Genomic DNA, 57,671 nt, shown 5'->3' with positions numbered 1-57,671 from the left:
ACGAGCAGAGCCCGTCACCATCGATGCCGGAAACGAGCTTGTCCAAGCCTGGCTTGAGAAGCGGCGCGACAAGCTCCTCCCCATGATCGAGGATGTCGGTCACGTACATGGAGTCGATAGTATGCAGGTAATGCGCACCACCTTTTCTCACCATGATCGCACTCGAAATCTCGCCATCGTTGAGGCTGTCCAGACGCGACTCACTGCCGATCCAGTACTTCAAATCATAGAGGTCTGGCGCATCACCTAGCCACGGCGTCATCGGGCTTTCGAGCCCCAACGCCTCCGCGAAGTCCACAAGATGGCGAGGACAGAACCGCACATTCCAGCCCGGCCAGAGGGAGCGCTCAAGGAAGGCGTCGAGCACTTTGCGGAACCCTATCTCCCAGGTGCTGTCATCGCTGCCGAAGTAGAGCAGCTGCTTCCCGTCTGCGTCCATAAGGATGCCCGTCTCGCTCCAAACGTTATTGAGGCCGCCTAGATCGAAGCGGGTGGAATCTGCAAACGCCTTCAACTGCCCAGGCCGCAGGAACAGGTATGGAAGCGGGTCATAGAGGCTCAATCCGTGAAAGCTGCTCTTCCCGCCTTCCCTTATGACGATGCTCGCGCAATAGCTCATGGCAGTCTACGCCGGCCACCAGATGCGGACGAGAGGCAGGATGGCGCGGGCGTCCTCGTCGGTGCGGTCGTAGAAGTCGGCGTAGAGGCGCGCAAAGCCGTCGAGGTCGAGTAGGCGCACGGGGACGTTGGAGCGGTCAGCCTCGTAGCGGGCCTCCTTCGTGAAGCCGCCCGTGCTGACGTAGAGCCCGCGGTCACCGCCGCGCAGCCCTCCGATGAACGCGCGCAGCTGCAGAGCGCCCATAGAGCCCTTGCGGTGCTTCACCTCGCAGATGATGCGCGGCACCTCGAGGCCCAGTGCGTCGGGCGAGGCGATGACGTCCCTGCCACCATCGGGACCCTTCGGCGTGACGCGGGCGTGGTAGCCCATCGCGCGCAGGAGCCCGGCAGTGAGCTGTTCCATGTCGTCGGGGTGGACGGCGAGAAGGCGGTCCTTTATTCGCTCAATGCCGTTGTCGAAGGTCGCGTAGCGCGCCTCCTCCTCGGTGCCCTCGTCGTCCTGGTCTGCGGGCGCCACGGGAGCTTCGGACGGCTTTACCGCAGCGCGCCTCAGGTCTGCCAGCGCCTCGTCGGAGACCGAGAAGATCGTGGATATGCCGCCGAGGGAGTTCTTCGATGCAGTGGAGAGCGCGTCGCGCTGGGCCTGGCCCTGCCAGGAGACCGTACGCACGTAGGTTGCGCCGTCCTGGGTCGTCGGCGTGCAGGGACCCGTCACCGTGCCGAGGTGGTAAAGTCGCGTCTCGGGGTCGTACATGACGACCGTTGAGCCTTCGGCCATGTCGTGCGCGAACTTATAGACCTGGGAGACCGCCGCACTGACCTTGCCCTTGGACTCGCCGGGATGCGCAGCTACGTATGCCTCGCGTATCCGGCCCTTTGGCATGCGGGCTAAGTCCGCCCCGCCGAAGTCCCAGCCAATGCCTATGGTGGCGGTCTCGAGCCAGCTCTGCGCGTACACGCCCCCGCGTCCCGCGCGAATCATCCATGCCGTCATGTTGCAACCTTCCTTGTGCATGCCTACGAGGGCATTATCTCGCCGCCATTGACGCGCGTATAGATGCGCCGACGGCGCGGCCGATGACTCTCGGTAGCCGTAGCCCTCTCCGCGCCGTGGGGGGCGCAGGTTGGCTATCAGGAGTCTGAGCGGTTGCTGTGCGTTGTCCGAGGCTCCAATGCGCTTGCGGGCTCGTCCGCTGCTGCCATGTGGCCGCATCGCGTCAGGTGGAACCTCGTGCGGATTGCAAGGGGTCGTCTCGCGGATGGTGCCAATCACCTGGTTATCGGCGCCCCTGCCAGGGGTTTCTGGCCGCTCGCAGCTCGCTGCGGTATATTGAATAATATTTGATTCTGTCGATTTTCGTCCGGAGAGAGGGGTGCGGTGAGGCTGGAGGAGCTCAAGGCCGGAATGCGCGTGGAAGGCGTGCTCCCCACCGAGGTGGTGGAGGTCGTGGCCGTAACACCCAAGGGCAGCGCGGCCAACCTCGTGTACCAGCGGCTCGACGGGTCCTTCGACTCCGTGTCGCTCTACCCGGACGACCTCGCGCACGTGCGGCCGATCGTAGCGCAGTCCGGGCGGCGCTACGACGCCGACCCGGACGCATTCCTTTTGGCCTCCGAGGCGCTGCGCATACGCTACTCCTACGTGTTTGACCCGCGGCTCGCTATGCACACCTCCATCATCGAGCCGCTGCCGCATCAGATCACTGCCGTGTACGAGGACATGCTCCCCAGGCAGCCGCTCAGGTTCCTCCTCGCAGACGACCCCGGCGCGGGCAAGACCATCATGGCGGGGCTCCTCATCAAGGAGCTCATGATCCGCGGCGAGGTGGAGCGCTGTCTCATCGTGTGCCCGGGAAGCCTCGTGCAGCAGTGGGTGGAGGACGAGCTGGGGCCGAAGTTCGGCCTTGAGTTCCGGATGCTCACCAACGACGTGGTGGACTCCACGCGCACGGGCAACCCCTTCCGCGACATCCCGCTAATGGTGGCCTCTATGGACAAGCTCGCCCGCGACGAGCGGCTGCAGGCGATGCTCCGCGACGTGGGCTGGGACCTCGTGGTGGTGGACGAGGCGCACAAGATGGCCGCTCACGTGAACGGCCGCAAGGTGGACTACACACACCGCTACCGGCTAGGACAGCTGCTCAGCTCCACGACGCGCAACCTGCTGCTCATGACCGCCACGCCGCACAACGGCAAGGAGGCCGACTTCCAGGAGTTCATGAAGCTGCTCGACCCCGACCGCTTTGAGGGAGGGGCCCGTTCCGGACTCACCCGCGACCTCGGCGGCCTTATGCGGCGCCTGCAGAAGGAGGAGCTTCTGACCTTCGAGGGCAAGCCGCTCTTCCCGATACGCGAGGCGCGCACGGCCGCCTACACGCTCACGCCCGCCGAGCAGGCGCTCTACGAGCACGTGAGCGACTACGTGCGCGAGGGCTTCAACCGCGCCGAGGCAATCGTGCGGGCCGACCGCAAAAACGCCGTGGGCTTCGCGCTCACGTCGCTGCAGAGGCGGCTCGCATCCTCGCCCATGGCTGCGTGGCGCTCGCTCGGGCGGCGGCGCAAGCGGCTGGAGGAGCTGGCTCAGGAGGTGCGCGAGCACGGCGCCTACACCGCCCACGACAGGGGCCACGGCCAGGGCTCGCCCGACTGGGACGAGTGGGACGCCGACGACCTGGAGGACTTCGAGGACAGCGACACCGTGGTGCTTGACGACGCCACGGCATCGGAGACCCTGGAGGAGCTGGAGTCCGAGATCGCCGAGCTCAAGGCGCTCGAGGCCGAGGCGGCCGACGTGCTGCACGCGGGCGAGGACCGCAAATGGCACGAGCTGCTGCGCCTTTTAGAGAGCCCGCAGATGCGCGACGCCGAGGGGCGGCGCGAGAAGCTGCTCGTGTTCACCGAGTACACCGACACGCTGGAGTACCTTGAGGGCAAACTGGGGAGCTACCTGGGGTCTGCGGAGCGGCTGCGCGCCATACGCGGCGGCATGAACCGCGACGAGCGCCGGCGCGTGGAGGCCGACTTCAAGCAGGACCCCGAGGTGAGCGTACTCGTGGCCACCGACGCGGCCGGCGAGGGTATCAACCTGCAGGTGGCGCACATCCTCATCAACTACGACCTGCCGTGGAACCCCAACCGCATCGAGCAGCGCTTCGGGCGCATCCACCGCATAGGCCAGCGGCACACCTGCTACATGTACAACCTCGTGGCAGACGGCACGCGCGAGGGCGACGTGTGGCACCGTCTCTTCGACAAGCTGGAGCAGGAGAGCGTCACACTCAATGGGCGCGTGTTCGACGTGCTGGGCCAGGTGACCTACGACGACAAGTCGCTCGGCGACCTGCTTTTGGAGTCCATCCGCGAGGACCAGACGCCGGAGCGGCAGGCCTACCTGGACACCGTGATCGACAACTCGCTCGACACTGAGACCCTGCGGCGCATCATGGCACGCGACGTGCTGGCCACCGACTCACTCGACGTGGAGGACGTGCGGCGCGTGCGTGCCGACATCGAGCGCGCCAACGCGTTGCGCCTGCAGCCGCACTACATCCAGAGCTTCTTCGCCTGGGCCGTGGAGGACCTGGGCGGGCACTTGGCCTCGAACCGCGACGGCACGTGGCGCATACGCAAGGTGCCGCTCGCGCTGCGCGTGAGCTCGATCACCGGGGCGCGCAGGCCCCTCGCGGACAGTTACAGCTCGCTCGCGTTCGACAAGGAGGACGTGGCCGACCCCGGGCGCACCGACCTCGTGGCAGTGGGGCATCCGCTCCTGGACGCGGCCGTGGAGGAGACGCTCGCCAAGCACGGCGGCGCGCTCGACCATGGCACCGTGCTCGTAGACGACGGCAACCGCACGCTGGGGCCGCGCCTGATGCTGGCCTACTCGCTGTCGCTTGCCGACGGCGGCGGGCAGGAGGTAGAGCGGCGCATCTACTACGTGGAGGTGGAGCAGGGCCACGAGCCCGCGACCTTCGGGCAGGCACCCTACATCGACTACCGCGCGCCCAACGCGGACGAGGTCGCCGCACTCGACCGGGGCGTGGCCGACCCGCTCGCCATCCCCGCTGACGCCGAGGCGCAGGCCGAGGAGCTGCTGATGGCGGGACCCGTGGCCGAGGACGTACGCAGGCTCGGGGCCGAGCGCCAGAAGCGCGTTGACCGCGTGGCCGAAGCCGTGAGGCAGCGGCTCAACCACGCCATCGCCGCTGCGAGCACCGAGGAGCAGCGCTGGGCCGAGAAGGCGCGCCGGGGCGACGAGGGGGCGCGGCTTACGGCCTCCAACCGACACCGGGACCTGGACGCGCTCAAGATGCGCCGCGACGTGCGCCTGCGCGAGCTGGAGGCCCAGCGCGTCGTACGGCCCAAGCCGCTTCGCCTGGTGGAGGCGGCGCTCGTGTTCCCCTCGCGGATGCTCCGGCAGGCACCGGACGCGGCGAAGGACGCCTTCGAGGCACGCAAGGCGAGCGAGCAGCGCGGCATGGACGCCGTAATGTCCATCGAGCGCTCGCTGGGGCACGACCCCACCGATGTCTCGCGTCAGAACTTTGGCTGGGACGTGGAGTCGGTGGTGCCGCGCGAAGACGGCACCGAGGACATCCTCTTCATCGAGTCCAAGGGCGTATGCGAGGACGCCGACACCGTGACGCTCAGTGCCAACGAGGTGCTGAAGGCCGCTGGCAACCAGGAGAGCTTCGTGCTCGCCGTTACGCGCCCGCACGGCAGCGGCTCCACGACCACATATTACTGGGGCGCGATACGCAACGACTACAACCGCGCGCTCGACTCCTACCCCTTCAAGATCGCCGAGATCGAGAGGCGGGCCGAGCGCCACGAGACCTATGTCACCGAGGGAAGCACATGCACGCGAAGAAGCTGATAGAGACCTCGATCCCGCTGGACGAGATCAACGCGCAGGCCGTGAGGGAGAAGTCCATACGCAAGGGGCACCCCTCGACCCTGCACCTGTGGTGGGCAAGGCGCCCCCTCGCAGCCGCGCGCTGCGTGATCTTCGCGAGCACGGTGGACGACCCCGGCGAGCACCCCGAGCTCTTCCCCACGGAGGAGGAGCAGGACAGGGAGCGCGACCGTCTCTTCGGCATCATCAAGCGCCTCGCCGACTGGGACAACATCGGCGACGAGCGTCTCTACGAGGAGGCCCGCGCTGAGATGGTGAGGTATGCCCCCGGCGGGAAACTGCCCGAGTTCCTCGATCCCTTCTCGGGGGGAGGTGCACTACCGCTCGAGGCTCAGCGCTTAGGGCTTAAAGCACACGCGGCCGACCTCAACCCGATACCCGTGACCATCAACCGCGCCATGATCGACATACCGGCGCGCTTCTGCGGGCACGACCCCGTGAACCCCGACGCCAGGAGGCGCTGCCTCACCAGCACCTACCCGCGCGCCACCGGGCTTGCCGCCGACGTTGAGTACTACGCCAACCTAATGCGCGAGAAGGCCAAGGAGCGGATAGGTGCGAACTACCCCGACGTCGAGGTGACGAAAGGAGGCGTGACCAAGAGGGCCACGCCCATCGCCTACATCTGGGCGCGCACCGTGACCTGCCCGAACCCCGCCTGCCGCCACGAGACCCCATTAGTTAAGTCTTTCTGGCTCTCAAAGAAGGCGAAGCATCGTGCCTACATCGACCCCATTGCCAAAAACGGTCAGGTCCATTACGAAGTGCACTTCGAGGGTGACGGAAGACCAGCTGACTTCGCTCATGTACACAGAAATACTTTTGATCGCCGAGGTGCAGTCTGCCTGCACTGCGGTTCTCCAATATCGCTCGACTACATACGCACTGAGAGCCGTGAGCACAGTCTCGGCAACCAGCTCATGGCCATCGTGAGCAAGAATCCCCTCGGTCAGGGACGCTGGTATTCGTCCCCGACGGAGGCGGACAGCGCGAACGCCGACATATCAGCTCCGAAGAACGCACCCATGCAGAAACTCCCCGATAAGGCACTCGGCTTCCGCATCCAAGCATATGGGTACAGATACTGGAAGGACCTCTACACCAATCGGCAGCTGACAGCGCTGATGGCGCTTTCAGACCTTGTGGCCGAGATGCGATCAACAATCGAAGCTGATGCTCTAGCAGCTGGCATGGCAGATGACCACGTTGGGCTTGCAAATGATGGTTTGGGCGCAGAAGCTTATGCAGAAGCCGTCTCGGTTTATCTTGCCTTCATGGTGGACAAGGAAGCAGATTACTGCTCATCAATCTGCATATGGCATACCACTGGCGAGAAGATGGCTAATACGATGAGGCGTCAGGCCATAAGCATGACATATGACTATGCGGAAGTTAATCCGCTTTCGCTCTCTTCGGGATCGTTTCACAGCATGATTGGCCAAATATGTGAAGCAATAAAAACACTACCTGCGAAACCTCTCTGTGATGCAGTCCAGCGGGACGCCACTCAAACGGACAGACTAACCAATCTGCTGATTTCCACTGATCCGCCCTACTACGACAACATCGACTACTCAGATCTTTCTGACTACTTCTATATCTGGATGCGCAGGAGCCTGAAAGATGTATGGCCCGATACCTTTGGCACGATGCTCACACCAAAAGCCGAGGAACTCATAGCGACGCCCTATCGCTTCGACGGCGGAGCCAAAGCAGCAAAGAAGTTCTTCGAACATGGAATGAAGGAAACCTTCACGCAACTTGCCAAGGCCATGTCCGATAACTACCCGATGACCGTCTACTATGCCTATAAACAATCTGAGAATACCAACGAAGGAACAACGTCATCCGGCTGGGAAACGATGCTCCAGGCGCTTATCGATGCCGGAATGAGGATTACTGGTACTTGGCCGATGAGAACAGAGCTTACGACTGCCCTTAAAGGCACGCGAAATAACCTCGCCTCCTCCATCGTCCTCGTCTGCCGACGGCGTCCCGCGGACGCCCCCATCACCGACCGGCCCGGGTTCCTGCGCGAGCTCAGGCGCAACCTGCGCGACAGCCTGGCCGACATGCAGGGCGGCTCCATCGCGCCCGTGGACCTGACGCAGGCTGCCATCGGGCCGGGCATGGCGGCGTTCTCGAGGTACGCGCAGGTCATCGAGGCCGACGGGCGGCCCATGAGCGTGCACACGGCGCTCGGCATCATCAACGAGCAGCTCGACGCCCTCATGGGCGAGAGCGGCGAGGACCTGGACGGCGAGACGCGCTTCTGCCTTTCGTGGTACGCGCAGTACGGCTTCGACAAGGGGCCCTTCGGCGACGCCGAGACTCTGCGCAACGCGCGCGGGGCCTCGCTGGAGGCGCTCACCCATGCCGGTGTGCTTGAGAGCGGCGGCGGCAAGGTACGGCTCGTGCGGCCCACCGAGGTCGCGGACGTGGCGCAGGCGCGGCTCGCCCCCTCGTGCTGGAGCGACCTCATGGCCGAGGTGGCGGCGTTGGAGTCGCGCGACGGCGTGGGAGGTGCTGCAAAGGTGGTGGCCGCCTTCGACGATGCCCGGGCCGAGCGCACCAAGTCGCTCGCGTACCTGCTCTTTCAGAGCGCCGATCGCGGCGGGCGCGGCGAGGACGCCCAGCTCTTCAACGACCTCGTGACCTCGTGGGACGACATCGCCGAGCGGGCCGATACGCTGCGGCGCCAGACACCGGTGCAGCAGACGCTCGACCTGGGCCTCGACTATCCCACCGACTGACTACCCATATGACTTTGAGCGAGTGAGTGACATGGACATCACGACCGACAACAACACGCTCATCGAGAGCGCCTTCAACGCGATGAGGCCCACGCTGGGCACCTTCATCATGCGCGAGATGATCCGCAACTACCACGACGCATGGTGGGAGGAGGGCGTGCTGGGGCACCTCTACGAGGACCAGCGGCGCGACGTGGCAGGTCCCGGCGTGACCGACGACACTGCGCGCATCGACTCGCTCGACATCTTGCTGATGCTGCGGCTCATCGCGCAGTCGTGGAAGGACGTGTTCCGCCCCGTGATGGACCGGCGCAGCCAGTCGTGGGCTCACGAGCTCATCGACACACGCAACTCCTGGGCGTACCGCACGGCGGACGGCTTTTCCGACGACGACACCGAGCGGGCGCTCGACACCATGGCGCGCTTCATGGACCAGATAGACCCCGAGACGGCCGTGGCCATCCGCGACTACCGCCGCGAGCTCATGGGACGGCACACCGTGGAGGCCGCACCCGCGCCCGAGGAGACGCGCGCGCAGGGGTGGAGCAGCGTGTCGCCGAGCAGACCCGCCGACGAGGCGGAGGCCCTGCGGCCCTGGCGCAGCGTCGTGGCGCCCAAGGACGACGTGGCGCGCGGGCAGTTCAAGACCGCCGAGTTCGCCATCGACCTGGCCAACGTGGCCAAGGGCGAGGCGCGCTTCGAGTACCAGGACCCCAAGGAGTTCTTCTCGCGCACCTACATCACGCAGGGCATGAGGTCGCTGCTCATGAGCGCGCTCAAGCGCGTGTCGGTAACCGACGACGATGACGGCGACCCCGTGGTGGAACTCAAGACGGCCTTCGGCGGTGGCAAGACGCACAGCATGCTGGCCGTGTACCACCTGATGCGCACCTCGAAAATCGCCCGGGAGCTGCCCGGCGTGGCCGAGGTGATGGACCAGGCGCGGGTGCCGAACCTTCCCGACAAGGTGTACGTGGCGACGCTCGTAGGGACCGACCTCGACCCCTCGTCCTCGAAGAATCCACAGTTCCTCCAGGGCAAGGTGAACACGCTCTGGGGTGAGATGGCCTACCAGCTGTGCCTGCAGAAGGGAGACCCCGCGCCCTACGCCATCATCCGCTCGGCCGACTCCAAGGGCGTGGCACCCGGCGCGGACGCGCTCAAGCGGCTCTTCGACGCCATCGGGCCCTGCGTCATCCTCATGGACGAGTTCGTGGCCTACGCGCGCACGCTCTACGACAACGACTCCAAGCACCTGCCGGCGGGGACCTTTGAGAACCTGCTCAGCTTCCTGCAGCAGCTCACCGAGGCCGTGAAGCGCACTAAGAACTGCATGCTCATCGCCTCTCTTCCCGAGAGCGAGCGCGAGCTGGGCGGCGAGGGCGGCAAGATCGCCCTGCAGCGCGTTGAGCAGATCTTCGGGCGCGTAAACTCCATCTGGCGCGCGGCCACCAACGAGGAGGGCTTCGAGATCGTGAAGAAGCGCCTCTTCGGCACCTACGACGAGGGGCTGGCTCGATCCGTGGTGGATGCCTTCATGGCCTACTACGCGGCCGACCCCGACAAGTTCCCGGTGGAGTGCCGCGACGAGGCCTACCGCGACCGCATGATGCGCTGCTACCCCATACACCCGCAGGTGTTCGATAGGCTCTACAGCGACTGGAGCACCCTTCCCAGCTTCCAGCGCACGCGCGGCGTGCTGCGCCTGATGGCGACCGTGATCCACAACCTGTGGGAGGCCAACGATGCCGACCCGCTCATCATGCCGGGCTCCATCGACTTCTCGGACGCGCGCATCAGCGAGGAGATCTTCCAGTACCTCGACCCGGCATGGAATGCCGTCGTGGACACCGACGTGGACGGCGCGCACTCCATACCGGGCACCATCGACCGCGGCAACGGGCGCTTCTCTCGCCCCAAAGCCGCCCGGCGCATGGCGCGGGCGATATTCCTGGGGAGCGCCCCCACCTCGCGCGGCGAGAGCCTGCGGGGGCTCGACGTATCGGACGTGCGCCTGGGCGCGGCCGTGCCGGGAACGAACGTGACCATCTACGACGACGCGCTGGCCAAGATGCGCGACGAGCTGAGCTACCTCTACACCACGGGCACCCGCTACTGGTACGACACACACCCCACACTGGAGAAGCTCGCGCGCGACCGGGCGAGCCGGCAAGACGCGGCTGGCATCGAGGCACGCGTGGTGGAGATCCTGCGTCAGGGCGAGCGTCGCGCGGGAAGCGGCTTTGCCAACGTGAACGTGTGCCCGCTGGACGGCTCCGAGGTGCCCGACGAGCCACAGCTCACGCTCGTGGTGGTGCCGCCCTCCAAGACCGTGGGACGCGACGTGGCGCGCTCGGCCGCCGTAGCCTGGGCCGCAGACTGCCTCACCATGCGCGGCGGCAGCATGCGCGCCAACCGCAACATGCTGCTCTTCGCCGCAGCGGACAGCACGGCGCTCGACGACGCGCAGGACGCCGTGCGGCGAGAGCTCGCCTGGAGGAGCATCGACGCCGAGGCCGACGCGCTGGAGCTCACTCGTCACGCCCGCGATGACGCGCGCGCCAAGCTCCAGACCGCGGCCCAGCGGGCGCAGCGGCTCGTCCTGGGGGCCTACAAGCACCTGGTGTTTCCGCAGCAGGACCCGGGCGACGCCTCCACGATCGAGTGGGACGCGGCGCCCATCTCGGGCAACGACGCCGTCTCGAAGCGCGCCTACCAGCGGGCCAAGGACGACGGCCTCGTGGTGGAGGTGTACACACCGTTCCTGCTGCAGCGAGACCTGGACTCACTGCTTTTGGGCGGGCGCGACTGCGTAGCGGCCTCGGAGCTGTGGGACGACTACTGCCGCTACTGCTACCTGCGACGACTGCGCGACGGCTCCGTGCTGGCGGAGTCCATCGCCAACGGCGCCACGACGCGGGACTTCTTCGGCTACGCGGACGGGCGCGACGAGGACGGGCGCTTTTTGGGGCTGCGCATGGGCGAGCGGCCGAGCGTGGACATGCGCGAAGGGCTCGTGGTGGCGCGGCAAGCGGCGCTGGAGCAGCTGGCATTCGACCGGGAGCGGGAGCAGCAGAAGCCAGGAGTGGACGTACCCGGCCCGTCCGCGGAGCCGGGTGGCGAGCAGCCGAGCAGCAGGCCCGGCGCGGAACCGGGCGAGAAGCCCGGTAACGAGCCCGCGTCGCCGCCCGAGCCGCCGAAGCCCGTCATGCACGACATGGAGCTGGAGGCCACCCTCGACCAGTGGTCGGCAGGCTCCGACGTGGGAACCATCGTAGAGGAGATCCTGCAGCGGCTCTACGACCTGCGCGGCTCGAGCGCGCACCTCACGCTCTCGGCCGAGGTGAGCGTGCCCGGCGGCATCGACGACACGACGCTCAGGATCGTGACCGAAAACGCGAAGGCACTCGGAGTGACGATCAGGGTGAGGTAAAAGAATGGAGGAGCGATCACCAGCCGATGACATCATTGCTGAGCAAACGACTGCCCTCGATAACCTGATGGCCTATTACGGCGACCTGCATCGCGCCGACCTCGTGCGTCTCGACCCTGATGACTACTTTGACCGTCAGCTGGATTTGAAGCCACTCACGGAGTCGAAGGACTAGAGCAAACGACAAACTAGTAAAGGCGCAGGAGTCACTCTTCTCCTTCATTTGCACTCTGTTTTCAGCAAAGAAGCAAAGGCTCGGCTTGCGGAACGTACGGCCAAGGCAGACGCGCTACAACGTGAATACCCGGAAGCTCATGCAAGGAATGTCGAGGAAGAACGCACCTTCTATCAGCGGCAGCAAGAAAGGCATAACCAGCAAGTCGATGCGCGAAGACACAGCTTCCTCATCGGCAATCCTGAGGAGGTCATGGCATATTTCGACCGGGTCCTCTCTTCAGATAGTTTCGCTTTGGAGTTTGATCCCAATCGGCAGGGACGTCGATACGAGTCGTGTGCAGAGTCGCTGGAATACGACCCCGACAAGAAGGAACTCGTTGTTCGGTACAGGATTCCCAACCTAGGAATAATCTACACCATTGGCTCATTCGTGGACAGCAAGAAAGAACAGACAGTCGTGGCGAAAGAGCTCCCAGCCAAGAAGGCTGGCGAGCTTCGTAAGCATGTTCTCCACGCCATCCTCATTCGGGCATCGGCTGAGGTCTTCTACTCGGACCCCTTTGGTCTGGTTAGCCGCCTCGTCATCGCTGGGTTTCTTGACTTCTACGACCCGGCTTATGGAACAAGACGAGTCATCGATGCTGTCAAGACAGCTGTCCCTGAAAAAGGAGTTCTGCCGGGTCGATTTGGGACGAACTGACCCAGAGGCGCTGTTCGACAGATTGTTCACGAAAACGATCGCCGCCGGTCTCTACAAGAAGGAGTCCTACTAACTCAAGGCCATAAAAGACCCCAAGGAGACTAGCTGGGTACTTTGGCATCGTTTCGGGTGTCTCAGACGGGCGTTACCTAGACCTGAAGCTGGGGCAGAACGAATGCGCACCAATCATACCGACTTGCTGGTGAAGCGCGCTGTCACCGCCGATCAGCTGGAACGAGAGAAAGAAGAGTACCCAGAGACGAAGACACGCATCGTACCGTAAGAGAGAACTGCAACGCGCTGCGAATCGGGGACTACCGGTTCGATGAGTAGTGCCCCCCGACAGAACGAGCTTGCTACTGGCCGACCATAGTGCGCACTTGGTTGGCCAGTAGCAATAGCTGTCTCTACCGCCTAAATCACGGAAGTACGATGCCCGGCCACAGGAGATTCGATACAGCTTGCCAACAAAATGGCGACAGCCTAGGCAGCCTGTGACATAGTTGTAGTTTACAAACGGGTTCGGTCTGATGAGTCTCGAAATCTTGACGGCCTGTGTAGATGTGTGGACTGTGCGAGCAGATGGAGGGTGAGGCGCATGCGATTTAGGGATGATAGTAAGCCGCGCTCCCGGTACACCAAGTGCCCGCTTACCGAGGTCGTCTGTCAGCTGCGGTTTCCGGTGATTCTCAGCATTGACAAAGACCTTCCCGTAAGTTTCCAAGAGCTTATTCGAAGGCAATATCCTGAATACACGACCAATATCGAGCGACAGCAACAGCTTGATTTCGTTGCAACGCCAGCCGGTGTTATTACGCAGCCCCCAATTCAGCAGGAAAACATGAACCATTGTTTTACCAGCGAGGATGGAAACTGGCAGATTAACCTTACCAGCTCCTTTTTGGCTCTCTCGACCAGGGCATACGATAGGTGGGAAGCTTTTCGGGACAGACTTTGGCTTCCAGTCGAGGCGCTCAGGCAGTGCTATAGCCCTGCCTACTACACGCGAGTGGGCCTTCGTTATGTAGACGCCTATGACCGTCAGAAACTTGGATTGCAGGGAATTCCCTGGAAGGACTTGCTCAATTCTAAGATTCTGGGCATGGCTGCTGCAGTGGATGATGAGAGAGACATACAGAACATCAGCCAATATACCGAAATCAAACTCGACCAGCATGACGCAACAATGCGCGTCATCACGAACTTCGGTGCGACAGCGGATAATCCTGCCCAAATCACGCCTGACACTTTTATCGTGGACACTGATACCTATTCTCTGAGTCGCTTTCCAGTTGGTAAAGAAGGAATTCAGGGCTGTCTCGACTTCATGCACGCCAATTCTACGGACTATGGTCGATGGATGGTGAAGCAGAAGTTATTTGAGGCCATGGAACCGGAGACAATCACTGAGGAGGATGCATCATGACCAGCTCATTGTCCGTAGCGGAGTATCCCAGGCATGGAGCCTATTCGGCATCCGTCCTTGATAATAATGTCACGTCCAACGGCATGCGCAATGCTGTTACCATGATGCCTCAGCTTGTGACTACTGCTGGCATGGGCTCCTCATACTATCAGCCTGCCCTGCCTCGGAACCTCGATATATTCTCTGAGGTCGAACGGGGCCTCGGTGATTCCTCGATCAAAGATGACCAGCGACTGCTTGCTCGGAAGCTTGCTGCGTCGCTGAAGACGAGCCTTCTGAACAACTACCGCCAGATGCACATGGATTTGCCTTACTCGGAGCTTCATCTGAGCGTGCTGGATGACTCTGCCGTTCTTATTGAGTGGACCTATCTCAATCTGAGGGCAGGCTTTTCAATTGAGCGAAACGTTGATGACTCTTCATATTACGTTCTTGTCCGCGACATGGAAAACGGCGTGAGTACCATTGTGCCTGAGTACGGACCGCTTAATGGGAAGAACGTCGATGCTGTAGCAGCTAAGGTAGTTGCGCGCATCTCGGAGAAGCTTTGATGGCCGCTAGATGTCCGGAGTCTACGAACACATCAGATTATCCAGACAGCGTATATCGTGGTTTTACACAACAGGCGATTCAGGCGGATGGAACCGTGGGTGGCAACGCCTTCGATTTCAAAGAGTTTGAGAATCGTGGGATAGAGGAATGTTCAATCAACTGGAGTGATGACGAGGGAGCCTTGCTCCAGATCGCATCCCAGGAAAAGGACGATGGAAGAAAACAATTCAAGTATGGCGCCTGCCGCATTCCTAGGGCTGAGCTTGACCATAGCAGGGGATTTGCAGCTGCGATGGCCTGCGGTCTCGATTATGAAAGACGTCCGGTGGAAGGTAATCCCTACCACGGGAACCTCCTTTGCAAAACCGGTCTGACTTCAGCAAGCAAAAGAGCCCTATGTGGCATGCTTGCCATGCTTTTCGATGAAGTCTATACACGCGAAGACCTCGATCGACTGTGTGGCTGATTTGAGCTTGCAATAAAGACGGCTCCCAGAAGGACTTTGTGACGGTCCCTTAGCCTAAAGGCATCAGGTTGAGGGGCCGTCCTCGTTTGTCGGCCCCGCGTACAGGAAGGCTGGCCGGCATGGCGGGTGATACGAATGGCGCGGAAGAGGCGCGCTCGGCGCAGGGCGCGCAGGCAGCGGACAACGCGCAGGAGAAGCAGCAGGCGGAAGTGAGCGGCGGTTCCGGCGGCGGCGGTGCTGGCGGCACCGACTACGAGTGGGCCATCGGCGAGCGGGACGCGCGGATCGCGGAGCTGGGAGCGCATCGCCGGGCTGACCGAGGAGGAGGCATGACTCATGGCGAACTCGATCGCATACAGGAAGAACTATACCGACATCCTGGACCGCGTGTACCAGAGGGCCGCGTGCTTGACAGTGCTCAACTCGCCGCACTCGATGGCCCGCGCGGGCCGCAACGCGAAGGAGATCATGATTCCGAAGTTCTCCGTCTCGGGCCTGGGAGACTACAAGCGTAACGTGGGATACAAGACGGGTTCCATCACCTTCGACTACGAGACGAAGTCCTTCGACTACGACCGCGGCATCAAGCTCCTCGCCGACATGATGGACGTGGGGGAGACGGGTATCCTGAACTGCTTCGTGCAGGCGGGCGCCGGCGGCGTAGCGACACGGACCGCCCACGGATATCGATCGCGAAATCCGGCTTCGACCACTAAACGCGTAACGTGAGAAGAGCTGTCCGAGAAATCACCTGGCAAAAATGAACTTCTCGCTCACTGAAATACGACATATATATGAGTCGCTACAGTCGCAAGTTTCTCGAGCCGTGAGAGATGCGTGATGTCCGCGCACTGCCGCCTTTATCTGCTGCTTTATGCACTTCTCTACATCCTCGGCACAGGCACGCCGAAGTCGCAGGGGTCATTGGTCCCGACCATCTGGGCCCAGCGGGCGGACAGCAGCTGCGCATACAGCTCGGGCCACAGACCGTACGGGCCGAGCGAGTAGCCGTCGTTCACCTCCACGAGCAGCGTCCTGCCGTCCGAGGTGACACCGAAGTCAGCGGCGTACCCGGCCGGTGCGCTGTCATACGCGGCAATTGCCTGCTCAATGGCCGCCCTGCTCGGCGCTTTCGACCAGTCTCCGCGGTAGTGGCGCACGTCGAGAATCTCCCCGTACTTCACGAAGCACCGGTACTCCGAGACGAAGTCGACCACCTCGCTGCAGATGACGGGAAAGTCCTCCCCGTAGCAGCCCTTGCCGACGAGGTCCTTCGAGCTAGCGACTACGCACCCGGTGAACCGCTTGCCCTCGACGGGCTTCACGAACAGGGGCCACGTGCCCACCTCGGTGTTCACGTGGTCAATTGTTGTCTTCCAGAGCCTCCTGCCCAGAAACGGACGCAGCTCCTCGGGATAGTTGATCTCACTCGCGTCGACGCCGAGGGCACGGAGCCTGGCTCGGACAACGCCCAGACCGCCCACGACCACGTCCTCGCGCTCGCAGACATTCAGGTCGTCGACGGTTTCGAACAGGACCGTCTCTATCCCCATGTTCTTGAACCCGAGCCAGGCGGTGTACTGGCTCGTGCCTCGAGGCATCCCGTTCCTGCTCTGTATGTATGCCTTCATCGCCTTGCGCCTCTCGCATCATTGGACCATAAATGGTATCAATCCGCCAGCGGCGATTGTCGCACGCTCATCGCCACTGTGACGTTCGACGCCCCCGAAAGGAGTCCCCATGCCCGCCTCGCAGCATCCCTCCCCCGCCCTTCGCGACTGCGTCTACGGCCAGGCCGTAGGCGACGCGCTCGGCGTGCCGTACGAGTTCCGCGCCCGCGGCACGTTCGAGTGCACGGGCATGGTGGGGCACGGCTCGCACAGCCAGCCCGCCGGCACCTGGAGCGACGACACCTCCATGGCGCTCGCGACCTGCGACAGCATCCGCGCCACGGGCCGCGCGGGCGAGTGCGACAACAGCAACGGGTCCCTCATGCGCATCCTCCCGCTCGCGTTCGCCGGCGCGACGGACGACGAGGTGCGCGCCGTCTCCGCCATCACGCACGCGCACGCCACCTCCTGCGAGGCGTGCGTTCGCATGGTGCGCGTGGCCCGCGGGCTCATCGCCGGCGAGGGGCCGCGCGGCGTCGCGGGCGACTTTGTGGGTGTGCCCGCGAGCCAGATCCGCTCCGGCGGCTTTGTGCCGGACACCGAGCGCGCCGCCCTGTGGTGCCTCGCCAACACCTCGTGCTACGCCGAGTGCGTGCTCGCGGCGGTGAACCTGGGGAACGACACGGACACCACCGCCGCGGTGGCGGGTCGTGGGCGTGCCGGGCGTCGTGTACGGCATGGACTCGATTCCCGCCGCGTGGCTCGATGCGCTCCAGGGGAAGGGCGTTATCGAGGAGTGTTTGTTCTAGAAGCCAACGAGGAGGACCGCCGCTCCCTTCTTACTGCTCGCCGCCGTACTTCTTGAGCTCCTCGCGCACGATCTCCTCCATGGTCTGCTTGGTAATCGTCTGGTCGATCTGCTCAGCCGCAACCGAACGGTCGGCAAAGGTGTCGAAGATCCGCTGTTTGTCCGCAAGTATCTTCATGATTCTCTCGTCGATGGTGTTCGCACAAAGCAGCCGGTGAACAAACACCTTCCTCGTCTGCCCCATACGATAAGCACGGGAGATAGCCTGGTTCTCTATCGAAGGCTTGAACTGCGGCTCGCAGAGGATGACCACGCTAGCCGCCTGAATGTTAAGGCCCGTTCCCCCAGCCTGTATCTGGGCGACCAGGACCGTCCCAGCAGGCTCGTCCTCAAATCGGTCCACCATCCGTTGCCGTTCCTGCGGTCTAATGCTGCCGTTGATGGGCCCAATGCAGTGATCTGGCCCAAGGAACTTGGCAACGTCGGTAAGCGTCTGCCTGAAGTACGAGAAGATCAGCACCTTACGACCGTCATCTTTTGCCAGTTCCACAATTTCCTTAAGACGTCGCGCTTTCCCCGATTTAGAGAGGTCGCCCACATTCCACGAGACTCTCCGCGCGGACATGAAGCTCTGCCGGAGCGCTTCCACATATGCGGGAATCTCGTCTGCGGATAGTTCGCACCATTCCTCGTTTTCGGTAAGTTCGGGCAGCTCGTCCAACACGTCCTCACGCTTGCGTCGATAGTAGACCGGCGCAATGGCATTGCGATAGGAATCGCCAAACGGCCTCCCCACCAGAGGTGCCGCCTCTTCGGCAACCTCAGGCTGCAACATGCTGATGAGCCACACCATCTCCTGAGCTTTGTTCTCGAGAGCCGTTCCTGTCATGAACAGGACGTAGTCAGAGATGTCCACGAACCGCATGAGGTTTTTGGTTCTCTTTGCCTCGGGATTCTTGGCGTAGTGGGCCTCATCGACAACAAGGAAGTCAATGTCTATTAAATCTGTCTTGAGGCGGGCTAGGGTCTCGTAGGTCGTGACCGCCACCTTCTGGTAGCCCCTCTGCCACAGCCGGTACTGGTCCTCCCAGTCCCGCCCATAAATCTTTACGGGCGAAAGGTCGCTCTTGGCCGCAATCTCACGGCACCAGTTTTCAAGGACGCTCAGCGGGCAAACGACCATAAACTTTCGGTAGCCTATCGCGTGTAAGGCGACCATAACGGCGAGAGCCTGAATCGTCTTGCCCAATCCCATCTCATCGCCCAGCAGAACGCGCTTCTGAGCAAGGGCGAACTTCACGCCCCACACCTGGTACGGCCTGAGCGTGACCTTGATGCCAACGCTGGAGAACTCGACCGCGGAGGCCTTCTCGGCAAGCTCATCAGAAAGGCCATAGGCACCGTTATCCCCGCCCATGGCATCGGGAACGAGCTCCTCGAGGGTGGAGACAAAGCCGACGGGGTCATGCGAGAAATCCTCGCGTGCCTGCTCGACGTCTACCGAACCGACTTCGAGGGCAAAGTGCACCGCATCCCAGAGAGGCTCCGTCTCCGGCCCACCGAGATAGTCCGCCAACTCTTTCCCAGCGTCAATGTGGTCTTGCCTGTCCTCCGGAGTCATGACGACCCACACCAGGTCGGGCTTTAGCTCCTCTACCTTGTTCCTGAGCTGAGCAATCTTGTTGATGATCGGCCCCGCAGCCCCAATACGCTTCTGTGCGCTGGACATCGCACGATACGTTGCCACCGCTGCGAGAAGGCCATCCATAGCGGGGCTCGTGTCATCAAGGCTGAGCTGAACCCTGGCGCTCTTTTGCTGGTACTCCGCATAGTCCCGTGCCATCTGCTTGGCCTCGTAGGCAACGCCGCGACCCATTCCCGGGATGTTCTCGAGCACGTATCCGGACACGTTAAGCACGGAGCCAACCGTGGTATAGCCAGCCTCCTTCAGGCCCCTGAGCTGGAACTGGCGCGACCCTTGGTTGATAACTTCAATCGGAGCATTTGCGACTGAGTCTTTTGCCTTCTCACGCTTGTATGCGTCAACCGCCGCATCGACGGGTTGCGGATCGGGCTCTACTGCCTTTGCCTTCTTGACCTCCCCGAGAATCGAGTCGACGTCCTCTACTGCCTTTGCGGCGTACAGCCCCATCCTCTCGGTAAGGCCGCCTACGCTGCTTTCATCGGCTATGGCCTCCGGTGCAGCCTCTCTGAGAACGGAGACAATCTCCCGAGAAGACCCGAGCATATCTTGCTCGGCAGCGTCCCAATCCAACCGCTCGGCCTTCGCCGCGTCATCACATGCCGACCGCAAGGCCGCAGCATCATCGCTGTTAAGGAAACGGGCAAGGTCGTTGCTTGCCGTGAGGGCATCCTCCTTCTCATCATCGCTGAGAAGGAGCCATGGCAGGCCCTGCTTCACCTTTGCGGCCCGCGCTCGTAGAGTCGCGAGGGTATCATCGGCAACCGACTTGGCGGGAAGTCCTTCAGCAACTCTCATTCTGAGCCGATACTTGTCCGCGGCAATAATGAGTTGCCTCATAGACGAAGTCGCGTTGATGGACTTTGGCCCAATCTTGAGCAGCTCTCTGGTGGAATCTCGCAGCTGAGCGGGCTTATAGAGCTTGGATAGTTCCTCGTAAGCCTTAGATGTCGTTCCCTTGGTTATCCCGTCAGTCCAGGAGTCGAGATAGGCGTCGACGGCATAGCAAACCTCCTGTATGTCTGGCGCAATCGCTCGGGTACCCTTCACCTTTTCGAGCAGCTCATCCGTTTGACTCACAAGGCTCTCCGCATGTGATGCCTGAGAATCGCTCAGACCTGCGATGCCCGACTCGTCTTCCAGGAGCCGGGGTGCAATCTGCTGCAGAACCTCGGAAAACTCCTGTGGCCGGGCTGCCAAATCCTGTTGTGCCCGCTTCCAGTCAAACCGATTCAGGCCTTGGCAGTCGCTGGATAGCCGGCCAAGCAGTACTCCTGCATCGCTCTCGAGTCGTCGCTGAATCTTCTCGCAGGACTCGTAGAGATGCTTCCTCGTCCTTGTGGGGAATACCCACCAGCCAGCTCGCATGCCCGAAGCGGTCTCATCGACCAAGTTTGATAGGTTCTCCGTAAACGGAGCAATAGAGTTGGAGGAAGCAGCAATGTCCTTTACTCGCAGATAGCGGTCAACCTTCACAAGCATATCCTGTACCAGCGGTTGCGAAATATCTGGAGTCAGATGAAGCCGGATGCTATCAGTAACGAGCTCGTTGAGCCCATCCCTGCCGTAGCGACGCAACCCCTCGCGCAAAGACTCTGACGGACCGCTTGTAATAAAGACGCTCGCCGTCTTGTTGCGGTACTCATCGACGGCACTTGTCACGGTAGCCAAATCGGCCTCGGGACCAGTTACCGTTCGAAGATCATCAAGCCAGCCCTTTGCTCGGGCGACAATTTGCTGCGCTTCTTGGTGTGTGAGAGCCACGTCCGCTTCCAATCAGTCGGTAGGGCTTCAACGGTACCATCTCCGACGGGCTCAGACGAGGCTCAAAGAACACTACGCTCCCAGCTAAATGGGGGAATCTCGATGACAAGCCGTTGCAAAACGGCAGCTCTCGAAAACGAGAACTGTATCCCAGCTCTGGAAGACTGAGCAGCGGATTGCGGTGCCTGCTTGCGGGCGGTACCTGAGGGGACCCGATGCGTCGGGTCCCCTTTTGCGTGGGGCAGCGGCGGTCGGCTTCAACCGAGGATCAGTCGGCGTCGCCTTCCGCCCTGTCCACCTGCACCATCTTGATGACCAACTCATCCTGGCTCACGCCGAGAAGGTCGAAGACCTTCCTCAACAGTTCGACCTTGAGCCACGTGCTGTTGCTCGATTTGACGAAAAGCCCGTCGCTCACCTTCGAGAAGCCCTGTCTCTCCTCGTGCTCGAAGGCGCTCCCGGGAAACGAGCTCTCCTCGGATATCGTATAGAGCCGGCCGAGGTCAAGGTCGCAAAGCGAGCGCAGGACGCCGACCTCCATCTCTTTCCAGGTCTTGACGGGAGTGTCGTCCCCCATGAACGAGTAGGAGACTATGTCCCTGCCCGTGAACTCCGCGTCATCGCCGAGCGTCGCCTCGTCGGGGACCTCAAGGGTTGGCTGGTATGAGCTGGAGATGGGCGGCCAGAGCTCGACGAACCTGTCCTGGAGCACGCTCTGCCGGCTCTCCAGCTCCCCCTCGCCCCACGCCTCCTGCTCCCCAACCCACCTGTTCATCCTGAAGACGCTGTCGGAGAAGCCGTTCTCCATGTCGCGCTTGGTCGCGAAGTCCCTGTTGCTGTACTCGGAGTTGTACGCGGTGAGCGTCAGGTTCGCGATGCGGTCCTTCCACTCATCGTGAACCTCCTCGCACCTGTCCCCCAGCGACTTCCTCCAAGAGGCGTTGAGCGTCTGGGGCATGATGTGCTCGACCGAGAACCTACCCTCCCTGAGCCCGCCGACGACGTCGACCCGCTCCTTGCTGTCGCCGTTCTCCAGACGGTCGTAGAGGTAGAGCTTCCTGTTGCCTATGCGGTAGAAGTCGCGCGTTGCCAGAGAGGCGCGGAACTCCGAATCCGAGGGGAACCTCCCGGTCCCCGACTTGTGGAGCAGCGAGTACCTCATGGCCTCGGGGTACGTGGCACCGTCCGCCACACCGCGCATCGCGTCTCCGTGCAGCGTCTCGAACACCTTGTTGAGCGAGTTCGCCGGAATCCCGCAGGACCACCTCCTGAACAGGTACGACTCCACCGCCTCCAGGCACTCGACCGCCTGGCCCTCGCTAATCCCGCCGCTGTCGATGGATGCCAGGAGGTTCAGGACGAACGGGATGATGACGCCCATCTGCAGCAGGCCGAGCCTGTAGAGCACGCCGTCGAGCTCGCTCCGGTCCCGGTCCGGGCTCACGCACCTCCCGTAGCGCTCGGAGAAGCCCCTCAGGTCACCGAGCATGGCGAGGGTGTCGAGCCTCCCGGACTGCGCCGACGAATAAGTCCTGCGCGCGTAGTCGACGTATGACTGGTAGACGCGCCCCACCGCGGGGGTCTTCCCCATCTTTGCCGCGAGGTAGTAGCGGACGAAGTCGCTCACCTGTCCCAGCGTGTTCCTCTCGATCGGGATCCAGTGCTCCTCGTAGCACCTCTCCTGCTCCCTCTCGTCGAGGTCCATGAGGATGAAGTTCCTGATCTTGTCCGCCTCGGTCAGGTCGAGGCCGGTCGAGTTGAGGCTCTCGAAGACCCTCTGCGCGTCGTCGTGCTCGTCGAGCTTCACGTCGACTACCTTCAGGCGCTTGACCGCGTCGAAGAGCTGGTCGCCCGTGATGGGCATGTCGGCAATGCGCTTGAGGAAGTACCTGTAGTTGCGGGTCACGTTCGACCCCTCAACCAGGTTCACGCCGCCCGCGACGACGGCGCTGAAAGCCCCCATGTCCCCCTTCACGAGCTTGAGGCGGAGCTTCTGCTCGTCGGGGTGATAGGTGTCGACCAGGAACTGTCCCTCGATGTAGTCCGCTTTGCTGGCCTCCACTGAGGTGACGTCGCTCTCGGGCGAGCGGAGCTGCGCGACGAGCGCGGCCAGGAGGATGAACACCGTGGTGATGCGCTGCTGCCCGTCGATCACCACGCGGGTGTCGCCCTCTCGTTTCGAGACGATGCTCCCAAAGAAGTGCTCCCCCATGCCGGTGGTCGCCACGCTCTGGAGGTCATCGAAGAGCCTCTCGCACTGCTCAATCTTCCAGTCGTAGTTGCGCTGGTAAACGGGTATGACGAATCGAGTCTGCTTGCCCTCGATGATGTATGTGAGGTACTCGTCCTCGCCGCGCATATAGCCTCCGTTGGATATCATCGGCAAATTATCCATCAGCCAATAAAACGACTCAGAGCAAACTATCAACAACCCAGAGATAGATATGAGGATAGGCCAATTCCCTTTGTATTAGCGATAATGTCAAACGCTAAATTGCTCTGTTGAATTCGTAGCAGCTCTCCGTCCCCCGAAAGGAGTCCCCCATGCCCGCCTCGCAGCATCCCTCCCCCGCCCTTCGCGACTGCGTCTACGGCCAGGCGGTTGGCGACGCGCTCGGCGTGCCGTACGAGTTCCGAGCCCGCGGCACGTTCGAGTGCACGGGCATGGTGCGGCACGGCTCGCACAATCAGCCCGCCGGCACGTGGAGCGACGACACCTCCATGGCGCTCGCGACCTGCGACAGCATCCGCGCCACGGGCCGCGTCGACGTGCGCGACATGCGGGAGCGCTTCGCCCGCTGGTACCGCGAGGGCGCGTACACCGTGAGCGGCCTTTTCGACATCGGCGGCACCACCGCTGACGCGCTCTCATCCGGGCGCGGTCGCGCGGGCGAGCGCGACAACGGCAACGGGTCCCTCATGCGCATCCTCCCGCTCGCGTTCGCCGGCGCGACGGGCGACGAGGCTCGCGCCGTCTCCGCCATCACGCACGCGCACCGCACCTCCTGCGAGGCGTGCGTTCGCATGCTGCGCGTGGCCCGCAGGCTCATCGCCGGCGAGGGGCCGCGCGACGTCGCGGGCAGCCTCGTGGGCGTGCCCGCGAGCCAGATCCGCTCCGGCGGCTTTGTGCTGGACACCGAGCGCGCCGCCCTGTGGTGCCTTGCCAACACCTCGAGCTACGCCGAGTGCGTGCTCGCGGCGGTGAACCTGGGGGACGACACGGACACCACCGCCGCGGTGGCGGGAGGGCTCGCGGGCATCGTGTACGGCATGGGCTCGATTCCCGCCGCGTGGCTCGAAGCGCTACGGGGGAAGGACGTCATCGAGGGGTGTCTGTTCTAGGAGGGCACATGGGGGCGGCGCCACCGCACGCCATTCCCTGTCGCGCCGCGAGGACATCGCCCTTCAAAATGCCATAGACCAGGTGCTCGATCCCAGCGTCTCCACCAGGCCGTGCGCCCTGATGGCCTCGTCGAGGATTGGCGACAGTACGTAGGCGGCATAACTCTGGTGGCATCTCGGTCTCCAATAAAAATGAATGGCCCCGGAAGAAATCCGAAGCCATTCAAAGAGGAGCCCTGCTCAATCCAAAAACAGAGGAATCCCTTTGTCAAGATTTGCTCTGGCATAATTCCCCTGCAGTTCGTCTTATTCCGTCTCTTTCTTGATAGGCAGCATCACCAGCCAGTTAATGATGACAACTACGAATGCAATGGTAAACGCCAGGTGCAAGCCATTCTCGATGCCATATGCACTCATGAGCAGGCCGTAGACACAAGTTGCCGTTGCCGAGCCCAAGTTCTGGCCCATGGAAATGATGCCGATTCCCGTAGCACGATGCTTTGCCGCCAGGATGATCTGAGGGCCAACCGTATACAGTGATCCGGCCATAGCGGTGTAGAGACCACCAATGGAGAACACGACTATGGGCACCCAGATGGGCATAGACGGTGTCAGGAAAAACGCAAAGAAGCCGATGACCAGCAGGCGCACGATGCCGCCAAAGTTAACGGGCATCTTTACGCTCTGGTGCTTCCCAATCCAGCCGCCCACGAACGCACCAAGAATAAACCCAGGGATGGAGTGAAGCAATGTTGCCAAACCCGCTTCCGTAGCAGTCCCGTTCATCGCATACATCATATATGCAGGCAGGAAGAGATAGCAGGAGAGGATAGCGAAGTTGTTGGTAAAGTTGCCGAGGAAGAAGCAGAGAACGTTACGGTCTTTGAGCACTCCGACGGGAAGGATGCTCTCGTCACCCTTCTTCTTGATTGCGAACGCAAGGGCTATGCAGCCAACAATTGCAATGACGAGGAACGCCCAGCTTAGCGGCGTGCCAAAGGGAACCAAGCTACGCCCAAGGGCGACAAATGGAATGAACCCGCCCATGGTGACAACTAGCGAGATAAGACCGATAGCATCAAACGGGGAATTGGTTGCGTAATCACGCGCACGCTCCGGATACGTAATGTTAGAGAGAACAGCAACGACAGCAGGCACTGCAGCTGCGACTGCCATGATGACGTACATCCAACGCCATCCAAACCCATCGACGATAGCTCCGCCGAAGGTTGGGACCACGATGTTCGAGCCGAGCATGACGGTGTTCATCAGTCCCATGTAGACGCCAGCCTGCTTCGCATCGTACAGTTCGCGAATAATCGTAAAGCCGCACACATACACGGCAGGGAAGCACATGCGAGCGAGCATCATGCCCACAACGATCATGGCGTAGTTCTGAGCAACGGCCATAATCACTCCGCCGATAATGGTCATTACCCACTCACCGACGAACAGCTTGACCTTAATCGTCGGGTTCCTTGCCATCAAAAAGCCAGAGAGGGGCATCATGACAATGGTCACAATCGAGCTGAGCGGCATGGCAACAGAGTAGTAGTCCAGTGCCCCAAACTCTTCGGCTGCCTTAGGCAAAAGAACTGAATCGGTTCCCGAGAAAACCATCGACGTCACGGCGCTGAGATACATTGCCCCAAGCAGCAGACGTCTCTTCGAGTTTGGCAGCTCCGACAGCAGGGGCGCATCTTCCCGGCTGCTCTCTTTCTTAGAAGAAGATGAGCTTGCTTCTACTTCTTTCATGTCTCTCCTCACCTCTGCTTCCTAGAAGTCCACGTGCTCCTGCTTTTCCGGCGGGTAGTAGAAGACCGCGCGGCAAAGGTCGCAGCCGTTGCACACGTTCTCAGGCGACTCGAAATAGACGTACTCGGGCTGCTTGCCATCGGTGAGAAAACGAATCGCCTCCGCATACATCGCCTGCTGGCATTTCTGGCAAAGGTTCTCGTTCATTTCAACTAAGCCGCAGCTCTTAAGCAGGCAGGTGCAGATATTGCCGTACAAGCGGCCAATGCCAGAATCGGCCTCAAATTTCGACCCGTCCCAGCTTGCGTGATACTCTCGCTCGCGAACAAGGGCTTGCTTTCCATCAACTTCTTTATAGAACTCTCGCTTGAGGTTCTCGCGGCTCTGCTCGTTCTTGTTCAAGAACGCAACCGCTTCCTCCATGGTCAGGTCGGTGGGATATGGACCGCTTTCTTTCTCTCGAATTTTACGGTTCACGTGAAAACAGGTCGCCCCGATTGCATCCCACAGGATGTCTTGAGACTTCTCGTCAAGCTGGGGAATAACGTCAAGGATTGCCTTGAGAAAGGCGGGCAGTGAGGTGAGGTACATATCGAGAGTTCGGTTGCCAGTAGACTCAATCTCGATCATGTTGGGCTCTTCAGCCATAACTCCTCCTTAGCCGAACAACATGCTCTTCCCTTGTCTGCAGACGCTCACATCATCCTGGAAAGAGGCCGGAAGAGAAATGTTGAAAAAGATGAGTTTTCAAACCGCAAATTATTAACGATTCACAATTCGATTTTTCCAATATGGCGAAGATACACGAGCGATATCAGGTCCATACGAAGTGCAAATCTGACATTTTCGTCTTTCAAATCGCATGAGAGGCACTCTTCGATTTTGGCAATTCTGTTTTTCACGGTGTTGATATGTATGTCAAGCCGAAGAGCGGTTTGAGTTAAGCTCTCCGAACAGTGCAGATAGAAGTACAGGGTAGCGAGAAGCTTCTTATCATGGAGAAGGTCGCCAAAAACTTCCTTTGCGGCTATTAACTGGAACTCAATCGGGGTGTTGACGATATTGATGTGAGTTCTCCAGTCTGAGTAAAAGCGCAGCACTGATTTATTGTCAAACACCAATGACGTGCGGAGGGTTTCCAACGCCGTCGAGTAGCTGTGCTCGAGGGAACTGGGGCTCGTCGAATATGCCCCCACCGAAACATATAGCTGTCGCCCATCAAACTTTTTCTCTAGCTTTATTACTGCTTCGGTAATGGCATCCTCAATTTGCTTCCTGGTCGAGTTCGACGCAAACGGGACAATGGCCACCAAGTCGTGCTCTTCTGTAAACACAAACGGGGCATGGGGAAATAGGCGTCCCTCTCGAATCTCACTTTTCAAGGCGGAATACATCTTTGAGTTCAGGGGGTCCGTCTCCGGATTGGCATTGCTTTCGGAAAAGTTGAACAAGATGCACTCGAAGCGCTCAATATCGTTGCGGTCAAGGGATTTAGAGAGTTGTTCGCAAGCCATCCTATCGCCATGACAGGTTCTCTTGAACGGTTCAGCCAAGAGCTCGGTGGATGAACGCTGAAGCACGGAAAGCAAGCTGAACTGTTCGAAAAAGCAACTCGCACTGACCTTTTCGGGCATCTTCAATAGAGCAATGCCGTTCTGCTCTGCCGTTGAGAGCAGCCCGGGATGGTTGTCCTTAATGTGCCAGGCATCTCTGGCTGATTGGAAGACGCAGATACAGCGAGGCCCTTTTGCATTCAGGTAATCTTGAATCGAGCCCCCGTAAAAGTTCCCTTCGGTTGCAAACAGCAATACCATTTCGTCGTCTTGAGGACGATGCTCGAAAGGCGGGCATGCCGTATTGAGCGCGCAGGATGAATAGTTGCGATCAAGCGCCGCTCTTAGAGCCAAGACATCCGCTCCAGCTAGATTCAACTCGTTCAGTACCATCTCGAGATTAGGCATAAATCGCATCTTTCACGCAGGAAACGTCAACATGCTGCAGATAGCGGTGAGGTAGCATGGGCCATCACATGATTACCTAAAAGCATGGTCCTAGATTATACGCATGCTGCTCTTTGTGCTGACGGTGAACGCCACAAAGGGAATAGCGTATGCAGCAATAACGCGCTGAATCCGGCCTGCTCTCACGTTGAGATACAGTGCCGGATTCAGCGCGTTATCTGAAGCAGCCCTTTGAGAGCGGGCCTACTCGTCCTCAACCGTAATGGGAGATTGGGCAAGTTCACCCGAGCAGCCGCAGCAAGCAGACTTGCTCATCTCTGAATAAAACGCTGCCACCGTCTGGCCCAGTTCGCTTTCGCTAAGATTGGCCTGCCTACAGACTTCCATTGCCTCAGAAAGGGCATTCACGGCCTCGCCTCTGTGTCCACGTTCAAACTGAATGACGCCAAGGTCGAAAAGACAGGCGATGAGCGGTTCGGCTTGCTCATACTGCCGAGCGATACTCATCGCACGATTCAGATATTCAATCGCAGAATCGTAGTCGCCTATCAAGCGCGACTCATGACCAATGCCCACACAGGCGTCATAGAGAATGGGGGCGTCATCATCAGTGTTAGATTGCAGTTCACACAGCTCTCCCAGGAGATCTCTTGCTTTCTCATGATCTCCCATGGCACTGTACGCACGAGCCAAGTTGGTCTTGATGCTCAGCGCCTCGCCACTCTTGGCTCCATGGGTTGATGCAAAGTATGTCTCGGCGCTTAATAGATGCTCAACTGCCTCGAGTTGCATCCCTCGCTTCATGCAGCAAACGCCGAGCTCGTTTTCAATGGTGGCATGCAGCTCTGGATCGTTTGACGTCTCGTTCATCATTGCGTTGAACAATTCTTCGGCTGCGTCCCAGTCTTCGTTGTTGTAAATTGCGTCAACTTGGCGGTAGAACTCATTGATATCCACTGTCGTCCTCCACTTCATGGCTAGTTGATGATGCATTTCACACCGTGAGCTTCAATGATGTCGGCCAAGTGGTGCATCTGGGCATCGCTCGGAGGCTGAACGTTGGGAAGCTGATAGGTTGACCCCAGCCTCTCATGCTTGGTAACACCAAGCTTGTGATATGGAAGGATGTTCATCGTGGGAAAATGGCATTCCGCAGCAAAGCTCGCTATTCCATCAATATTCTCATCGGAATCAGTGAATCCAGGAATTATCGGGGTCCTGAGCACCATGCGTTCAGGACAACGCTCGCCAATCAACCGCAGGTTCTTGAGAATGATGTCGTTGCTGACCCCTGTGATCCGCTTGTGCTCCACTGGATCGATTATTTTGCAGTCGGTGTAGTAATAATCGATGTAGGGCATCACTCTTTCCAGATTTTTCGTTGGTACACAAAGCTCCGACTCGAGAGCAACGTTATAGGCCTTCTCGTGGCAACGACAAAGCAGCTCCTCTAGGAAATCGGGATGCAGGAGCGGATCGCCCCCAGATACCGTCACGCCTCCCTTGTTCCTGTAGACGACGGCATCTCGGTCAATCTTCTTCATTACGTCATCGACGGTCATCAGTTCCCCTGCGATTGACAGGGCTTCCTGGAAGCAGGCGCTGAGGCACTCGTGTGTTGTGCACTTATCACATTTGGACCTATCGTGGTGAACGTAACCAACTCTCTTAATCTCATCGGGGTCCGTTATCGCGCTAACAGCCCCATACGGGCACGCCCTGGCGCAACACATGCATCCGATGCACTTCATCTTGGTATATAGGAGCTGAGGGTTGCCCTTCTGGGATTCGGGATTTGCGCACCACGGGCACCGTAGGGTGCAACCTTTGAAGAAGACGTTTGTCCGGATACCAGGGCCATCATGCGTCGAGAAGCTCTGGATATCAAATATCATCGCTTTGAGTTTGCCGTCTTCGTTCTTCATCGTCGTTTTCCTTCCAGAATGGGCATCCGTAAAGCAACGCACCTGGGCGGACCCCCTGCCCAGGTGCGCGGGGGCAGAATATGGATCTACTGCTTCCCCCAAACCTCCTCGCGCGTAGGCTGCTTAACGATGTTCACAAAGAAGCACGCAAGCAGGTAGAAGATCGTTGCCAGCCAGATTGCTACAAAGTAGCTGCCCGTTGCGTCGCGCAGTGCACCTGCAATATAAGGCCCAAGTCCAGCTCCGCCAGCCATGCCGATGAGGGAAATGAGACCCCAGCTCTGCGGCATCTCCTTGCGGCCCATAACAACTCCGACCACACCAGCAACGGAGGGGATGTACATGCCGTAGAAGAAGCCGAAAATCAGAGCGTACACGACAAACGCCCAAACAGAGCTTCCGCCATTGGCAGTGAGACGCACGCCGTAGTTCAGCCAAAGCGCCATCGCCGCGCATCCAATATAGGATACGGTCAGAACGCGCTTGCGCGCCTTGAGTGGATCGCCAAGCCTCTTGGTCAGCTTGTCAGTGAAGCCGCCGATACCAATGGCGCTGAAGATGAACACCAGGCCAATCAGGCAGTAGATGTAAGTCGCCGTCATTTTGTTGTAGCCAAGGTCCATCGTGGTGTACTTGATGGCATGGGAAAAGACGATGAACTCGGCGAAATTGGAGCAGAACCAGAGAATGGAGAGGATCCAAAACGCCTTATGCCTGACCGCCCACTTAAAGGGAACGTAGAACTCATCAGCCTTCTTGGTGCCTGAAGAATTAGCCTGGCGAGCCATGAACTCGTCGTAACCCAGCGGCTTCTGGCCAACGTCTTCGGGCTTCATGATGGTGAACTGCGAAGCTATCCCAATTCCGACAATCAGGATGATTGCAAAGACCCTCATCATCATTTGCCAGGACTGGCCGGCAATGAGATTCATCGACACAATGGGGCCCAAGCACATTGCAGCGCCTGCCGCAGCGGTGGTGAGTCCCATCGCGATGCCAAGCTTGTCAATGAACCACTGGCGCACCATCGAGGTGACGGGCGCCCAAAATGCGCCAGAGCCAATACCGGCAATCACACCGTAGAACAACCAGTACTGCCAAGGCTCGGTAGCAAAGCTGCAAAGGAACAGGCCAACTGCCATAATGCAGCCATGAAGCAGATAGGTCTTGCGCGGGCCAAGTTTGCCGATATACGTTCCCGTGACGAAGGCAAATATGCCGTAGAAGACCATGAAGAGCGAAGAGCCAAGAGACACAACCCCCGTAGACCAGCCAGTGCTCTCGCACATGCCATGGATGAGAGTTGCAAAAGAACCGCGCACCATCATGTGACACAAAACAATGACGACGGCGGCAACGGTAACACTCCAACCCGAGAACTTCACTTTGCTCTCGGAGACGGGATTGGTGTTTGCTTCCATCTCGATTTCCCCTAGATGTAGGATGGGAGACGCGCTCATTCGATCACGGCGACGTTTCTCCCGTTGATTGATGAGAGCATGCATAAAGGTGGCGCCCGGTTAGCCGTCAAACCATACCGGGCGCCACGCCCAAGAGACTCTTAGAGAGCGTCGTATTCCGTACGAGCAATGACCTCGTCCTGAATGGGCTTGCCAAGCTCGTTCCAGTAAGCGGAGAAGCCTGCGACTCGAACCATGAGGTCGCGATAGTTCTGAGGCTTATCCTGGGCATCGCGGAGCATCTTGGAGTCCACGATGTTGAACTGGACGTGATAGCCGCCCATGTTGAAGTAGCTGCGGATGAAGTCGACGAAGTTCTTCGAACCCTCCTCGCCCCTAATGGCAGAGGGGTGGAACTTCATGTTAAGCTGCACCGAAGCAAACGTGGTGGGATCGAGCTTAACGCCAGAACGGATGAGAGCGATCGGGCCGTTAACGTCAGTGCCGGGCGAAGCGGAGAGGATGCCGTCGCAGAGGGTGACGCCAGCGAGACGTCCGTCAGGAGTTGCCCCGGTCACGCGGCCATGAGGGCCATGCGCGGAGATGGACAGCGCTGCGGTAATCCAGCGATAGCCATTGTAGGTAGTCTCGGAACCCGTGACCCTGTCGTAGTCCTGCCACACCTTGACGAAGATATCGTCGACGAAGTCGTCGTCGTTGCCGAACTTGGGGCAGTTCAGGATGTCGCGGTGAATCTGCGCATACTTCATGTGCTTCTCAGGATCAATCTCCTGGTTAAGCATCGAGAAGTTGCCCTTCTCAGCACCGAGCACAAAGCCGAAGTTGTTATCCATGGCCTCTTTGAACTCGGCGTAGGTGTACTTGTGATCCTCCCAGATGAGCTTCTTCATGGCAGCAAGGCCGTTGACCACGTTGACGGTACCGGAATCCAGGAGCGTCACGGAGCCGTTATAGCGGCAGCCAAGGTTGTCGACAGGTCGGCCGTTCTCGACGCAGTCATGCATGAAGATGGAGCCCATAATCTTGGGGTGAATGTCGCGCTGGCAGGCGACGACCTCGTTCCAGTAGCGCATGTAGACGCGCATGAAGTGCTCGCGGATCTTTACGAAGTTGTTCCAGACATCCTCGTAAGACTCGACTGGCTTGATGCCGTCCATAACCTTGATGCCGGTGCGAGGATCGACGCCCTCGTGCAGGGCAAGCTCGATTGTCTTCCCCTCGTTGTAGAACGCCGGGTGTGCGATTGGGTGACCAGTGCCGGCAAGGCCGTTCTCGACGCAACCAGAGAGGGCGCAGTTGCGGGCATCCTCCATGGTGATTCCCTCGTCAGCGTAGCACCAGAGGTTGTGCTCGACCATCATGTCGTAGTTGAACCATGCAGGATAGCCGTTTCCTGCCTTGGTGCACTCTGCGGCCTTGAGGGCAAGGTGATCGCTGGTCTTGTTGGACAGCAGCATCGACAGCGTCGGCTGCGGGGTGGGCATGTTGATGCCCGCCTGAAGGATAAGGTCTTCCAGCTCGTTGTCTGTGCACTGACCGGTCTTGGGATCAAGGCCACCAACTGCAAGGTTCATGAACGAGTTGGAGGATGCCATTGCCGCCCACAGCGAAGGGGTGATGTACTCCTCGGTCGAGAACTTGATGCGGAGCATCTCCATGACCTCGAGTGCCTGCTCCTTGGTAATGACTCCGTCAGCGAGGTCCTTCTCGTAGTAGGGCTCGAGGAGCTTACCCCAACGGCCAGGAGAGACTCCGAGGGCAAGGGAGTCGGAGATGATCAGAATCTGGGCAGTCCACAGTGCCTGAACGGCCTCCATAAAGTTGCGGGGAGGCTCAGCCGGGACGCGCTCGAGACGCTCAGCCATCTGGAGCAGCTCGGTCTTCCTTGGCTCCGGGGTGATTTCGGCAAGACGACGGGCTTCCTTGGCATAGTTGTTTGCCCAAGCAATCGCGCCCTCGCATGCATAAATGCAGCCCTGCCAGAAGAACACCTTGTCAGCAACGTCCTTTGTCGTAACGACAGTCTTGGCAATGTTCTTCTTGCACTCGTCGATGACCTTGTTGAGACCGCCGAGAACAACGTCGTATGCCGGAATCCAGCGGCCGTCACAGCCAGCATGCAGTCCTGATCCAGGGAACAGGCCGACCTTCTTGGCGTTAATGTAATCCTGGTACATGGGGAAAGACGTCTTCATCCACTCGTCAGAGACGTTCTCCACGCAGCGGGTCTTCCAATACTCGAGAACCTCGAGCATCGGCTTGACCTCCTCCTCGCGAATGGAGAAAAGCTGACCAACGGGAGTCCAGCCCTCCTCGTCAACCGTGTGGGCCTCGTCCTTGCCCTCAACGGAGAAGAGCTTTGCCTCATCCTTTTGGTCCTCAGCCTGAGTGAGGAACGAAATCATGAAGTCAGTGGCGAACTGAGGAACTTGGGTAGCCCCTCGGTCATAGCGAGTCTTGGACATGGTGATGAGCTCGTCCGGGCGAATAACCGGCGTGAGGTGCTCAAGCATGTACTTGTACGAAAGACCCCTGCGAACGTAGAGGGGCTTGCCCTCGTACATGCGCCAAGCCTTGGTGTAGGCGATAGGAGCCTCCATGTCCATCTTGCACTTTGCGTTCATGAAGCGCTCCTTCATGCGCTTGGTGCGATCGGTCGACGGAACCCCCTTCACCTCCTTGTCAACGAATCCCTCGCCGTCCTGAGTGCCACTGTTGGCAGGCCACGTTGCGGTCTTGCCGGTCTGAAGCATCTCTAGAACCAAAGACTCCTGCATGACTCCTCCTTCAACGCTTGCCATTCTTTCCAAGGCAATGTGCCTCGGCTTCGACACTTACTGGTATAGGAGAAGTTGTCAGTGATTTAAATCGTATTTTCATCCATATTTTGATAGCAATTCCAAAAAGGATGCAGTACTTAAGTTCTATAAGTTAACTCTTATAGGACTTTCAGCTATTTAAAATCAATTATTTATCTATTAATGTATGACGTACACCTTTGAACATCTCAGGGCGCATCGGATGTGAGGCGGCATTCAGATGCGATCTATAAGATATGGAGCTGTGCTTGACGAGTAAATGAGATCTAAGCTAAGCAAATTAACCTCAAATTATGGGATTTATCAGGCGTAATTTGATTAGTATTAGAGGCCAATTCAAAGTCATTCTTTGATGATATGCCCTGATCGATGCGCTGCCGGTAGCGCTGCAGCATCTGCAATACTCGGCTCCTGCTTGTGCTCTGATTCTTTCACACGCTGCAGTGAATCTGAACTTTAAATGTCCACTCACCGATAATAATCTACCACTGATATAAGGCGGATATTTTAGGAATGACTCTTCAGTATTAGTATTTGAAATATACTTGTAATGTATATAATTTTTATTTTATACAATGTATATTGAATGGTATGCAGTTTGGAGTCCAAGTGGAAGATCATGACCATGCCGCCGCGCGCTATCTGGCTAAACTCCAACAAATGCAGGACCAGTATTCTCGTTATTTCTCTGTGAGCATCCGTGTGGTTACTAAAGATGCGGAGGGGGCTCTAACAGTTGAATCGAACGGGAGCTCACTTTGCATGGTCAAGCGTGACGACCCCTCCAGTTTCTGCCAGGCATTCATGTCAAGGGTACTGGACGCGTCGGAACCATTTCAGGTGTACACATGCCCATATGGGCAGCTCATGGCTGTGGGTAGGCTTGCCGTTTCAACTCACATCGTATCCCCCCCCTACTCCAATTCCGTGTATTACCTCGCGATCGTTGATAGGACTTCATCGCAAGACGGGGGCTCATCCGATGCGGATTCTCTTCGAAGTCTCATGAATGATACCGACGCTCAGAAACGGATTGACTTCATTGATAGAGCGAAGATTATTTACAGTGCATATTCTCTCGCGTTTTCCTTTGCCGGGAACCATTCAGACTCAGACAACAGCAGCCACCTCGATCGCGAGCAGCGAGCAAAGATCCTCAAGCGTCTGACGAAACGCGAGCTTGACGTATTGAGGCTCGTGTGCACAGGGCAATCAAACCAGCAAATCGCAGAGCAACTCGTAATCAGCGAACACACAGTCAAGCTGCACATCGGGAACATCCTGAAAAAGACTGGCCTTACCAATAGAACCCAGCTTGCGATTATGGGCTTGGAGCTCTTCTGATGCGCCGTCTTAAGATTGCGACTTACATCAACGCATGCATGGCGCTCGTCCTTACAATCGCACTCGCGCTCTTCGCGATAGTGGGAGTAGCCCTACTAAAATCAGCCGCCATTGACAGCACGGTCTCTAGTCTTCAGGTGGCACTCCAGACCGCCTACGACAGGATTGAGCTAAAAGACAACTCCGCGATACTCCGTATTAGCGAAGTGTTTTCTTATGAAGATGTGGGAAGCTATTTCGAGACCGGTGACGAGGAAAAGCTCTCCGAGATGCTCAATCGCTGTGCCCCCGTCGGAATGGGTACCCCATACACTGCCGCCATCGACGCTTCGGGAGTCGTGCTGGCGAGTAACGCGCAACCCGCTGGAACTGATTGGCCGCTTTCCCAACTCCTCAAAACTCTCAGCGAAGAGACCGCCGCAATCACCAGCACCGAGGTGATCCCAGAAGAGCAGCTCTCCATCTGTTATCCCTCGTTCAAGCAGAACGTCAAAGTACAAATTAGCGAAAATGACTATCTCAACGACGCGTACATTCGAATAGTGGCATACCCGGTTCGCTCATCTGAAGGTGTATTTCTAGGTGCCATAATCGAAGGATATCTGCTCAATAATAACCAGCTGTTGCTCGGCGACTTCTCTTCCATTGTCTCGAACGCATACCTCTCCATTGGCACGTCAGATGGAACAAGAATTTGCTCAAACATCCAGGTAGATGATTCCGCATTCTTCTATCCTGCGGGCACTCAGCAGATGCAAGAATTCGTTGACACAATCAACAAGGGCGAAATCTGGCGTGGCGTAGTTACAATGACCGACGGAAAGCTCGGTGTCGTTGTTGCCGGTTCGCTGAAAGACCAAACTGGGAAGATCATAGGAAACCTGGGCGTAGGGATGCCAGTCACAAGCATTCCGACAATCTCGCCTTCGCTTCTAACCACTCTAGGTATTTCTTTCATTCTTATCTTGGTTGCGACAGCCTTAATGGGACATATCCTCACGGGGCTCATTACCAAGCCGATTGCTAGCCTTGAGGCCAACGCGCGAGCAGTTTCAACCGGCGAGTTTCCAAACCTCGAAAGCATTCTCAAGCGAAAGATTCTGCCAAAAGAATTTGCTGAGCTAGCGAATGACCTGTACGTCATGGCAAACGAACTCACAAGCGAAAATCAACGACTTGAGGACAAGGTTAGCAAGCGCACCGAGGAGCTTCTGGCCACAATTGGCGAGCTTCGCGACGCAAATCAGCACAAGTCCCAGTTCCTAGCAAACATCTCTCATGAGCTGAGGACTCCCCTGAATTCGATCATTGGCTTCTCATCCCTCCTTCAGGATGGTCTAGCCGGAGAGATGAACGAGAAGCAGCACGAGTACGTATCAATCATTATCCAGAGCGGGAATCACCTGCTGGATCTTATTAACGACCTACTCGGCCTCGTGAAGATAGATACGAATGCAGACAAGCTGTCCATTTCTGACGTCAATGTGAGACGGCTCATCGTAGATACAGCGGCGACCATGTATCCACAGGCAAAGGCGAAAGGCCAGTCCCTATCGGAAGATATTGACCTCCCCCAGGGGACGTCCAACGTCCGCTGGGATGAGGGGAAAATGCGCCAAGTACTCATCAACCTCATAGCAAACGCAATTAAGTTTACTCCCCAGGAAGGTTCCATCTCCGTCAACTGTCGATTCGCCGGAACCGACAGTATCGAGTTGGACGTCGTAGATAACGGCATAGGCATCGATGACGGAATGAAAGAGCGGGTGTTTCTCGCCTTCGAACAGGCCGATAACAGCTACACGCGCATGTACAAGGGCGTTGGGCTTGGCCTGGCAATCACCAGAAGCATCATCTCCATGCATGGGGGGCATGTGTGGATAGAGGATACGGAGGGAGGCGGGACAACCGTTCGAATGGTTCTGCCGATGAACGCTGACGCAGAAAAGGGGGATGACAATGGAGAAGATACTGGTGGTCGAGGATGACGCGCCGAGCCTGATTCTCACTACCGAAGTCCTAAAAAACTACAATTACCTCGTGGTTTCGGCTGTCGATGGTGAAGAGGCCATTGAAGTTGCGGAGCGAGAGAATCCCGATCTTGCGATTTTGGACGTGATGCTTCCTGGGCTTAACGGCTTTCAGGTCTGCGAACGGCTACGTTCGATGCCGCAATTCCGCAACATGCCAATCCTGATGCTCACGGTATTAAACGAGGATTCACATCAGCTCAGGGCAATAGAAGCTGGCGCGAATGGCTTCCTGACAAAGCCATTCAAGCATACCGAGCTCATCATGAGGATAAAAGCGTTGCTCTCGGTAAGCGGGAATGTCTCAGAAATGGTGTCAATAAACACTGCTATCTCCGCTTTGCTAACCGCTCTCGAGCTTAGGCGCCCAGGCTCAACCATGAGCAGCCGGAGATGCGCCAACCTGGCAGAGCACCTCGCTACTGTCAGCGGGGTTTCTGATGAGGTGACCAAGAGTCTTAGGAGAGGAGTTCTCTTAAGAGACATTGGCTTCATTGCTTGTAACGATGAGGTTGCTCTCACAGATGACCACGACCCCACCTCTAGGGAGCACGCCCTCCTCGGACTAAAAATAATCAGCGGGTTTGGCAACGAGATTGTTGAAGCAATCGTGCGGTTTCATCACAGCACCCTAAATAGCAGCGATTATCCTTCTCATCTGCCTCCCGACGTTAAGAAGTGCGTCAACATTGCACTCGTGTGCAATCGCTTTGAGGAGTTGATCTACGGAAGCGAGCCACATTCGAAGAAGGATGCACTCCAGATAATTCAATCAGAGACCAGTGATGGAATATGGCCATGCGAGGAGGTCGGACTTCTCACCAGACTTCTCGCCAGCTGATTCTGACTGGCCGTCATGCTTTCTTAATACTTGATGGCTGGGGTAAGGCGTTTCCGCGACTTCCCCAGCCATCCTATGGATCAATGCGGTTGCACAGATAAACTTTCGGCGCCAGGTTCGACCTACCCAGAAGTCTATGTCCCAATGGCCAAACCGCTGGGAGGAGAATGGTCCACCCTCACAACTTCGAGGCACCATAGGAAACTGTCGACCAAAGTCCAGATTGACCGCCTCGTGCTCGCAGTCAATGATTATTACAACGTGTTGTATATCTTTGATTGGCTGAGGTACAGGCATGGATATGGACATTCAACCGCAGTCGCCCACGCGCAAGAAAAGCAAGCTTCCCCTGCTCTTATGCATCGTTGTAATAACGCTCATGGTCTGTCTCGACACAAGCATCGTCAATGTGGCCATGCCCGTGATGGCAGACGAGCTCGTCGTCACCATGGCGCAAATCGAGTGGATTGCCACTTCATATCTGCTCATGGTGTGCTCGACGCTCCTCTTCTTTGGGAGGCTTGGAGACATCCTTGGAAAGGCTGCGGTGTTCCAAGCGGGTGTCGCAACATTCACAATTGGCTCTCTCATCTGTGGTATTGCGCCAAATCTCGTGATGATCATTATTGGGCGTATTGTTCAGGGCGCCGGGGCCGGCGTGTCATTCTCGAACAACCAAGCTCTCATCTTCGAGAACTTCGATACCGATGAGCACGGAAGCGCAATGGGGTTGCTAAGCACGGCGGCCGCAATTGGATCCCTTCTCGGCCCTCCACTTGGAGGAGCGCTCGTTACATTTGGGCACTGGGGATACATCTTCTTGATAAACGTTCCCATCGGAACAGCTGCATTCGTGGCTGGGCACAAGCTCCTTCCAAATATCCGTCCCGAGAAGTCAATGACGCTAGATGTGCTGGGGTCCATCCTGCTCTTTGTCTCTCTCGCTATGACCATAGCCTCCGTCACGCTCATGCAGCAACAAACGACTAACCGCGAGCTTGTCATGCTAGTTGTTGGCCTTATTCTTCTCCTGGTATTCTTCTTCTTTGAACGGCACGCAGCATGCCCAATCTTTCCCGTTCAGGCAGTCAGGAACCCTGCACTTATCATCAACCTTGGAACGCTCTTCGTCATCTTCTTCATCATGGCTGCCCAAAATCTCATCCTGCCCTTCTATTTCCAGAGAGCACGCGAGCTGACGCCCATGCGTTCTGCGATGTACCTCAGTATCATTCCCGTTGTTTTGGGCATTGGGGGGCCAATTGGCGGACGCTGGTCGGATAGGATTGGGCGTCACATCCCCACAATCATTGGCCTTGGCCTTGTGCTTGCAGCGATGCTCACGATTTCCTCTCTTTCACTTACCGCTCCTCTTGTCATCGCGGCTATAGGCCTTATTCTCTACGGCATGGGCGAGGCGCTCTTCATTCCACCCAACAACTCGCTCATCATGGAATCCTCTCGTCCGGAGGAGCTTGGCTTTGTGGGTGGTCTTTCGGGCTTTTGCAGAATGTTTGGCCAGACGTTAGGCATCACGGTTGCCACTTCAGCACTCTACGGCCATATGAGCGATGAGGCAGGCATGTTGGTCTCAGATTTCGTAGATGGTCATCCAGAGATATTCATGCATGCGATGTCGTTTGTGTTTTTCATCCTTGAAATAGTCGTCCTGCTTGGCTTCATTGCAACAATCTACCGCTACGCGAAGTTTCTCCATGATCAGAAGCTCAACTAGTGGTTATGGTCAGCTCCGTACGGGAGGACAAATGGCAGACGACTTCCATCTCATACGAAAGATTGCCCGAATTAGCAGCATTACAAATAATATGTGCATAGTCCGCCTTCACAAGCTTGAGCTGACGCCTGCGCAATCAGAAGCCGTATTGTTCGTACATGAACATCCAGAAGAGAGCATCTCTTCACTGAAGAACTGCCTTGGCATATCACACCAAGCAGCTCAAGCGTTAGTCTCGCGCATGAAGCGGAAGGGAATCATCCAGACAGAAATCTCTCCCATAGACTCCCGCCAAGTGACTATGAGGCTCACGCAGCTAGGAAACCAGACATACACCGCCATTCTCAAAGACGGCGCAGATGCGTTGAGCGCAATCACCGTAGGCATGACAGAGGAGGAAAAGGCGGCCCTTGAGACCTTGCTTGACAGACTTCTGTCAAACCTAGATAGCGCAAGGTACTAGAAATGGTCCTTTAGGAGTCGCGGCAAGCAGAGTCACAAGTTGCGTATTACCCGTCGTATGGGCTTACGCCATCGAACGCCCCGGCGTGAACTCGCTGCGCACGCCCATCTTCCCCCAAAATGGTCAGCATCGTCCGCAGGGGCGAGTGTTCATTTGAAAGAGGATTTCACCGAGGATGACATCATCGCTCGGACTAACACGATTATCGAATCCTTTATCGGCTTCATGGACGCGAATAGGCTGATTGCTTAGCCAGCTTGAGATTGGAGCAACGCATGGCCACTTCGGATGGCTGCGAGGACGAGAGGCCCGACTACGTTCGTGCCCACGACCTCTCGAAGTACAACCAAGACATGATTGAATCTGCAGATATGTGCGGCTGCTTCTACTGCCTGGCAGCCTTCAAGCCAGGCGAAATCACCGAGTGGGTTGACGATGGCGATGGCTACACAGCGATTTGCCCCAGGTGCGGAGTAGACTCAGTCATCCCCTCCAGGCATGGGTATCCGATTACGCGGGCCTTTCTGGGAGAGATGAGGGAGTACTGGTTCTAGCGAGACGGTCAGCACCAATAAGGGACATTTATAGACACTCAGACTCCGAACTAGACGCTATTTACGGTTTGATGTTCTTTATTACTTGGATCACCTTCGGGCCATATTCCTTCACAACAGGGGCCATTTTCTTCGCGGCAGCTCCAATTTGTTTTCTAAAACCAACCAGCGCCGCTCCAACGCCAAGCCCACCTGTAAGGATGAGGCCGCGGCGTTCCCTCTTGTCTTCAAGGCATCTGTCGCATAGGTCGGATTCGTTCTCAGATGGTATTGGTCTCCCACAGGCCTTGCAGAAGCGGCCGGCCGTCGTGCCATCAATCTTCTCGCTTATTTACTTCATCCCCGTCGCTGGAATCGGGATCTGCAACGTCTTGCGTACCATCCATCGCGTCAGAATCCGAAGGCAGTTGTTCAGGATTCTGATCCCGGCAAGTAAGTCCTAGAACAGTCGACTCGATGTGGCCAAAGCGACCCGCGAGATCATTCACCGTCTCGCTCATGTCCTCTCGAGCGGCGCTGTTGAGCATGAGCAGGGTATCCCTCTTGTCGAGTCTCCTCTCAACTATGAACTCCTGAACTTGGCTAAGCGCCTGTACCGCCGGCCCCCTTTCTCCGAGGACGAGCCAGCCGACAACCTCCACGTAGCAGTTATCGACGATGTCCTCGAGATCCCCGAAGGCCTTAGCGGCGTCATCCCCCTCCTGACCACTCGCGATTGACTTAATAGTCCCGATGAGTTGGCCGAAATCCTGATTCCCGACCATATCCTTGTGGCGTTTGGCGATGAGCCTCTGCTTTCCCTCGAAAGAGGACATATGCTCCGCGCGGGCAACGGTCGCCTTCTGAATTGCTGCAACGATTGCAGCCCTCCGAAGCCGGCGATCCCGTATACAGTTTGCCTGAGTAAGCGCTTCCATTGCCGCAATACCAAGAGCGTGCCGGTCACCCCTAATCTCCCCTTGAATTCTCGCGCAGTCCTGGCGTACGCCCTCAATTTGCACGAGCACCTGCTGCATCATGGATGCCATGAGGAGGTTGTTTAGGGCCTGGTTTGCATCGGGAGCAAGCTTCTCTGCGTCGAGCGGGACCTGTCTGCGGATTGCCTTCCTGCCGGCATCTCGAAGGATTGCCCGCGTGTCACCATCCTTCCCGACAAGGAACTCGAGTTCCCCACTGCGGAGCCTCCGTCTCATCTCTGGAGTAATTCTGGCGACCCAGGTTGTCTCGTCAGTCAGGAGAGCCTCGGCGTTTGCGACGAGTTCGCTGAGGAGGTTCCAGAGTTCTCCCCTCTTCCCATAGGCTTCTCTCGCCACAGCCTCCACGTCCACGCTGCTCACCTGGACATGTGGTCTGAGCCGCAAATCAATACTCGCGAGGCTGGTTTCCGCCTTGGCAAGCCTTTCCTGTTGGGCGATGGGCACAGACGGGTCTGCAGAGTGATAGCCGCACGTGGGACAGACGCATGCCACCTCGGAAATATCGCCACCGCACTCGGGACACTTAAACAACGACATGGAGAATCAAGCCCTTCTGTCTTATTGGCGCATGGCTCCCGCTCCAGAACATCAACGACATCAATCCGTTATCCGGCTTTTCAATTTAGCGCAACAACAGAAGGCGGCTTCCTTGCATTCTGTAGAAGGCCTGACCGGAAGCAAAATGATTCAGCAATGCAGTCTGGACATCTCTCCTATATGCCGAGCAATGGGGAAGTTCGTGCACAGGGAGCGTCGGCATAGACCAAATGCCCGATGGAATACCTAACTCTCAAAGAAATCAGTGTCAATCGCCTTGATGGTGTACGTCTCCTTAACCGTCACGCCAACGTTGTAGTCAATCATGAGGTGAGCAAGAACCTTGCCATCCACAAGCACAATCCGCTGGCCCGATACGGTATCTGCAAAATCGCAGGCGCCGGAGCTAAACCGAGCCGTAGTGATGAAGAGCCCCTTCTGCGCATGTCTCTCGTTAAGTGCCCCTGAGAACTTTTGTACCTCTGGCTTGGAAACCACAGAACCCAGAGCCCACTTCTTGGCCTGGTAATAGACGTTGTCAAAGCCTAGGCGGTCTTCTTTCACGATACCGTCGATTCCGCCGTCATTGCTCTTTGGCGTTACCGTCGCAGGCTCTTCGAGCGACTGGCCATACCCCATCGCAACAAGCAGCTTTGCGACGAGAAACTCGAAGTCGTACTCGTTCATCCCAACCACATTCTGGAGGAGCTCGTCAGCAAGGGCGTCACGTATGTCTTTGTCGGCTTTGGCCATTGCCTCTTGCGGGGACATCTCCTCCTCTTCGCTATGAATCGACGTCTGAGCCTGTCTGTACTTCTGATTCTTCTCCAGGTAGGCAGTCTTCCATTTCTTGAAACTAGGGCACTCGTCCATGAGCTCTTTCGGCCCAAAAGGTTTTGAGTGCCTTGATAGAAAAGCGATTCCATCGTCAGTAATCTTGTAGGTGCCGTGCTTCTCGCCGTATTCGAGAAGGTTCGCCTTTCTCAAATCCATGATTGCCCAGCTCAGACGATTATGAAAGCGTTTCTCTCCACTCTTGATTCTCTCATCACGCTCGGCTCCGGTGAGATGGAATTCCTCTGCGGTTGTCTCGTAGAGCTCTGAAGATGACAAGTAGTCTCCTGCCTCATTGAGAACAACGAGAACCGGCCGCATTATCTCGTGCCACTTTGGCATTGTCATCGTGAATCCACCTCAAACGCTGAGAAGGGCCTGGTCGTAATTGATTCCAATTCGTTCATTCCGCTATTTCCAAGAGCCGACGAGGCGATTATCTTTATATCAAAGCTCATGCAGGACAGGATGCCAAGGAATCTGGGCGGACGACACGCCGGACGGCAAGCAGTCGATGGCGGTGTGGCGGCGCGAGCTTGGTTTGAGGGTAAGACCTGCTCGGAAGAGCAACATGAGGCGCCTCTCGTACGAGTGGCTGGCGGGGCTGCGTAAGATCGTGATAGACCCCGTGCGATGCCCGCTGGCCTACGAGGAGCTCAGACTGAAGGAGTTCGAACGCGACCGCGACGGCACGTGGGTAGACGAGATCCCGGACGGGAGCGACCACAGCATCGACTCGGTGTGCTACGCCATGATGGACGATGTGCTGCGCGGGGCGTGATGAGCAAGCTACTCAGCTATTCTCGACTGCAGTGAATCTGCTTTCCCAGCAAGCGAGCTTGTTCCCAATGTCCTTGTCTGACACATTGGACTTCTTAAGCTGATGTCGGACGTGTTCGTGGTCGAGTTTGTCGAGGATGACGAATACGCACTGCGCACAGGCTTTCTTCTCGTCATAGCTATAGCGGGAAAAGTTCAGAGGCGTGTTAAGCGCCGAAAGCCTCTCCCGCATATGGCTCTCGTCATTAAATGCGAGACGGTACATGACGCTTCCTAGCAATGGAGCGAGATCTCCGAAGCGCGCGCTAAGCTCCGGGTTCCTCGATATTTCTTCCATGCCCATACCGTAATTGAACGTACCATAGCCTTCGAGAATGCGTCTGAGTACATTTCCGATTACTTGGGTCTCCCGTTCGTCTTCGGTTTGGGAAGACGCAAAGTCGTAAGCCCTTTTCAATAAGGCGGTATATTCCGCAATATTCATCGGGCGATCCCTCGTGCCATCCCGGGCGAGATCAAGGTAGTCGATAATGAAGGTTTTGCCCGTTGATATCTTGATATCTTCAAACGTGTGCTTGAGCTCTGTAACGACGCCAGCGTCATGAGTCAGCACTGTTATGCGACTATCCGGATTCGAGCAAATAAGGTGCTCGGCTCTTTCGCGTATCAGGGAGCAGATTCCTATCCTATTCTCCATATCGAAGCTGGAGACCGGGTCATCCAACACGATGTACTGTGGGTCGTTGTCCTCGCTGCCCTCACGCTTGTTTTCTCCTCCTTCGGAGAAGAAGTAGCAGAGAGCCAAGATGTTCCTCTCGCCGGTGGAGATGTCTTTGGGCATGACGGGATTGCCATGGGAGCGAATCGCGTACCTTTCGTCAGACGGAACCAGCCTGAAGCGGTTGACGTCAAAGTACACGCTCGCCAAGTAGCGATTGATTATGTCTGCCGCAATGTCGACTTGGCGTAGCCGCGCCTCTTGTTGTCTTTTGTCTGATTGGTGGGACTTCTTCAGAGACTGTTGTTCGCTTAGCCTTTTGTTTACGTCTGCCAGTTCTTTCTCTGCCTTGGCATGCAATTCGATTTTGGCGTGCGCGTCAATCCATGCTATTTGGTCGCTTAGCTCTAGGAGCTCTTGCTCCATTCTTTCCCTGTTACGAAAGGCCTCGTTAATAGTGTCGATTTCCCCGTTGACCGACACGATGGAATCGTTTAGTAGGTCAATCGCGTCCGCCAAGCCGTGAGGAATCTCGTCTAGCGGCGTATAGAGGTTAGTCTCTCGTTTTCTGATCAGTTCGCGGTATCCCTCAACCAATGACCCCGCCTTGCTGCAGGCAGATGCATAGGCGGCCTTGGCATCGCCAGAAACTTGCTGCGGTATCTCGGCCTCTTGTATGTCGGGCAAGGCGATGGCCCGCAGCTCCGTCTTATATTCGTCTACCTCTTTGCCGAGGACTTTTACGATGCTTCTTTCGAGCGACTCTCCATACTCTTTCGAAACCTCCTGCTGGCATAGCGGGCACATGGTGGCCTCTCCGGAAGCAAACTCGACACGCGCCATCTCAACCATATCCTGACGGCCGTTCTGAACCAGTGACAGAATGCGCCGCTCTCGATCGGTCAGCTCTGGCTCATCTAGCACCCTCCCGAGAATCCGGATGAGCTTCTCCTCATCATCATGCGTGTACTTAATAGGCTCAAGGCGCGTGTCAATCAGAGACCCGGATGCTTGCGCCTTTCGATAGCCTGCGAGCTTTGTCCGGTACCGCTCATCAACCTCATTTCGTGAGGCCGTCGTGCTGGCCTGCAGGATGGAGCTCCATCTGTTCGCGTTGAGGACCATCTTTGACTTGAGCCTCTTGACGTCTTGGCCTCTTTGCCCCCAGCCGCCATTTTTCGCATCATCCATTGCGTCTGCCCTGAGCTGGTCGACCGATGACGGGCCGCTTTCCAGTGCCTTCTTCCGATTCTCAAGCTCCGCAATCTCTTCTTCGTCGGTCTCGAGCTTCTCGTTGATCTCCGCAATCTTGGCTTCTGCGTCGGCCTGGTCGCCCAGCATTACGATTGCTTGAAGTCCATCGTCTTTGATCCGAATCTTGCTCTCGATATAGCTCTCATCAAACACCCGTACGCGCTCGGCCTCGGCAAGGTCCAATTCGAGCTTGGCATTGTCGCCGTCGTAGAAATAGGACCCGCTGTCGCGCTTTGCCGCTGACGCAATCTGCCGCGCAATCGTCGTCTTGCCGGAGCCGTTATGACCGAATATCACCGACACGCGATGAGGTTTCTCGTGATTGGAGATGTTCCTTTTTCTAAAGAGGTCGAAATCGCACCCGGCTTCACCATAGATGCTGCCACATGCATGAACACCAAGAATTGATGGGATATCTCCAGACATAGGGACTCCGATGAGCACTTGTTTCCAATGGAGCGGCAGGTGAGTGGCACCGTTTTTCCAATTATACGCACTTGAAAAAGGCCTGGAGGAACACCGGTAGCCCCCGAACGGCCCCCTCTCTGTGACGCCATTCGATGATTCGACCGAAGTCACGATGAGCGGAGGACAATATGGAGATGCTGAGCGACAACGAAGTGTACTGGATGCCGGAGGGTGTGAGGGCGTATCTGCGGGGCGCCGGGTACAGCACGCGGGCGCTGGAGGACATGGAGCCCCACGTGCGCAAGTGGAACTCGTGGATGCGGGCCGTCGGCGAGTTCTACGACTACCGGGACACCGATGGCTTTGGGCGCGTGTACCAGGTACACAGGCGCACGATCATGCCGGCGATGCGGGTGTGCCGGGAGTGGGGCTCCCTCCTCCTCGACGAGAAGACGACCGTGGCGTGTTCTGCTCAACAGTGCACGGACTGGATCAACTCGTTCCTCTCGTCCATGAACTTCTGGGGGCGGGCGCAGGAGGCGGTCGTGCGGGCTTTCGGGCTCGGAACTGGGGCGTTCGCCATATGGATGGACACCGCTAGAAAGAGCATTAAGATCCGGCACCACGACGCGCGCATGGTCGTCCCCCTCACATGGGACTACGAGGGAATACGCGAATGCGCCTTCGTTACGAGGTGTTTCTCGAAAGGTGGGGTTCTGGACCAGCTGCAGATGCACGTGCTTGGTGACGATGGCGTTTATCGGATCCGCACGGTGTGCTTCGACAGGGACGGTCGCGAGGCGAGCGTGCCGGGCGTGGCGCCCGAGGTGGATACGGGCTCGGCCTTTCCAACCTTCGGCATCGTGAGGCCCGCGGTGCCGAACACGCACGTGGACTTCTCGCCCTACGGGCAGTCGGTGTTCGCAAGATGCCATCGACGCGGTGCAGAGCGTGGACCTCGCCTACGACGCGCTCATCAACGAAATCGACGCCGGCAAGATGCGGGTGTTTCTCTCCGATGTCATGTTCGACCAGGAGAAGACACTCGATGGGAAGAGGACCCCATCCCCTTCGGCAAGGGCGACTGCACGGTGTTCCGCAAGGTTATGTCGACCGAGGACACCATCACCGAGTTCGCACCTGCCTTGCGCACCGAGGCGCAGGGCCGTGGCACGACCGGCCAGGCCCGCGATGTGGCGCGGACGGCCCCGAGGCGCGAGCATGCGGCGGTGCCGGAGATCCCCGGCGGCAGGCGGCGGGCAGACTTAACGCTCTTCTCCACTCATGAAAGCGCCCCGTGCGTCTTGCACGGGGCGTAGCCAATCTTCTCGCTCTTCTCGTCCTTCTCGGTGGCGGCTAAACAGCGAGCGGGCGGGTGCGATCCTCTCTCGTACGGGATGCCCCAGAACTCGAGGGCGTCGGCTATGTCGCACAGGAAGCAGTCGTCCCCGCTCGTCGCGACGCGGTCGGCAACGTCGTCCAGGTTGTACGCCTTCGTGGGACGGAAGAAGAAGGTTGTCTCCCAGAAGCGCTCGCCGTACGCGAACTCGGTCACGGTGCCCATCGCCGTCTCGCGGACGTATGCGAGGCCGTCGTCGGCCTCTCCCCATGACATCGTCCTCTTCTCATCGTCGTCCTCCATCACGACCAGCTTCTTCTGGTGCATCGCTCGCTCCTCTCGTCTCGACCCGCCTTTCCGATTCGACGGTAGCGCGGATGAGCTGGGCGCGTTTCGGACGGTCTCGCCCAGTACGTGACGCTTCTCTACTCAGCACGCCACAAGCCGGCACTCCTGCCGGGTTACGCTTCACCCTGTGGCTCTTCTGTCGCGGTGCTGATATTTGCATCAGTTTGCACGCCTGCCGTTAAACCATCGTGCGTCCATAAACGCATTGCTGCGCCGCGCTTTTGCACGACACTGATTCACGCCTGAGCGCAGGCATCCTCAATGAGCCTCGCCCAATGGGTCAGCGTACTTGGACGCACCACCAGTCTTGCCGTTAATGGCTTGGGATTCCCCTTCGCATCGGTGCTCTTGCCATTGCTATCTTCCAGCAGCAGGAACTCGCCCTCCTTGCGCATGCGGCCATGAGCTACCGCGTTCCGGATATGCCTGAGCAGCGAGTCAAACGTGTCCGAGTAGTCCGTTGAGTCATCCAACCGTTTCGAGCCTTGATAGAACAGACCTTTCTCCTCGTCAAACGCAAGGTTCTGATCGGCCAGCTTCTTCTCGCTTGCCCAGCCGGACTCCCTGGCAACACTTGTCGTACCTCGAAATGACTGCATTCGTTCGCCCATCATCCTGACATAGAGGAGGGACATCCCCTCGGAACCTAGGACCGAGGGGATGTCCCACGAGAGCGTCGAAACGTTAGCAGGTGCCGCCCTGTAGAGATAGAACGGCACTATGGTCGAGAAGTCTTCGAACAGGAGAATTCGGCTTGGCATCTGGTACTCATGCTGCGTCTGGACCGTCCATTGAGACTTCTCTTTGGCCATCTCACTTCACCGCCACGCTGTGTAGAGTTGTGCGGACGTCGTAGATGAGGTCGTCCACGCCGAGGGCCGCGAAGTGCTTCTTGGCGCAGTCGACCTTGAGCTGCTCGGTCGGGCGCAGGTGCGGGTCGTTGTTGCCGCCGCCCTTTGTCTCGGTCACGAAGTAGACGCGATGCTCGCCGTCCTCGTTGACGACGTAGGCCCAGTCGGGGTTGTAGGGCCCGAGCGGCGTGTCGATCGTGAACTTGGACGGGAGCTTGGCGAAGACCTCAATCTCCTTGGTCTGGTCGAGCTCCACGGCGAAGGGCTTCTCGACCGTCGAGGAGTCGTAGACGACGTAGTTGTAGAGCGACTTGCCATGCTCCGGCTCCCAGGCGTTCTGGCCCAGGTAGGCGCGGATGTCGCCCGGCTCGAGGTCCTTCATCGTGTACCACTCGTCCTCGGGCAGGCGCACGTACTTGATGCCGCGGCTCACGATGGCGGACTTGGCCGTCTCGATGCGGCTCGCGACCTGCGCGAGGAACGTCGCCGGATCGTTGGGGAACTCGTCGTAGCGGCCGCAGCCTACGAGGATGCGTTTGAGCGTGTGGCGGGTGAGGTCGACCGCGTCCTGCAGCTCGGCGATGGGGTCAGGCAGGTCGTAGGCGCGCACGGTCTTGGTGTTGACCGTGGACTGCTCGGTGCCCTGGGCGGTGACGCCCGCGTCGTCGACCGAGAGGTCGGCGCACATGCTGAGCACCTCGAGCGGGCGCACCGGCGGCATCTTCTGGATCTCCTCGATGCAGCGCGCCACGAGCTCGTCGGAGTCGACCTCGACCTGGAACTTGGTGCGCCTGCGGATGCGCTCCCAGAGCGCCTGGAACGCGGGGCTGAGGGAGACGTCCTTGTCGAGCCTGACGCGGACCTCCTTGGACTTGTCCTTGATCTCGAGCTTCTGGGCCTTGTGCAGGATGATGGCCTCCACCTGCTCCTTGGCCTCCTCGAGGCCGGCCGGAAGCTCGACCTTGCCGTCCTGGGCAGCCTTCTTGAGCTCGGGTGTGATCTCGCCCTTCTTGCTGACGAGGCCGGCCTTCTGCAGGGATTCGAAGACCTGCTTGGACTTTTCGAAGCCGATCGGGCTCTCGGCGCCGCTCGCCGCGCGCACGGTGACCTTGGAGAAGGACTCCGGCGCGATGACGCCGAAGCGGACGCCGTCCTTGTCGAGCTCGGACTGAAGCCCTCGCGCGAAGGCGTCGTAGGACTCGTTGGCGACGACCGTGAGGACGTTGGCCTCCGGGTCGAGGCAACGCTCGCCCGACTGGTCGACCGGCAGGCGCAGGCCGCGGCCAACCTTCTGGCGCTTGGTGAGCGTGTCCTTGGTCTCCACGAGCGTGCAGATCTGGAAGATGTTGGGGTTGTCCCAGCCCTCCTTTAGCGCCGAGTGGCTCCAGATGAACGAGACGTCCTTGTCGTGGTTCTTGCCATCGGGGAAGGCGATGAGCGTCTCCTTCTCGCGCATGATGAGCTCGAAGGTGGAGGTATCGGCGTCGGTCGTGCCGCTCGTGTCCTTGAAGCGGCCCTTGCCGTCCTTGGAGAAGTAGCCGCTGTGGACGGCCGCCGGGTCGTCGATGAGCGGGACGCCGGCCTCCTCGCAGCGCCTCTTCCAGCCGTGCTCGAGGAGGTCCGCGTACTCCTGCTCGAAGACCTCGGCGTACTCGCCCCTCTCCCAGCCGTCCTTGGTGTAGACGCGGTACTTCTCGACCTTGTCGATGAAGAAGAGCGAGAGCACCTTGATGTGACGGGGCCACATCTCGAGCTGGCGCTCCAGGTGGTCCTCGATGGTGCGGCGGATCTGGGCGCGCTTGACCGCCTCGGCCGCTACGTCGCCCTCGGCGGCGCCGGGCGCGAGCCGATCGCCCACGGAGAGCTTTGGGGCCAGCTCGTCGATGTCATCTATGTGGGTAGTGCCTGCGATGCGCGTGTCCGGCACAAGGCAGATTGGCTGCGAGAAGGGCTTGGGGATCTCTATCCCCATGCCGCCCTTCCCGTGCATCGCCTGGATGATGGCACCGGCGCCGCCGGGACGGACAGGCACCAGACCGGCCGAGCTGCTCGGCGTTGCTCCGTCAGTCCCCATCGATGGCCTCCCTCAGCTTGGCTACGCGCAAGTCGAACTCTCGCTGGGTGCGCTCCCACTCCTCGATGGCCTCGCGCAGCTCCGCAGTGCGGGAGCTCACCCACTCCGGGTCTTGGAGGAGCTTCCCCAGCTGCATGTCCTCGCAGTTCTCAAGCTCATTGAGCTGCTTCTCCATGGCAGAGCGCTCGACCTGCTGGAGCTCCAGCTCCGTGGCCAGGGCGTTGGTGTCTTCCTCCTCCGCGAGGTCATCCTTAGGATCAAAGTGCCGCGTCGCAGCCTCGAGCGAGCGAAGCACCACAATGTCACCGTCCTGGTAGGCCTTTTGGGCAAGGGCGAAGTACTCGGCGCGCTTCTCGTCTTCTCCCACATGGACGTCGGGGTGCAGGCGCTTCATGAGCGTACGATACAGCGTGTGCATCTCCTTGGCGTCCGCCTCCGGCATGGCAACCCTTCCCAGGCGCCAGGCAAGCGCCTGCTCGTAGGCCTCTTTTGCCTCCTCGGCGGCCGCGGTCCAGGCGGAGAGCTCCTCGTCGAGCTGGGCTTCGATCTTCTCGTAATCTGGCACCTGGCCTTGGTTTGCCTGCGCCTGCGCAAGGGCGTAGCGCCGCTTTGCGCGCCGAGCGGCAACCTCCGCCTCGAGGAGCTCCTTCTCCCAGCAGCCGATCTTTACGGCGTAGTCCGCGTAAATCTGCGGGAGCTGCTGGAGCTTGATGTCCTCGATCTGCGTGACTATGTCCAGGATGTCCGCGCGCACCTCGCGGATGGCGCTCTTGAGCTCCTCTGCTGTGGGCGCTGCTTCTGCCATGGTGGCCACCATCCTCTCGACGTATGGTGCCTCACACCATAGCCGAGGGACGCGACAATAATTAGGGCATGAGACAAAGGGAAACTCCCTTTGTCTCACACGGTGCGCACGTCTTTCTCGCCTGTGCCACGGCGCCACGCCACGTGAACGGTGAAGCTATTGGCACCAGCGTCTCGCCTGTGGGCCACGGGGTCTGCTGTCACGGTGACGATGGCGGCGTCGGGGTCTAGGCGGTACGTGGGCGCGACGGGCACGGCGGGCGCGGCAGCAAGCGCCACGCCGACGGTGACGTCGCCCACCTGGTACACGCGCCAGACCCCGTGCTCGCTGGCCCCCTGCGCGACCGCAGGGCCAAAGTCGTACCGAAGCTCGACCTTCTCGCCAACCGAGAGCGGCAGCACGTCCGCCTCCAGCGCGAGCGCACCGTCCGACTCGTCGCGCACCACAAACGGGTACGGCTCGCCCGCCACCTGCATGGCCACTGAGCCCGCTGGCGTCTGCACCTTGGTTGCCATGTCGCCCAGAATCACGCGCGTCATGCGGTACTTGCGGAGCCGCGCGATGTCCTTTGGCCCCACATCGTCCAGGCGCGTGAGGTCACTGTTGTGGCGCAGGTCAGCCACCTTGACGCGGCGCGCGATGGGATTCTCGCCCGCTGCGCGCACGTAATCAAGATAGGGCACGCCGTCCTTGTGGGTAAGGAGCTGGACCGCGGCCAGTGCTTCTGGCGAGATGCCCAGAGCGAGAAGGTCCTCCGGGGTAGCTCCGCAGTCCTCCATCACGTCGTGGAGAAGCGCGACGCAGGTCTCGTCCTCGGTGGACATTTGCTCCGCAAGGTGAAGCGGGTGGTTGACGTAGGGCAGGCCGGCCTTGTCCAGCTGGCCGGCGTGCGCCCGATAGCAGAACCTGATCGCGTTCTTCGTGACGGGCGTGTACAGCATTCCGTGCCTCCTTGGATGCGGCTTTCGGTCGCACGGCTTTGTCGGCTCCATGCTACGCGCTCGGCAATCGGTAGGAGGTCAACTGTCAGAAACCTCATACTAAAGAAAACCTCACACGTGATATTTCGTTATTGATTTTCGCTACCTATCAACTGGCCTTTTGTCTTCCCTAATCAAATAGTAAATATCACGTGTGAGGTTTGCCAATTCGAGGGAGCCAGACGCTGGCAGTGAGCACGCCTGGAACTACGCACGGTCGCAGGCGAGAGGAGCAAAAGCCCAGTAATCCACAAACCTGAATCACGACCGTGCGTAGTTCAGGAGATCGAGAACAGCGCAGGCAGCGAGACGGGAACAGCTACGCCGCACCACACGCGCCGAGCTGCTAGATGAGACAAAGGGACTGTCCCTTTGTCTCATCCGCACCAGGAACAACGCGCAAGGGCGATAATGGAGCTCAAGCAAAAGACGTCCGGCCGGTGCATTGCCCTTGCTCGCGTCGGCCAACCGCAAAGGAAGGGACACGCCATGACCCCAGAGGAATTCGACGAGGCCGCAGAATACTGGACCAAGGGGGACGCGACCTCTGCCCGCATGCCCGAGGATGAGCTGCGCAAGGCAATCGACGCGTTTCTCGGCGAGCATCAAATCTGCGCCATGGCAACGGCGTCGGCCGACCTCGTCCGCTGCACCCCGCTCGAGTACACCTACCGTGACGGCAAATTCTGGATCTTCTCGGAAGGCGGACTCAAGTTCCATGCGCTCAAGGAGAACCGCAACGTGTGCCTTGCCGTCTTCGAGCCCTCGTACGAGTTCGGCAGGCTCGAGAGCGTGCAGGTCACGGGTACCGCAGAGGTCGTCGACCCCATGAGCGAGAAGTTCTCGCGCGCCGCAGCGGAAAAGAAGCTCACCGGCGAGAAGCTCGAGAAGATGCGCACCGTGCTCCACCTGATCGAGGTCACGCCCACGCGCATCGACTATCTGTGCAGCACGCTGCGGAAGCGCGGGTTTGGCGTTCGCCAGTGGATTGAGCTGTAACCGAACGGCTTGCGGCCGCGATGAGACAAAGGGACTGTCCCTTTGTCTCACTAACGCCCATACTGCAATCAGGCAGCCGCGCAGAGCGCGCAACCAGAGGAGGCCCCATGGAGTTCACTGACGTCATCAAGAACCGCTACTCGTGCAAGAAATACAGCGACCGTGCCGTGGAAGGCGACAAACTGGAGGCGATCCTCGAGGCCGGGCGCGTGGCGCCAACCGCGAAGAGCCTGCAAGAGCAGCACGTCTACGTGCTGCAATCCGCCGATGCGCTCGAGAAGTTCGACGGGCTCACACCCTGCCGGTACGGCGCGCCGACCGTCCTTCTCGTCGCCTTCGACAGCGAGAACGTCTACACCTACCCAGGCAGCAAGCGCACCTCGGGCATCGAGGACGCAAGCATCGTGGCGACCCACATGATTCTTGCTGCCGCAAACGAGGGCGTTGACTCCTGCTGGATAAACCGTTTTAGCCCCGAGGAGGCTGCGAAGGCCTTTGGCCTGCCGGCAAACGAGGTGGTTCTCTGCGCGATCGACCTTGGCTACGCGGCCGAGGGCGCGGGCCCGCTGCCCAACCACTCCTCGCGCAAGGAGCTGGCGCAGACCGTCACGCGGCTGTAGGGACTGGACCTCGGCGCGAGCTTCTCGAACCGCATACCTCACACGCATACCTCACACGTGTTGTTTCTTTTTTGATTTCTCATCACTCTCAACTGGGATTTTGCCGTCCTACGCCTCAAAAGAGAAACCACGTGTGAGGTTTTATCTGCGCGAGAAGGATCTACTTGTGACTGGCAAGGTACCTCATCGCAGCAGGTCGCGCAGTTCGTTCGGTTCGAAGTGGTAGTGCTCGCCGCAGAAGTGGCAGTACACGTCGGCGGGCTCGTCCTTGGAAATCATATCCTCCAGCTCCGCGCGGCCAAGCGCCAGCACCACGCGGGTGGCGCGCTCGCGGTTGCAGCCGCAGTGGAACTCCGCCGGCATGACGTCCAGCTCCTGGTACGAGAGGCCGTCCAGCACGTGGCGGAGGACGTCCGTGGGCTTCAAGCCCTCCTCGAGCAGGTCCGTGACGGAATGCGTGCCGGCGAGGTTCTTCTCCAGGCGGTCCACCACCGCGTCCTCGCATCCCGGCATCAACTGCACGATAAATCCGCCCGCCTGGCGGATGCTCTGGTCGGTGTCAACCAGCACGCCCACGCCCAGCGAGGTAGGCACCTGGTCGCTAGCGGCAAAGTAGTACGTGAGGTCGTCCCCTATCTCGCCGGAGACAAGCGGGACCTCGCTGGAATACGGCTCCATGCCCGGCAGGTCGTGGACCACCGAGAGTGTTCCCATGTGGTTCTCCCCAGCCACGGCCTCGCCCACGCTGAGCTTGCCCGCGCTGTTGAGCGGCAGCCACACGTGGGGATGGTTGGCGAATCCCTTGGCCTGGCCGCGGTTGTTCGCGGTCACGGTGAGGCCGCCCACGGGACCCTCGCCGCGAATCACAAGGGTGATGAGCTCGTCGTCGTTCTTGGACATGGCGCCCATCATCATGCCCGCCATCAGGAGGCGCCCCAGCGCGGCGCTCACGACGGGCGAGGTCTGGTGGCGCTCGTGCAGCTCTTGGACGCTCGCGCGCGCCGTCACCGCAAAGGCGCGCACCTGGCCGTCGGCCGCCGTTCCACGCACAATATGGTCGCCGAGACGAACCGCCTCAACGTTGAAGTTAATGACGCCGCTCTCGCGCGCGGCCTGCTCGCTGTTCTCGCTCTTTTCGTCTGCCATGAGTTCTCCCTCTTCTTGTCTAATGAGAACCATGGTAGCGAAACGAGAAGAGCGTCGGCCGCAGCGAGAGGCGCGACGCCAACCGGCGCAACCGGGCTTCCGGTTGGCACCAGTTATTGTTCAAACCCTTATGTGGCCGCGGCTTGGTGCCAATTCGCTGACCTGCGGTTCATCAGGCTTCGAACCGCTTTGTACTCGGGGCACCCCGGAAAAACCGTATCCCAACCGCAAATCCGCGCCATCCGGCACCCGGCAGGCGCCCACGCAGCGCTAAGTTTGCCCACCCCGAACCGCCCACCAGCGCTGTTGAGAAGGATTGGGACAATATATGAGTCCGAGGGGCGGAAAACGTCGATATTCTTCTCAACAGCACATTGAGAGCGAAGTGGAGAAACCACAGAATGTCCGATTTCTGCCCAACAGCGCGCGGGGAGCGGAGTGGACAGCCGCACGGAAGCCGAGAAGCCCCGGCGACCCAAATCGAAGCGCTTCTGACCTCACCCGCGCTCGGCGTCAGCAACCTCCACCGGCACGCTAAACGCCCCGTCTCGCCAAACGCACTGATAGACGGCACAGTTCCCAATGAACTTCGACCAGTAGTCCCCACGAGAACCCGGCGTGAGGTACTCGAGGATGCCCTTCATCAGGATTGCGTGCGTGGAGACAAGGACGCGCTCCCCGGACGAGCGAGCGACTTCCTCGATGAATTTGCCCGCTCGAGCCGTCACAGACGAGAGCTGCTCCATACCGTCAGGCGCCGGATTGCGGACAAAGTCGCTGAAGAACGTGACGACCTCTGGTGCGGGTTTCCGCAGGTTCATGCCCTCGTAGGGGCCGTAATCCATCTCCAGGAGGCGGTCGTCCGTCTCAACCGGCACGCTTCCGCCCGAGACAATCTGCGCGGTCTCGACCGCACGACCCAGCGGACTCGAGTAGACCCGGTCAAAGAAGATTCCGCGCTCGTCGAGAAGCGCCCGCACGCGCTGCGCCTGCTCGCGCCCGCGCTCGTTGAGAGGGATGTCCCTTCTCCCCTGCAGCTCGTGGCGCAGGTTGGCGTCGGTCTGCCCGTGTCGAATGACGTAGATGTCCATGCCTGCCCCCGCCGCGCCGCGCCCTTCTCGTCCATCGGAGCAATGGTAGCGAAACGAGAGGAGCATGCCAGAGGAGTGTCAGACCGCTACCGCCACATCAAGCTTATAGCCCAATGCCCTAACCACCTTCTGGACCGTGGCGAAAGACGGATTGCCCGAAGGAGATAGCGCCTTGTAGAGGCCATCTCGCGTGATGCCTGTCTCATTGGCGAGCTGAGTCATGCCTCGCGCGCGAGCAACGTCACCGAGCGCCGCAGACACAAGGGATGGGTCACCGTCTTCGAGCGCTGCGTTAAGGTAGGCGACAATGTCCTCGTCCGTATCCAGAAACTCTGCCGCCTCGTAAGCGGCTGCCTTCTTCGCTTCCATTGCTTGCCCCCTCGATCTACTCGTACTCCTTGTTGAGCTGTTTGGCCTTGGCGTCGGCATCCCGCAGCTTCCTGAGCCACCTTGAGAACTCGTCTGTCCTAGTTATCTCCAACATGGATGAATTGTATACTGTGGTATACGCCTTTACAAGAGCCCGCTAGTTTTGTGGCGCACGCAATCACGCAGCGCGGCACTGCTCTCCCCAGACGCGCTCTGCGATGCGGCGGACCAGGGCGATCTTTGCCCACTGGTCGTCCTCGGTGAGGACGTTGCCCTCTTCGGTCGAGGAGAAGCCGCACTGCGTGGAGAGGCGCAGGTGGTCGAGCGGCACGTACTTCTCGACCTCGTGGATGCGCGCGATGACGGAGTCCTCGTCCTCCAGCTCGGGGAACTTGGACGTCACCAGGCCCAGGACCACAACTTGGTC

At 59.0% G+C, this 57,671-nt stretch carries 45 protein-coding genes (2 of these 45 cut by a window edge); 21 read left to right on the top strand and 24 right to left on the bottom strand.

What is annotated here, in order from left to right:
- On the bottom strand, window positions 1–514 hold the 5' portion of the coding sequence (locus AUL39_RS03535) for a hypothetical protein (protein ID WP_235810743.1). Its footprint begins 302 nt before the window's first position; only the first 514 of its 816 coding nucleotides appear in the window; it begins with the start codon at window positions 512–514; the stop codon falls past the left edge of the window.
- Between the two features lie 111 nt (window positions 515–625).
- Window positions 626–1,633 (bottom strand): restriction endonuclease, encoded by a 1,008-nt coding sequence (locus AUL39_RS03530; protein WP_201783907.1) that lies wholly within the window; start codon window positions 1,631–1,633, stop codon window positions 626–628.
- 363 nt (window positions 1,634–1,996) lie between these two features.
- On the opposite strand from AUL39_RS03530, the gene AUL39_RS03525 reads away from it, so the two are divergent.
- The 9 genes from AUL39_RS03525 (at window position 1,997) to AUL39_RS03490 (ending at window position 15,769) form a co-directional block, all read left to right on the top strand.
- Window positions 1,997–5,494 carry a helicase-related protein gene (locus AUL39_RS03525; RefSeq protein ID WP_059053655.1) on the top strand — a complete coding sequence of 1,166 codons (3,498 nt, stop codon included), beginning with the start codon at window positions 1,997–1,999 and terminating at the stop codon, window positions 5,492–5,494.
- Window positions 5,476–8,286, top strand: coding sequence for a DUF1156 domain-containing protein (locus tag AUL39_RS03520; protein ID WP_059053654.1), 2,811 nt, complete (start codon window positions 5,476–5,478; stop codon window positions 8,284–8,286). The genes AUL39_RS03525 and AUL39_RS03520 overlap by 19 nt, the downstream gene beginning before the upstream one ends.
- Before the next feature lie 31 nt (window positions 8,287–8,317).
- Entirely contained in the window at window positions 8,318–11,719 is a 3,402-nt protein-coding gene (locus AUL39_RS03515; protein ID WP_059053651.1) for a DUF499 domain-containing protein, read from the top strand.
- Window positions 11,720–11,723: 4 nt separating this feature from the next.
- The gene (locus AUL39_RS11200; RefSeq protein ID WP_160327016.1) at window positions 11,724–11,894 is read left to right on the top strand and encodes a hypothetical protein; all 171 of its coding nucleotides are present in this window, start codon (window positions 11,724–11,726) and stop codon (window positions 11,892–11,894) included.
- 252 nt (window positions 11,895–12,146) lie between these two features.
- The gene (locus AUL39_RS03510; RefSeq protein WP_059053649.1) at window positions 12,147–12,596 is read left to right on the top strand and encodes a hypothetical protein; all 450 of its coding nucleotides are present in this window, start codon (window positions 12,147–12,149) and stop codon (window positions 12,594–12,596) included.
- 598 nt (window positions 12,597–13,194) lie between these two features.
- On the top strand, window positions 13,195–14,022 hold the full coding sequence (locus AUL39_RS03505; protein ID WP_059053647.1) for a TIGR04255 family protein: 828 nt from the start codon (window positions 13,195–13,197) through the stop codon (window positions 14,020–14,022).
- Complete coding sequence (locus tag AUL39_RS03500) at window positions 14,019–14,573, top strand: hypothetical protein (protein WP_059053645.1); 555 nt, start codon at window positions 14,019–14,021, stop codon at window positions 14,571–14,573. The genes AUL39_RS03505 and AUL39_RS03500 overlap by 4 nt, the downstream gene beginning before the upstream one ends.
- Entirely contained in the window at window positions 14,573–15,040 is a 468-nt protein-coding gene (locus tag AUL39_RS03495; protein ID WP_059053643.1) for a hypothetical protein, read from the top strand. The genes AUL39_RS03500 and AUL39_RS03495 overlap by 1 nt, the downstream gene beginning before the upstream one ends.
- A gap of 336 nt (window positions 15,041–15,376) precedes the next feature.
- A complete protein-coding gene (locus AUL39_RS03490; RefSeq protein ID WP_235810741.1) occupies window positions 15,377–15,769 on the top strand; it encodes a hypothetical protein in 393 nt (130 codons plus the stop codon).
- Between the two features lie 155 nt (window positions 15,770–15,924).
- Here the strand turns inward: AUL39_RS03490 and AUL39_RS03485 are convergent, their stop codons facing one another.
- On the bottom strand, window positions 15,925–16,671 hold the full coding sequence (locus tag AUL39_RS03485; RefSeq protein WP_059053642.1) for an ATP-grasp domain-containing protein: 747 nt from the start codon (window positions 16,669–16,671) through the stop codon (window positions 15,925–15,927).
- A 109-nt stretch (window positions 16,672–16,780) separates the two neighbouring features.
- Between AUL39_RS03485 and AUL39_RS03480 the strand changes: the two genes are divergently transcribed.
- Window positions 16,781–17,515, top strand: coding sequence for an ADP-ribosylglycohydrolase family protein (locus AUL39_RS03480; RefSeq protein ID WP_235810740.1), 735 nt, complete (start codon window positions 16,781–16,783; stop codon window positions 17,513–17,515).
- Here AUL39_RS03480 and AUL39_RS03475 read toward each other — a convergent pair.
- Window positions 17,490–20,924, bottom strand: a complete 3,435-nt coding sequence (locus AUL39_RS03475) for a DEAD/DEAH box helicase (protein ID WP_059053640.1) — start codon at window positions 20,922–20,924, stop codon at window positions 17,490–17,492. The two genes, AUL39_RS03480 and AUL39_RS03475, sit on opposite strands and share 26 nt — an antisense overlap.
- A 268-nt stretch (window positions 20,925–21,192) precedes the next feature.
- On the bottom strand, window positions 21,193–23,304 hold the full coding sequence (locus AUL39_RS03470; protein WP_235810739.1) for a DUF262 domain-containing protein: 2,112 nt from the start codon (window positions 23,302–23,304) through the stop codon (window positions 21,193–21,195).
- A gap of 164 nt (window positions 23,305–23,468) precedes the next feature.
- Here AUL39_RS03470 and AUL39_RS03465 point away from each other — a divergent pair, with 164 nt between their 5' ends.
- A complete protein-coding gene (locus AUL39_RS03465) occupies window positions 23,469–24,266 on the top strand; it encodes an ADP-ribosylglycohydrolase family protein (RefSeq protein ID WP_059053635.1) in 798 nt (265 codons plus the stop codon).
- Between the two features lie 306 nt (window positions 24,267–24,572).
- On the opposite strand, the gene AUL39_RS03460 is transcribed toward AUL39_RS03465, so the two are convergent.
- From AUL39_RS03460 to AUL39_RS03430, 7 genes are all read right to left on the bottom strand, one after another.
- Window positions 24,573–26,021: an MFS transporter gene (locus AUL39_RS03460; protein WP_082667205.1), complete on the bottom strand. Its 1,449-nt coding sequence runs from the start codon at window positions 26,019–26,021 to the stop codon at window positions 24,573–24,575.
- 21 nt (window positions 26,022–26,042) lie between these two features.
- A complete protein-coding gene (locus AUL39_RS03455; RefSeq protein WP_059053630.1) occupies window positions 26,043–26,669 on the bottom strand; it encodes a hypothetical protein in 627 nt (208 codons plus the stop codon).
- Between the two features lie 122 nt (window positions 26,670–26,791).
- A complete protein-coding gene (locus AUL39_RS03450) occupies window positions 26,792–27,982 on the bottom strand; it encodes a PucR family transcriptional regulator (RefSeq protein ID WP_059053628.1) in 1,191 nt (396 codons plus the stop codon).
- A gap of 243 nt (window positions 27,983–28,225) precedes the next feature.
- Complete coding sequence (locus AUL39_RS03445; protein WP_059053625.1) at window positions 28,226–28,939, bottom strand: tetratricopeptide repeat protein; 714 nt, start codon at window positions 28,937–28,939, stop codon at window positions 28,226–28,228.
- A 20-nt stretch (window positions 28,940–28,959) separates the two neighbouring features.
- On the bottom strand, window positions 28,960–29,907 hold the full coding sequence (locus AUL39_RS03440) for an indoleacetate decarboxylase activase (RefSeq protein WP_059053623.1): 948 nt from the start codon (window positions 29,905–29,907) through the stop codon (window positions 28,960–28,962).
- An 86-nt stretch (window positions 29,908–29,993) separates the two neighbouring features.
- The gene (locus AUL39_RS03435) at window positions 29,994–31,328 is read right to left on the bottom strand and encodes an MFS transporter (protein ID WP_059053621.1); all 1,335 of its coding nucleotides are present in this window, start codon (window positions 31,326–31,328) and stop codon (window positions 29,994–29,996) included.
- 140 nt (window positions 31,329–31,468) lie between these two features.
- Complete coding sequence (locus AUL39_RS03430) at window positions 31,469–34,129, bottom strand: indoleacetate decarboxylase (RefSeq protein WP_235810738.1); 2,661 nt, start codon at window positions 34,127–34,129, stop codon at window positions 31,469–31,471.
- Between the two features lie 780 nt (window positions 34,130–34,909).
- Between AUL39_RS03430 and AUL39_RS03425 the strand changes: the two genes are divergently transcribed.
- The 6 genes from AUL39_RS03425 (at window position 34,910) to AUL39_RS03400 (ending at window position 41,114) form a co-directional block, all read left to right on the top strand.
- A complete protein-coding gene (locus tag AUL39_RS03425) occupies window positions 34,910–35,491 on the top strand; it encodes a helix-turn-helix domain-containing protein (protein ID WP_082667248.1) in 582 nt (193 codons plus the stop codon).
- A gap of 38 nt (window positions 35,492–35,529) precedes the next feature.
- On the top strand, window positions 35,530–37,479 hold the full coding sequence (locus AUL39_RS03420) for an ATP-binding protein (RefSeq protein WP_160327015.1): 1,950 nt from the start codon (window positions 35,530–35,532) through the stop codon (window positions 37,477–37,479).
- Window positions 37,451–38,362, top strand: coding sequence for a response regulator (locus AUL39_RS03415; RefSeq protein WP_059053614.1), 912 nt, complete (start codon window positions 37,451–37,453; stop codon window positions 38,360–38,362). Before AUL39_RS03420 ends, AUL39_RS03415 begins: the two co-directional genes overlap by 29 nt.
- Before the next feature lie 295 nt (window positions 38,363–38,657).
- Window positions 38,658–40,097, top strand: coding sequence for an MFS transporter (locus AUL39_RS03410; protein ID WP_059053612.1), 1,440 nt, complete (start codon window positions 38,658–38,660; stop codon window positions 40,095–40,097).
- A 31-nt stretch (window positions 40,098–40,128) separates the two neighbouring features.
- Entirely contained in the window at window positions 40,129–40,560 is a 432-nt protein-coding gene (locus AUL39_RS03405) for a MarR family winged helix-turn-helix transcriptional regulator (protein WP_059053610.1), read from the top strand.
- 275 nt (window positions 40,561–40,835) lie between these two features.
- Window positions 40,836–41,114: a hypothetical protein gene (locus tag AUL39_RS03400; RefSeq protein ID WP_070807541.1), complete on the top strand. Its 279-nt coding sequence runs from the start codon at window positions 40,836–40,838 to the stop codon at window positions 41,112–41,114.
- 314 nt (window positions 41,115–41,428) lie between these two features.
- On the opposite strand, the gene AUL39_RS03395 is transcribed toward AUL39_RS03400, so the two are convergent.
- Together AUL39_RS03395 and AUL39_RS03390 are read right to left on the bottom strand one after the other, a co-directional pair.
- The gene (locus AUL39_RS03395) at window positions 41,429–42,442 is read right to left on the bottom strand and encodes a hypothetical protein (protein ID WP_153001550.1); all 1,014 of its coding nucleotides are present in this window, start codon (window positions 42,440–42,442) and stop codon (window positions 41,429–41,431) included.
- A 432-nt stretch (window positions 42,443–42,874) separates the two neighbouring features.
- Complete coding sequence (locus AUL39_RS03390) at window positions 42,875–43,810, bottom strand: restriction endonuclease (RefSeq protein ID WP_059053606.1); 936 nt, start codon at window positions 43,808–43,810, stop codon at window positions 42,875–42,877.
- Window positions 43,811–44,033: 223 nt separating this feature from the next.
- Here AUL39_RS03390 and AUL39_RS03385 point away from each other — a divergent pair, with 223 nt between their 5' ends.
- Window positions 44,034–44,243 (top strand): hypothetical protein, encoded by a 210-nt coding sequence (locus tag AUL39_RS03385; protein ID WP_070807540.1) that lies wholly within the window; start codon window positions 44,034–44,036, stop codon window positions 44,241–44,243.
- Between the two features lie 12 nt (window positions 44,244–44,255).
- On the opposite strand, the gene AUL39_RS03380 is transcribed toward AUL39_RS03385, so the two are convergent.
- The gene (locus AUL39_RS03380) at window positions 44,256–46,640 is read right to left on the bottom strand and encodes an AAA family ATPase (RefSeq protein WP_070807539.1); all 2,385 of its coding nucleotides are present in this window, start codon (window positions 46,638–46,640) and stop codon (window positions 44,256–44,258) included.
- Window positions 46,641–46,810: 170 nt separating this feature from the next.
- Here AUL39_RS03380 and AUL39_RS03375 point away from each other — a divergent pair, with 170 nt between their 5' ends.
- On the top strand, window positions 46,811–47,941 hold the full coding sequence (locus tag AUL39_RS03375) for a hypothetical protein (RefSeq protein WP_059053599.1): 1,131 nt from the start codon (window positions 46,811–46,813) through the stop codon (window positions 47,939–47,941).
- Here the strand turns inward: AUL39_RS03375 and AUL39_RS03370 are convergent.
- From AUL39_RS03370 to AUL39_RS11295, 5 genes are all read right to left on the bottom strand, one after another.
- Window positions 47,905–48,288 (bottom strand): hypothetical protein, encoded by a 384-nt coding sequence (locus AUL39_RS03370; protein ID WP_059053597.1) that lies wholly within the window; start codon window positions 48,286–48,288, stop codon window positions 47,905–47,907. The two genes, AUL39_RS03375 and AUL39_RS03370, sit on opposite strands and share 37 nt — an antisense overlap.
- 257 nt (window positions 48,289–48,545) lie before the next feature.
- Window positions 48,546–49,121 carry a hypothetical protein gene (locus tag AUL39_RS03365; protein WP_059053595.1) on the bottom strand — a complete coding sequence of 192 codons (576 nt, stop codon included), beginning with the start codon at window positions 49,119–49,121 and terminating at the stop codon, window positions 48,546–48,548.
- A 1-nt stretch (window position 49,122) separates the two neighbouring features.
- Window positions 49,123–51,234: a restriction endonuclease gene (locus tag AUL39_RS03360; RefSeq protein WP_059053593.1), complete on the bottom strand. Its 2,112-nt coding sequence runs from the start codon at window positions 51,232–51,234 to the stop codon at window positions 49,123–49,125.
- The gene (locus AUL39_RS03355; RefSeq protein WP_153001549.1) at window positions 51,224–52,039 is read right to left on the bottom strand and encodes a J domain-containing protein; all 816 of its coding nucleotides are present in this window, start codon (window positions 52,037–52,039) and stop codon (window positions 51,224–51,226) included. The genes AUL39_RS03360 and AUL39_RS03355 overlap by 11 nt, the downstream gene beginning before the upstream one ends.
- A gap of 95 nt (window positions 52,040–52,134) precedes the next feature.
- Complete coding sequence (locus tag AUL39_RS11295; RefSeq protein WP_070807538.1) at window positions 52,135–52,980, bottom strand: hypothetical protein; 846 nt, start codon at window positions 52,978–52,980, stop codon at window positions 52,135–52,137.
- A gap of 528 nt (window positions 52,981–53,508) precedes the next feature.
- Between AUL39_RS11295 and AUL39_RS03345 the strand changes: the two genes are divergently transcribed.
- Together AUL39_RS03345 and AUL39_RS03340 are read left to right on the top strand one after the other, a co-directional pair.
- Window positions 53,509–54,018, top strand: coding sequence for a pyridoxamine 5'-phosphate oxidase family protein (locus AUL39_RS03345; RefSeq protein ID WP_059053588.1), 510 nt, complete (start codon window positions 53,509–53,511; stop codon window positions 54,016–54,018).
- Window positions 54,019–54,125: 107 nt separating this feature from the next.
- The gene (locus AUL39_RS03340; protein WP_059053586.1) at window positions 54,126–54,638 is read left to right on the top strand and encodes a nitroreductase family protein; all 513 of its coding nucleotides are present in this window, start codon (window positions 54,126–54,128) and stop codon (window positions 54,636–54,638) included.
- 183 nt (window positions 54,639–54,821) lie between these two features.
- Here the strand turns inward: AUL39_RS03340 and hslO are convergent, their stop codons facing one another.
- The 4 genes from hslO to AUL39_RS03320 form a co-directional block, all read right to left on the bottom strand.
- Window positions 54,822–55,784 (bottom strand): Hsp33 family molecular chaperone HslO, encoded by a 963-nt coding sequence (gene hslO / locus AUL39_RS03335; RefSeq protein ID WP_082667200.1) that lies wholly within the window; start codon window positions 55,782–55,784, stop codon window positions 54,822–54,824.
- A gap of 497 nt (window positions 55,785–56,281) precedes the next feature.
- Window positions 56,282–56,875: a histidine phosphatase family protein gene (locus AUL39_RS03330; RefSeq protein WP_059053584.1), complete on the bottom strand. Its 594-nt coding sequence runs from the start codon at window positions 56,873–56,875 to the stop codon at window positions 56,282–56,284.
- Between the two features lie 78 nt (window positions 56,876–56,953).
- Window positions 56,954–57,244 carry an addiction module antidote protein gene (locus tag AUL39_RS03325; protein ID WP_059053581.1) on the bottom strand — a complete coding sequence of 97 codons (291 nt, stop codon included), beginning with the start codon at window positions 57,242–57,244 and terminating at the stop codon, window positions 56,954–56,956.
- A gap of 178 nt (window positions 57,245–57,422) precedes the next feature.
- On the bottom strand, window positions 57,423–57,671 hold the final stretch of the coding sequence (locus AUL39_RS03320) for a 5-methyltetrahydropteroyltriglutamate--homocysteine S-methyltransferase (RefSeq protein ID WP_059053579.1). The gene runs 906 nt beyond the window's last position; only the last 249 of its 1,155 coding nucleotides appear in the window; its start codon lies off the right edge, out of view — the gene reads right to left on this strand; the stop codon is at window positions 57,423–57,425.

The organism is Tractidigestivibacter scatoligenes, from assembly GCF_001494635.1.
GTDB classification, from domain to species: domain Bacteria; phylum Actinomycetota; class Coriobacteriia; order Coriobacteriales; family Atopobiaceae; genus Tractidigestivibacter; species Tractidigestivibacter scatoligenes.
Note: the sequence above shows the minus strand (reverse complement) of the source record. Positions and strands in the feature narration are given on the sequence as shown.

Coding starts and splice junctions, on each gene's coding strand:
- AUL39_RS03530 (WP_201783907.1), bottom strand. CDS start 1,633: ATGCACAAGGAAGGTTGCAACATGACGGCATGGATGATTCGCGCGGGA.
- AUL39_RS03520 (WP_059053654.1), top strand. CDS start 5,476: ATGCACGCGAAGAAGCTGATAGAGACCTCGATCCCGCTGGACGAGATC.
- AUL39_RS03515 (WP_059053651.1), top strand. CDS start 8,318: ATGGACATCACGACCGACAACAACACGCTCATCGAGAGCGCCTTCAAC.
- AUL39_RS11200 (WP_160327016.1), top strand. CDS start 11,724: ATGGAGGAGCGATCACCAGCCGATGACATCATTGCTGAGCAAACGACT.
- AUL39_RS03510 (WP_059053649.1), top strand. CDS start 12,147: ATGGCATATTTCGACCGGGTCCTCTCTTCAGATAGTTTCGCTTTGGAG.
- AUL39_RS03505 (WP_059053647.1), top strand. CDS start 13,195: ATGCGATTTAGGGATGATAGTAAGCCGCGCTCCCGGTACACCAAGTGC.
- AUL39_RS03500 (WP_059053645.1), top strand. CDS start 14,019: ATGACCAGCTCATTGTCCGTAGCGGAGTATCCCAGGCATGGAGCCTAT.
- AUL39_RS03495 (WP_059053643.1), top strand. CDS start 14,573: ATGGCCGCTAGATGTCCGGAGTCTACGAACACATCAGATTATCCAGAC.
- AUL39_RS03490 (WP_235810741.1), top strand. CDS start 15,377: ATGGCGAACTCGATCGCATACAGGAAGAACTATACCGACATCCTGGAC.
- AUL39_RS03485 (WP_059053642.1), bottom strand. CDS start 16,671: ATGAAGGCATACATACAGAGCAGGAACGGGATGCCTCGAGGCACGAGC.
- AUL39_RS03480 (WP_235810740.1), top strand. CDS start 16,781: ATGCCCGCCTCGCAGCATCCCTCCCCCGCCCTTCGCGACTGCGTCTAC.
- AUL39_RS03470 (WP_235810739.1), bottom strand. CDS start 23,304: ATGATATCCAACGGAGGCTATATGCGCGGCGAGGACGAGTACCTCACA.
- AUL39_RS03465 (WP_059053635.1), top strand. CDS start 23,469: ATGCCCGCCTCGCAGCATCCCTCCCCCGCCCTTCGCGACTGCGTCTAC.
- AUL39_RS03460 (WP_082667205.1), bottom strand. CDS start 26,021: ATGAAAGAAGTAGAAGCAAGCTCATCTTCTTCTAAGAAAGAGAGCAGC.
- AUL39_RS03455 (WP_059053630.1), bottom strand. CDS start 26,669: ATGGCTGAAGAGCCCAACATGATCGAGATTGAGTCTACTGGCAACCGA.
- AUL39_RS03450 (WP_059053628.1), bottom strand. CDS start 27,982: ATGCCTAATCTCGAGATGGTACTGAACGAGTTGAATCTAGCTGGAGCG.
- AUL39_RS03440 (WP_059053623.1), bottom strand. CDS start 29,907: ATGAAGAACGAAGACGGCAAACTCAAAGCGATGATATTTGATATCCAG.
- AUL39_RS03435 (WP_059053621.1), bottom strand. CDS start 31,328: ATGGAAGCAAACACCAATCCCGTCTCCGAGAGCAAAGTGAAGTTCTCG.
- AUL39_RS03430 (WP_235810738.1), bottom strand. CDS start 34,129: ATGGCAAGCGTTGAAGGAGGAGTCATGCAGGAGTCTTTGGTTCTAGAG.
- AUL39_RS03425 (WP_082667248.1), top strand. CDS start 34,910: ATGGTCAAGCGTGACGACCCCTCCAGTTTCTGCCAGGCATTCATGTCA.
- AUL39_RS03420 (WP_160327015.1), top strand. CDS start 35,530: ATGGCGCTCGTCCTTACAATCGCACTCGCGCTCTTCGCGATAGTGGGA.
- AUL39_RS03415 (WP_059053614.1), top strand. CDS start 37,451: ATGGAGAAGATACTGGTGGTCGAGGATGACGCGCCGAGCCTGATTCTC.
- AUL39_RS03410 (WP_059053612.1), top strand. CDS start 38,658: ATGGATATGGACATTCAACCGCAGTCGCCCACGCGCAAGAAAAGCAAG.
- AUL39_RS03405 (WP_059053610.1), top strand. CDS start 40,129: ATGGCAGACGACTTCCATCTCATACGAAAGATTGCCCGAATTAGCAGC.
- AUL39_RS03400 (WP_070807541.1), top strand. CDS start 40,836: ATGGCCACTTCGGATGGCTGCGAGGACGAGAGGCCCGACTACGTTCGT.
- AUL39_RS03390 (WP_059053606.1), bottom strand. CDS start 43,810: ATGACAATGCCAAAGTGGCACGAGATAATGCGGCCGGTTCTCGTTGTT.
- AUL39_RS03385 (WP_070807540.1), top strand. CDS start 44,034: ATGAGGCGCCTCTCGTACGAGTGGCTGGCGGGGCTGCGTAAGATCGTG.
- AUL39_RS03380 (WP_070807539.1), bottom strand. CDS start 46,640: ATGTCTGGAGATATCCCATCAATTCTTGGTGTTCATGCATGTGGCAGC.
- AUL39_RS03375 (WP_059053599.1), top strand. CDS start 46,811: ATGGAGATGCTGAGCGACAACGAAGTGTACTGGATGCCGGAGGGTGTG.
- AUL39_RS03370 (WP_059053597.1), bottom strand. CDS start 48,288: ATGCACCAGAAGAAGCTGGTCGTGATGGAGGACGACGATGAGAAGAGG.
- AUL39_RS03365 (WP_059053595.1), bottom strand. CDS start 49,121: ATGGCCAAAGAGAAGTCTCAATGGACGGTCCAGACGCAGCATGAGTAC.
- AUL39_RS03360 (WP_059053593.1), bottom strand. CDS start 51,234: ATGGGGACTGACGGAGCAACGCCGAGCAGCTCGGCCGGTCTGGTGCCT.
- AUL39_RS03355 (WP_153001549.1), bottom strand. CDS start 52,039: ATGGCAGAAGCAGCGCCCACAGCAGAGGAGCTCAAGAGCGCCATCCGC.
- AUL39_RS11295 (WP_070807538.1), bottom strand. CDS start 52,980: ATGCTGTACACGCCCGTCACGAAGAACGCGATCAGGTTCTGCTATCGG.
- AUL39_RS03345 (WP_059053588.1), top strand. CDS start 53,509: ATGACCCCAGAGGAATTCGACGAGGCCGCAGAATACTGGACCAAGGGG.
- AUL39_RS03340 (WP_059053586.1), top strand. CDS start 54,126: ATGGAGTTCACTGACGTCATCAAGAACCGCTACTCGTGCAAGAAATAC.
- hslO (WP_082667200.1), bottom strand. CDS start 55,784: ATGGCAGACGAAAAGAGCGAGAACAGCGAGCAGGCCGCGCGCGAGAGC.
- AUL39_RS03330 (WP_059053584.1), bottom strand. CDS start 56,875: ATGGACATCTACGTCATTCGACACGGGCAGACCGACGCCAACCTGCGC.
- AUL39_RS03325 (WP_059053581.1), bottom strand. CDS start 57,244: ATGGAAGCGAAGAAGGCAGCCGCTTACGAGGCGGCAGAGTTTCTGGAT.